Source organism: Rubidibacter lacunae KORDI 51-2 (assembly GCF_000473895.1).
Lineage (GTDB): Bacteria > Cyanobacteriota > Cyanobacteriia > Cyanobacteriales > Rubidibacteraceae > Rubidibacter > Rubidibacter lacunae.
Window position 1 is genome coordinate 1 of the sequence record NZ_ASSJ01000074.1, and the last position, 57,671, is coordinate 57,671.

General features: G+C 57.2%; 45 protein-coding genes, 1 tRNA gene and 1 pseudogene. 23 read left to right on the top strand and 24 right to left on the bottom strand.

Annotated features, from left to right (window positions below; all coding sequences use genetic code 11):
* The coding region (locus tag KR51_RS12745; RefSeq protein ID WP_022608368.1) for an ATP-binding protein at positions 1 to 277 on the top strand (277 nt) is incomplete at its 5' end.
* Positions 278 to 881: 604 nt separating this feature from the next.
* Here KR51_RS12745 and KR51_RS12750 read toward each other — a convergent pair.
* A tRNA-Met gene (locus KR51_RS12750) sits at positions 882 to 955 on the bottom strand.
* A gap of 92 nt (positions 956 to 1,047) precedes the next feature.
* Positions 1,048 to 2,196 (bottom strand): acyl-CoA dehydrogenase family protein, encoded by a 1,149-nt coding sequence (locus tag KR51_RS12755; protein WP_022608369.1) that lies wholly within the window; start codon positions 2,194 to 2,196, stop codon positions 1,048 to 1,050.
* A 285-nt stretch (positions 2,197 to 2,481) separates the two neighbouring features.
* Here KR51_RS12755 and KR51_RS19810 point away from each other — a divergent pair, with 285 nt between their 5' ends.
* Positions 2,482 to 2,655 carry a hypothetical protein gene (locus tag KR51_RS19810; protein ID WP_022608370.1) on the top strand — a complete coding sequence of 58 codons (174 nt, stop codon included), beginning with the start codon at positions 2,482 to 2,484 and terminating at the stop codon, positions 2,653 to 2,655.
* 20 nt (positions 2,656 to 2,675) lie between these two features.
* On the opposite strand, the gene KR51_RS12760 is transcribed toward KR51_RS19810, so the two are convergent.
* Complete coding sequence (locus tag KR51_RS12760; protein ID WP_022608371.1) at positions 2,676 to 4,403, bottom strand: succinate dehydrogenase/fumarate reductase flavoprotein subunit; 1,728 nt, start codon at positions 4,401 to 4,403, stop codon at positions 2,676 to 2,678.
* A gap of 734 nt (positions 4,404 to 5,137) precedes the next feature.
* Between KR51_RS12760 and KR51_RS12765 the strand changes: the two genes are divergently transcribed.
* The 4 genes from KR51_RS12765 to KR51_RS12780 all read left to right on the top strand — a co-directional run bounded on the left by KR51_RS12765 (position 5,138) and on the right by KR51_RS12780 (position 9,036).
* Positions 5,138 to 6,118, top strand: coding sequence for a glycosyltransferase (locus KR51_RS12765; protein WP_022608372.1), 981 nt, complete (start codon positions 5,138 to 5,140; stop codon positions 6,116 to 6,118).
* A gap of 87 nt (positions 6,119 to 6,205) precedes the next feature.
* Positions 6,206 to 7,435: a glycosyltransferase gene (locus tag KR51_RS12770; protein ID WP_022608373.1), complete on the top strand. Its 1,230-nt coding sequence runs from the start codon at positions 6,206 to 6,208 to the stop codon at positions 7,433 to 7,435.
* A gap of 23 nt (positions 7,436 to 7,458) precedes the next feature.
* The gene (locus KR51_RS12775; RefSeq protein ID WP_022608374.1) at positions 7,459 to 8,418 is read left to right on the top strand and encodes an FkbM family methyltransferase; all 960 of its coding nucleotides are present in this window, start codon (positions 7,459 to 7,461) and stop codon (positions 8,416 to 8,418) included.
* Between the two features lie 147 nt (positions 8,419 to 8,565).
* Positions 8,566 to 9,036, top strand: a complete 471-nt coding sequence (locus KR51_RS12780; RefSeq protein WP_022608375.1) for a globin family protein — start codon at positions 8,566 to 8,568, stop codon at positions 9,034 to 9,036.
* Between the two features lie 302 nt (positions 9,037 to 9,338).
* On the opposite strand, the gene KR51_RS12785 is transcribed toward KR51_RS12780, so the two are convergent.
* The 11 genes from KR51_RS12785 to KR51_RS12835 all read right to left on the bottom strand — a co-directional run bounded on the left by KR51_RS12785 (position 9,339) and on the right by KR51_RS12835 (position 18,409).
* Positions 9,339 to 10,916, bottom strand: coding sequence for a glycosyltransferase family 39 protein (locus KR51_RS12785; protein ID WP_022608376.1), 1,578 nt, complete (start codon positions 10,914 to 10,916; stop codon positions 9,339 to 9,341).
* A 205-nt stretch (positions 10,917 to 11,121) separates the two neighbouring features.
* Positions 11,122 to 11,772: an HAS-barrel domain-containing protein gene (locus KR51_RS12790; RefSeq protein WP_022608377.1), complete on the bottom strand. Its 651-nt coding sequence runs from the start codon at positions 11,770 to 11,772 to the stop codon at positions 11,122 to 11,124.
* Positions 11,773 to 11,891: 119 nt separating this feature from the next.
* Entirely contained in the window at positions 11,892 to 12,083 is a 192-nt protein-coding gene (locus KR51_RS12795) for an NAD(P)H dehydrogenase subunit NdhS (RefSeq protein ID WP_232214611.1), read from the bottom strand.
* Between the two features lie 393 nt (positions 12,084 to 12,476).
* Positions 12,477 to 12,956, bottom strand: a complete 480-nt coding sequence (locus KR51_RS12800) for an SRPBCC domain-containing protein (RefSeq protein WP_022608379.1) — start codon at positions 12,954 to 12,956, stop codon at positions 12,477 to 12,479.
* 56 nt (positions 12,957 to 13,012) lie between these two features.
* On the bottom strand, positions 13,013 to 13,180 hold the full coding sequence (locus KR51_RS20295) for a hypothetical protein (protein WP_022608380.1): 168 nt from the start codon (positions 13,178 to 13,180) through the stop codon (positions 13,013 to 13,015).
* A 474-nt stretch (positions 13,181 to 13,654) separates the two neighbouring features.
* Positions 13,655 to 14,149, bottom strand: coding sequence for a thioredoxin domain-containing protein (locus KR51_RS12810; protein WP_051358203.1), 495 nt, complete (start codon positions 14,147 to 14,149; stop codon positions 13,655 to 13,657).
* A 68-nt stretch (positions 14,150 to 14,217) separates the two neighbouring features.
* On the bottom strand, positions 14,218 to 14,883 hold the full coding sequence (locus KR51_RS12815; RefSeq protein ID WP_022608383.1) for a hypothetical protein: 666 nt from the start codon (positions 14,881 to 14,883) through the stop codon (positions 14,218 to 14,220).
* Positions 14,884 to 15,024: 141 nt separating this feature from the next.
* A complete protein-coding gene (locus tag KR51_RS12820; RefSeq protein WP_022608384.1) occupies positions 15,025 to 15,690 on the bottom strand; it encodes a Tll0287-like domain-containing protein in 666 nt (221 codons plus the stop codon).
* 106 nt (positions 15,691 to 15,796) lie between these two features.
* On the bottom strand, positions 15,797 to 16,627 hold the full coding sequence (locus tag KR51_RS12825; protein WP_022608386.1) for a cytochrome c3 family protein: 831 nt from the start codon (positions 16,625 to 16,627) through the stop codon (positions 15,797 to 15,799).
* Entirely contained in the window at positions 16,627 to 17,277 is a 651-nt protein-coding gene (locus tag KR51_RS12830; protein ID WP_022608388.1) for a cytochrome c3 family protein, read from the bottom strand. The genes KR51_RS12825 and KR51_RS12830 overlap by 1 nt, the downstream gene beginning before the upstream one ends.
* A gap of 25 nt (positions 17,278 to 17,302) precedes the next feature.
* Positions 17,303 to 18,409, bottom strand: a complete 1,107-nt coding sequence (locus tag KR51_RS12835; protein WP_022608390.1) for a globin family protein — start codon at positions 18,407 to 18,409, stop codon at positions 17,303 to 17,305.
* Positions 18,410 to 19,261: 852 nt separating this feature from the next.
* Here KR51_RS12835 and KR51_RS12850 point away from each other — a divergent pair.
* Both KR51_RS12850 and KR51_RS12855 read left to right on the top strand, forming a co-directional pair.
* Positions 19,262 to 21,061: a cytochrome c biogenesis protein ResB gene (locus KR51_RS12850; protein WP_022608392.1), complete on the top strand. Its 1,800-nt coding sequence runs from the start codon at positions 19,262 to 19,264 to the stop codon at positions 21,059 to 21,061.
* 95 nt (positions 21,062 to 21,156) lie between these two features.
* Complete coding sequence (locus KR51_RS12855; RefSeq protein WP_022608393.1) at positions 21,157 to 22,884, top strand: cytochrome c biogenesis protein; 1,728 nt, start codon at positions 21,157 to 21,159, stop codon at positions 22,882 to 22,884.
* A gap of 221 nt (positions 22,885 to 23,105) precedes the next feature.
* On the opposite strand, the gene KR51_RS17635 is transcribed toward KR51_RS12855, so the two are convergent.
* The 3 genes from KR51_RS17635 to KR51_RS12870 form a co-directional block, all read right to left on the bottom strand.
* A complete protein-coding gene (locus KR51_RS17635; RefSeq protein WP_198016781.1) occupies positions 23,106 to 25,832 on the bottom strand; it encodes an FG-GAP-like repeat-containing protein in 2,727 nt (908 codons plus the stop codon).
* A 500-nt stretch (positions 25,833 to 26,332) separates the two neighbouring features.
* Positions 26,333 to 27,358: a 30S ribosomal protein S1 gene (locus KR51_RS12865; RefSeq protein WP_022608397.1), complete on the bottom strand. Its 1,026-nt coding sequence runs from the start codon at positions 27,356 to 27,358 to the stop codon at positions 26,333 to 26,335.
* Between the two features lie 519 nt (positions 27,359 to 27,877).
* Complete coding sequence (locus tag KR51_RS12870; protein ID WP_022608399.1) at positions 27,878 to 28,807, bottom strand: LysR family transcriptional regulator; 930 nt, start codon at positions 28,805 to 28,807, stop codon at positions 27,878 to 27,880.
* A gap of 697 nt (positions 28,808 to 29,504) precedes the next feature.
* Here KR51_RS12870 and def point away from each other — a divergent pair.
* From def to KR51_RS20765, 4 genes are all read left to right on the top strand, one after another.
* The gene (def, locus tag KR51_RS12875; protein ID WP_022608401.1) at positions 29,505 to 30,065 is read left to right on the top strand and encodes a peptide deformylase; all 561 of its coding nucleotides are present in this window, start codon (positions 29,505 to 29,507) and stop codon (positions 30,063 to 30,065) included.
* Positions 30,066 to 30,093: 28 nt separating this feature from the next.
* A complete protein-coding gene (locus KR51_RS12880) occupies positions 30,094 to 30,291 on the top strand; it encodes a hypothetical protein (protein WP_040656225.1) in 198 nt (65 codons plus the stop codon).
* Positions 30,292 to 30,571: 280 nt separating this feature from the next.
* Positions 30,572 to 32,119, top strand: coding sequence for a sulfatase (locus KR51_RS12885; RefSeq protein ID WP_022608405.1), 1,548 nt, complete (start codon positions 30,572 to 30,574; stop codon positions 32,117 to 32,119).
* 81 nt (positions 32,120 to 32,200) lie between these two features.
* Positions 32,201 to 32,536, top strand: a complete 336-nt coding sequence (locus KR51_RS20765) for a hypothetical protein (protein WP_232214610.1) — start codon at positions 32,201 to 32,203, stop codon at positions 32,534 to 32,536.
* Between the two features lie 99 nt (positions 32,537 to 32,635).
* Here KR51_RS20765 and KR51_RS21335 read toward each other — a convergent pair.
* The 3 genes and pseudogenes from KR51_RS21335 to bioD all read right to left on the bottom strand — a co-directional run.
* Positions 32,636 to 32,794 (bottom strand): annotated as a pseudogene (locus KR51_RS21335) (type II secretion system protein); the annotation flags it as partial.
* A 681-nt stretch (positions 32,795 to 33,475) separates the two neighbouring features.
* The gene (locus KR51_RS12895) at positions 33,476 to 34,681 is read right to left on the bottom strand and encodes a M20 metallopeptidase family protein (protein WP_022608409.1); all 1,206 of its coding nucleotides are present in this window, start codon (positions 34,679 to 34,681) and stop codon (positions 33,476 to 33,478) included.
* A gap of 107 nt (positions 34,682 to 34,788) precedes the next feature.
* Positions 34,789 to 35,493: a dethiobiotin synthase gene (bioD, locus tag KR51_RS12900; RefSeq protein WP_022608411.1), complete on the bottom strand. Its 705-nt coding sequence runs from the start codon at positions 35,491 to 35,493 to the stop codon at positions 34,789 to 34,791.
* Between the two features lie 126 nt (positions 35,494 to 35,619).
* Here bioD and KR51_RS12905 point away from each other — a divergent pair, with 126 nt between their 5' ends.
* From KR51_RS12905 to KR51_RS12920, 4 genes are all read left to right on the top strand, one after another.
* Complete coding sequence (locus tag KR51_RS12905; protein ID WP_022608412.1) at positions 35,620 to 36,612, top strand: ribose-phosphate pyrophosphokinase; 993 nt, start codon at positions 35,620 to 35,622, stop codon at positions 36,610 to 36,612.
* A 106-nt stretch (positions 36,613 to 36,718) separates the two neighbouring features.
* Entirely contained in the window at positions 36,719 to 38,059 is a 1,341-nt protein-coding gene (locus KR51_RS12910; protein WP_022608414.1) for an SWIM zinc finger family protein, read from the top strand.
* On the top strand, positions 38,056 to 39,615 hold the full coding sequence (locus KR51_RS12915) for a DUF5691 domain-containing protein (protein ID WP_022608416.1): 1,560 nt from the start codon (positions 38,056 to 38,058) through the stop codon (positions 39,613 to 39,615). The genes KR51_RS12910 and KR51_RS12915 overlap by 4 nt, the downstream gene beginning before the upstream one ends.
* Positions 39,608 to 40,714, top strand: a complete 1,107-nt coding sequence (locus KR51_RS12920) for an ATP-binding protein (RefSeq protein ID WP_022608418.1) — start codon at positions 39,608 to 39,610, stop codon at positions 40,712 to 40,714. Before KR51_RS12915 ends, KR51_RS12920 begins: the two co-directional genes overlap by 8 nt.
* A 37-nt stretch (positions 40,715 to 40,751) precedes the next feature.
* Here the strand turns inward: KR51_RS12920 and KR51_RS12925 are convergent, their stop codons facing one another.
* Entirely contained in the window at positions 40,752 to 41,456 is a 705-nt protein-coding gene (locus KR51_RS12925) for a Uma2 family endonuclease (RefSeq protein ID WP_198016782.1), read from the bottom strand.
* 61 nt (positions 41,457 to 41,517) lie between these two features.
* Here KR51_RS12925 and KR51_RS12930 point away from each other — a divergent pair, with 61 nt between their 5' ends.
* Positions 41,518 to 42,885: a cytochrome P450 gene (locus KR51_RS12930; RefSeq protein ID WP_022608422.1), complete on the top strand. Its 1,368-nt coding sequence runs from the start codon at positions 41,518 to 41,520 to the stop codon at positions 42,883 to 42,885.
* 468 nt (positions 42,886 to 43,353) lie between these two features.
* Here the strand turns inward: KR51_RS12930 and KR51_RS12935 are convergent, their stop codons facing one another.
* Complete coding sequence (locus tag KR51_RS12935) at positions 43,354 to 44,214, bottom strand: Tab2/Atab2 family RNA-binding protein (protein WP_022608425.1); 861 nt, start codon at positions 44,212 to 44,214, stop codon at positions 43,354 to 43,356.
* A gap of 329 nt (positions 44,215 to 44,543) precedes the next feature.
* On the opposite strand from KR51_RS12935, the gene KR51_RS12940 reads away from it, so the two are divergent.
* The 3 genes from KR51_RS12940 (at position 44,544) to arsC (ending at position 47,721) form a co-directional block, all read left to right on the top strand.
* Complete coding sequence (locus KR51_RS12940; protein ID WP_022608426.1) at positions 44,544 to 44,954, top strand: tellurite resistance TerB family protein; 411 nt, start codon at positions 44,544 to 44,546, stop codon at positions 44,952 to 44,954.
* A 151-nt stretch (positions 44,955 to 45,105) separates the two neighbouring features.
* On the top strand, positions 45,106 to 46,431 hold the full coding sequence (locus KR51_RS12945) for a four-carbon acid sugar kinase family protein (protein ID WP_022608428.1): 1,326 nt from the start codon (positions 45,106 to 45,108) through the stop codon (positions 46,429 to 46,431).
* A 939-nt stretch (positions 46,432 to 47,370) separates the two neighbouring features.
* Positions 47,371 to 47,721 (top strand): arsenate reductase (glutaredoxin), encoded by a 351-nt coding sequence (gene arsC, locus KR51_RS12950; protein WP_022608430.1) that lies wholly within the window; start codon positions 47,371 to 47,373, stop codon positions 47,719 to 47,721.
* Positions 47,722 to 48,412: 691 nt separating this feature from the next.
* Here arsC and KR51_RS12960 read toward each other — a convergent pair.
* A complete protein-coding gene (locus tag KR51_RS12960; protein WP_022608432.1) occupies positions 48,413 to 48,874 on the bottom strand; it encodes a hypothetical protein in 462 nt (153 codons plus the stop codon).
* A 373-nt stretch (positions 48,875 to 49,247) separates the two neighbouring features.
* On the opposite strand from KR51_RS12960, the gene purL reads away from it, so the two are divergent.
* On the top strand, positions 49,248 to 51,545 hold the full coding sequence (gene purL, locus KR51_RS12965) for a phosphoribosylformylglycinamidine synthase subunit PurL (protein ID WP_022608434.1): 2,298 nt from the start codon (positions 49,248 to 49,250) through the stop codon (positions 51,543 to 51,545).
* A 422-nt stretch (positions 51,546 to 51,967) separates the two neighbouring features.
* On the opposite strand, the gene KR51_RS17640 is transcribed toward purL, so the two are convergent.
* Positions 51,968 to 52,612, bottom strand: a complete 645-nt coding sequence (locus KR51_RS17640; protein ID WP_022608436.1) for a hypothetical protein — start codon at positions 52,610 to 52,612, stop codon at positions 51,968 to 51,970.
* A gap of 535 nt (positions 52,613 to 53,147) precedes the next feature.
* Between KR51_RS17640 and KR51_RS12975 the strand changes: the two genes are divergently transcribed.
* Both KR51_RS12975 and KR51_RS12980 read left to right on the top strand, forming a co-directional pair.
* On the top strand, positions 53,148 to 55,352 hold the full coding sequence (locus KR51_RS12975) for a PhoX family protein (protein WP_022608438.1): 2,205 nt from the start codon (positions 53,148 to 53,150) through the stop codon (positions 55,350 to 55,352).
* A gap of 499 nt (positions 55,353 to 55,851) precedes the next feature.
* Complete coding sequence (locus KR51_RS12980; protein ID WP_022608440.1) at positions 55,852 to 57,510, top strand: iron uptake porin; 1,659 nt, start codon at positions 55,852 to 55,854, stop codon at positions 57,508 to 57,510.
* Positions 57,511 to 57,671 lie beyond the last annotated feature (161 nt).

Genomic DNA, 57,671 nt, shown 5'->3' on the forward strand with positions numbered 1-57,671 from the left:
GGACCGCTTTGATTTATTGGTGCTCGACGACTTGGGCTACGTCCGGAAGTCGGAGGCCGAGACCTCCGTGCTGTTTGAGCTGATTGCCCACCGTTACGAGCGCCGGGGTTTGGTACTGACCGCCAATCAACCCTTCAGTCGGTGGGACGAGATCTTTGCGGATTCGATGATGACGGTGGCGGCCGTGGACCGATCGATCCACCACGCAATCATTGTCGAGATTAACGCGGAGAGCTTTCGCAAGCAGGCGGCGGCGCGGAGAAACTCGTCGTCGTGACGGGTCGCGCGCTGGTGTGCTCTGCATTGGGTGAGCACTGGTCTCTCGCCACCTGACCTCGGGCTGGCCGCAGCCACCAGGCTGGGTAGATGACTCAACGAACACCGCTGCCGATCCGGGGTTGTCGTTACGATCCGGTAACCACAAAACGACAGTCACCTCGCCAATCTCTGTCGTTTTTCCCGTCTAAGCCCTTGACATCTGACAGGAAGAGACTGAATCCGAATGGGTCAGCCCACCTGACTTTTCCCGTTATCTTCTGGCGAGTAAAACCAACACCACTTTCGATCGCGCGGAAGCCCTGTTGCCTCGTAACGTGCTCTCAACAGCCTCGGCTTACTGAGAATTGTGGCAAGCCCCGAAACCCCTGCCGTACGGTTGCCAGAGGACTTAGCGGGAAAAGTCAGGTCAGCCCACAAGCGTCCGAGAATCGCTTGTCTGAAACTATGTCGAGTATCGCTCTCGCACTTGTGGGAGTGACTAAAACGATGACTAAATTTCCCACCCCATCCAGCCCCAAATGGCACCAGCGGCACCAACGAGCCCCAAACGCCAAAACGCCGGAACCCCTTTGTGTCGGGAGATTCCGGCGTAATCTTGAGGATGGCTCAGGGGTGATTTGAACACCCGACACGAGGCTTATGAGTCCCCTGCTCTAACCAACTGAGCTACTGAGCCGCACAACCACTTATTTTGGCACCTTTGCTAGAATAGCACGTCTGACAAATAGAAATCGAGATCGCCCTAGTTGCTGGCATGGGAGAACGCAACTATGGATGGTATGGCTCGCTCTCAAGAGCTATAGATGCACTTGTTTGGTTAGCCCGATCGACCGTATTGCGAACCAGCAGCTCCAGACTGGTATCCCGAACGGCCGTCGTTTGACCGGAGATACTATAGACCAGTGCTTCACGATACACCCGCTGGGCGGGATGCTGACATGAATTTGCAGAACCTCCGGACGCAATAACTGCTGCCCGCGCGCAGGTTCCCGCTAGGTAAATTGCCTGACCGCGCAACTGCAGCCGCTTGGCAAACTCCGCTTCTGCTGGCTGCATTGCCGTATAGAAATTGTCCCGGAGGGCGTCCAACGCCCGATTCAATTGCTCCCAGGTTTGCCGAATTGCAACGGACGGTTTCTGAAGTGCCACGCGGTCCAGTACGTCCAGACCTGCTCGCGCGCAGCCCAACGCGTAGAACCCATGGTTCAGAACGTTACGGCGATCGCGGCTGTGGATGGCTCCCGGTTCGTCAAGCCCGACCACCTGACTCGCGTCGAGCCGCCAGGCACTCAGCTCGGCACTCACCGTCCGCGTCGAACCCATCGCAGCTAACTCCATCGGCTCGGATAGGCGTAGCTCGCCCCCACCAGACTGCTGGTGCGATCGCAGCGGAGCCATTCCGTACACCGCGCTCCCGTCCGACAACTCGGCACCGATAATGAAGGTTTGGAAGAATCCTGCCCCAGTGATCCAGGGTGCGGTGCCATCTAGGCAGTAACTGCCAGCTACTTCTCGGGCCTTCAGCGGCGAGCCGCCTTCTCGTCGGAGGTGCGAAAATCCAACCCCGATAAGCGCCTCCCCCGTAACCGCTCGTGCGAGGTATGCGCGCTTCAGCTCGGTATTATGGCTACTTGCCAGCAGGGCTGAGGCACTCTGGTGCTGGTTCTGCAGAAACGACAGGGCTCCCGAATAGCGCGGCACCAGCTCTAAAAACTGGCGAAACTCGCGATCGCCCAGCTCCGCTCCTCCCCAGGTTTTGGGTACTTTCAGACCCAGACCGCCAAGCTCGCCGAGCCCACGGAGCGCTCCGTGCAAAGCTTCGGAGTCGGTATCCAGTTGCCCGGCTTGCGGTGCAACGATCTCGCGTAAGTAGGTTTCGGCACGGAGCAGAAGTATATCGGTGGGGGAAACAGGCATAGGCGGTCGATGCTGCGACTGGAACATTGTGAAATGTTAAGACATATCGACATAACCCACGGAGGGAGCAGTGCATTTGCCTCTGTACTGGATGTACTTACCAGAATGCCGCGCTGAGCTGGTGCAGACGTATCAAATGCGACGGCGCTTCGCCACCGGGCGGGCGAGCGGGCGAGCGGGCGGAAGTTGCATGGTTGCAAATGCGTGCACAAATGCGTGCAATAGACTTCCTGCCGGATTGGTGTGTAGGATCCAAAAATAGACGGCGAGTCTGGAGCAAGGGTTGTGCCGATCGCGGTTTGTATCCTGTTAATTTCGGTCTTTTTCTTCAGCAGCTGGACGATTACGGGGCTCCTGGTCGATCTGCCGATGCAGATCCTGAACGTGGTCATTTCTCTGCTGGGGGCAGTTACGCTCGTGGTGGTGCTCGCTTTCGCCGCTTGGGCTTTCGGCGAATAGCCGCTAGCCGTTGCCGAGTGTCAGTATTTGCGCTCCTTGGGTGGGAAGCGCTTGATCGTAACGGGCATGTAGCCGATCTCGATGCCCGCCGGGGAGTAATACGCCAGCGTGTGCTGCAGAAAATTGGCATCGTCGCGCTTGGGGCAATCCTCGCGCGCGTGTGCCCCGCGACTTTCGCGCCGCGCGATCGCCGAGGCCAAGATAGTTTTCCCAACCACGATCAGGTTGCGTAATTCCAGCGCTTCGATCAGCTCCGTATTCCAACAGTCGCCTTTGTCGTCTAAGAAAACATCGTCGTACTGTTGCTCGAGCGCTTGCAAGCGCTCCAATCCCGTCTGCATCACCTCCGCAGTACGGAAGACGCCACAGTATTCGCTCGTACAATCCTGAACGGCCGTCCGCAGGGCGTTGATGCGCGTACTGCCCGACCGATTCAATAACTCCCGTACGGTGTCGCGGGCGCGATCGCGATACCGCGCTTCATCGAACTCCGGGAGCTTGCGCGTGCCAACATAGTGGGCGATCTCGGCTCCCACGCGCCGTCCGAAAACCGCACACTCTAGCAGCGAGTTGCTCCCGAGGCGATTGGCACCGTGCACCGATACGCATGCTGATTCGCCTGCAGCAAATAATCCAGCAGTCAGTCCATCCGGACCGCAGCGAACGCGCCCGTCTACGTTCACCGGAATCCCGCCCATCGAGTAGTGAGCGGTCGGGCGCACGGGAATGGGCTGCTCGACCGCATCCACACCTGCCAGACGATGCGCTTCCTCCCAACAAAACGGAACCCGGCTCATAATCTTCTCCCGACCCATGTGGCGCAGGTCCAAGAACACGCACGGACCGCCTGCCGAGCCGTCGGGATGGACACCGCGACCGGCACGAATCTCCCGCGTAATGGCTCGCGACGTGATGTCGCGCGGCGCTAACTCCATTTGCTGCGGTGCATAGCTAGCCATGAAGCGATCGCCGGCGGCATTAATCAGATAAGCACCCTCGCCGCGGACGGCTTCGGAAATCAGCACGCCCGCCGGATACAGTCCGGTTGGATGGAACTGCACGAACTCCATATCTTCAAGTGGAATCCCGGCAAGGGCAGCCATTGCCAATCCGTCGCCCGTGGAGGCAAAGTCGTTTGACGTCGTATTGAAGACCCGCCCGTAGCCACCCGTTGCCAACAGCAGGGCTTTGGCCGGCATCACCTCAATGCTGCCGTCGAGCAAGCTATACATTACGATGCCTTTGGCTTCGCCTTCTTCAAAGACGAGCTGCATCGCGTACCACTCGTCGTAGATTTCAACGCCGACGCGACGGATATTGTTGACCAGTTCGTGCAGGATGGCATGCCCGGTTTTGTCTGCGGCATAGCACGTGCGGCGATGGGAATGGCCGCCAAAGGCCCGTTGGGCAACGCGCCCGTCGGGCAGGCGCGAGAACAACACGCCCATGTGTTCTAAGTCGATTACGACGTCGGGTGCGCTGCGCGTGAGGATTTCAACGGCGTCCTGATCGGCAAGGTAATCCGAGCCTTTGACGGTGTCGAACGCGTGGGCTTCCCAAGAGTCGTCCGGGTCGACGTTTTGCAGTACGGCGGCGATCCCGCCCTGAGCGGCAACCGAGTGCGAGCGAATGGGGTGGGTTTTGGCGATCGCCGCCACGCTTAATTTCTCGTTAGTGCGGGCGATTTCCAGAGCCGCACGGCAGCCAGCCAGACCGCCGCCGACGATGACGACATCGTAAGCGCGCATGCAATACCTTCCGTTCGCAACAGATCGGCAAGCCGAAAGGGTGGCGGACCGAATGCCGACCCGGGACAGTTCGACTTGCTCTTATTGTTAGCTAATACGAGCGGCAGTGGCGATCGCATGCATTAGAGCTAAACCCACAGATTCTGAAGTGAGGGAAGATCCCTGAGTCGGCGTTGCTGAATAAAGGGATGAATCGGGCTGGCGCAGGTACGTCCCAGAACTTCAGAAACTGGATCGGTAGCTCGAGCATCGACCCCTTGCTTGGCGCAAAAGTCACTGGATGATGGTCGGGTTGGACTGAGGAGCACTGTCCAAAAACAAGTTAAGTTGCGGCCGGTTGGTTGGACCGGAGTGCTGACGCAGCTGCCCGTGATACCACCCGTGCCGAGGAGCTTCAGTCAAGAACACAGAGGCCGCGTTCGAACGGTCCTGTAAAACTTGGTGCCCCTTGTATGGCAGATTGACTGGGAGTTGTTGCCCAGAGCGATCGCGCCCGGAGCTCCTAACGCGATCGCTTGGCGCGATCGCTGTCTTTAAAAAACCATCACCGCCCCACTTCTGATGTCTGTCGAACCCGGGGAAGCCTGGGGGTTAGAGTCAGTAAGATAAGCTAAGCGCAAGCCAGAACGCGCTTGAGATATTGGCTCTAAGGCTTAAGCCTCATGCTCTGCTTACCTCCCCTCCCTTACCCGGTTTATTTTGTTTCCAAAGCCAAAAAGGTTTGGAGCGATCTCATGATGCCTGGGGTAGAACCGCCGCCAGTTGAAGAGGTTTACGAGCGCTTTCATAACGTGAATGACGCTTGGTGCGTGCAGGCATACATTCACTTGCGACGGCGCGGGTTGAACGTGCACTTAACTTCACGCTACCTCCCCGGTCGAATCTGCGTGACCTCATACGAACATCTGGCGATTCGCGATGCTCCATTTAATAGTTATGTCGTAGTTGTTCGACACGATCGCGGACGCCCGGAGATTTGCGAACAGCGTATCGTGCAAAACGCTCTGAATTTAGTGGATTGGACCGACCACTTGATGCCGTTGTGGGCTCAGCCGAATTTGAAAGCTCGAGATGTAGGGCGCGGTCCCCGTATGGAGATATTGGGCTTCAAAGGTCGAGACAGGAATCTGGCTGCACCATTCAAGCGACCTGAGTTTCTGCAGCAACTTGCCGAACTCGGAGTAACGCTCAAGATGAGCCCGGAGGAAGAGCGGGCACATCGCCGCGATTGGGCGGAATACACCAATGTCGATGCCATTCTAGCTATTCGCAATTGTACGGAATACGACCTGGCAATTAAGCCGCCGAGTAAGTTAGTTAATGCTTGGTTTGCAGGCTGTCCGGCAATATTGGGACCGGAGCCGGCTTTTCAAGGACTGCGTAAATCGCCGTTAGACTACATTGAGGTTCGCTCGCCTGCTGATGTCATATCGGCAGTCTGCCGCTTGCGCGATCGACCCGACTTGTTCCGAGCCATGGTCGAGAACGGACGGCTTCGCGCCCGAGAGTTTACTCCCGACATACTGTCTCGACGCTGGCGCGATTTGCTGGCAGGGGCGATTGCAGCGGGCTACGAGCGCTGGCAACAAGAGTCGCGACTGAAGAAAGCATTGCGCCCCATCCAGTTTGGGTTTCGCGCGATCGCACACCGTCGCGAACGACACTTATTTCTTCGCAACATCAGGGTTGGGAAACGCATTTTTGATGAGCCATGATTCAAGTAACATCGCCCAGTCGTTGCTTGGGAGTTACCGGACTCGTTGACCCTGCGAACTTGGGACAGTAATGGCTGAAGGGGTGACATGGAATCTACACGAGACTCTTCACGCTTGCTAGTGGTTCAATACGGGGGCGACTACCGCGAGGCTTTCAAGCGCTTTGCCGCTGGAGGAGAAGAAACTTACTACGCACAAAGGTACTCTGTCGATGCCGTTGCCAAATTGGGAGAACGATTTGATGAGGTGGCAACGTTGTGCTGCGTTTGTAGCGAGCCCTATAACGAGCTGCTCGAAAATGGGGTGCGGGCAATTGGTGCCGGCCCCCAGCTCGCGACATCCGGGCGATCGCTAGTGAAGATCGTCAAACAGTACGAGCCGACTCATCTAGTTATCAGAACGCCGATCCGAGCGATCTTGCAACTCGCTACTCGGAAGAAGATTAGCACCATTGCCGTCCTTGCCGATTCTTTCTCATCCGAGGGATTGAAAAGCAAAATTCGCAACCAACGGCTTGCAAGCTTATTGAACGACGAGACAGTGGCTTGGGTTGGCAACCACGGGACCAATGCATCGGAGTCGCTGGCTGGGATCAGCGTAAAACCCGAAAAGATCGTTCCTTGGGATTGGCCTCACGAGAAGACTCCAGGACTATTTTCGGCAAAAGTCTTCCCGACATCGAAGTCGGTTTGGGAGGTTTTGTATGTGGGAACAATGGTGGAGTCGAAAGGTTTCGGCGACGCATTAAGGGCTGTAGCAATCCTAAAATCTCAAGGCGATCGCGTTCTACTCAGAGCTATTGGTACGGGTGACATAGAAGCTTATACAAAACTCGCCCGCGACTTGCAAATCGAAGACTGTGTTGAATTTCTGGGGCTGCGACCCAATCGGGAGATCGTTCCTGCTATGCGAGCCGCAGATACCATCATTATTCCCAGCAGGCATGAATATCCCGAGGGATTCCCCATGACAATCTATGAGGCGCTGTGCTCCAGAACGCCAATCGTTGCCTCAGATCATCCGATGTTCGCGCGCAAGTTAACCGATCGCGTGAGTGCCCTGATTTTCTCGTCTGGCAGTTCGGAAGGCTTGGCTGGATGTCTGCAAACACTGAAATCGTCGCCAGAGCTTTACACGCGCCTCTCGCTCGCGTCTCAGGCTACATGGGACCAGTTGCAAGTTCCGGTGAAGTGGGCAGAACTGTTGAATGCAGGGCTCTCTGACCTGCCGCGCGATCGCCAATGGTTGCGCGATCGCAGCCTAGCAGCGATCGGTGACAACCTTCCTGGCAGCTCGACATCAAATAAACTAATCTAAACCTAATCCAGCTGCAGCGTGCCATGGGCGTATTCGAGATCCACCCTAAACTTGCTTTTCTTGTTTTGCCCTATGCCCGCCGCGAATTGCCTGGTTGGGGGAGGTTACTGAAGTTATTTAAGGTTTCAGGAGCTGAGTTCGATCCGCTTTGGCACGAGGCCGCAACGCGCATTGTCGAAGGCAAGTGGCACGGATATGGCATGTCGCTCGATCTGGCTAACTGGTCCGATCGCCTCATTTACTTTATCGGACGTTATTACGATTTGCCCCCACAGCTCGTGGTGCGCGCAGTGCTCGCACCCGGAGATAAGTTTGTTGATGTCGGCGCGCACAAAGGGATGTTGACGCTGATTGCGGCAGCGCGAGTTGGGACGTCTGGAAGCGTTCTGGCGGTCGAGCCGAATCCGGGCTTGTTCGCAGAACTACAACAGCTTGTGGAAACGAATTCACTGACACAGGTAAGACTTCATCATTGCGGTCTAGCCGATACGCCTGCCGAGTTGACGTTAAACGTGCTGGCTGAAACGACAAAAGCCGGCACAGTCGAACATAGTAATTTGGGAACGTTTGCTGAGTTGCCAGATCCTGATGACTCGCTGTCTGTAAATCGATATCGCGTTCCGGTGGTGTGTGGCGACGATTTGATTCCCGACGACTGGGATAATGTGGCTGCAATCAAAATCGACACGGAAGGGTTTGATTCGGCAGTCATACGCGGGTTGCGCAAAACAATCGATCGCTGCCGCCCGGTCGTGATTACCGAGGTCATTGCCAAGCATCTAGAAAATGCCGGCTCGAGCATCACAGAGTTGTGCGAGATTATGCAGGACTTGGGATATATCGGTCATAACATTGAAGTTCGCAGTCGTGCGTGGCAGCATCAGCTGTATCTTCACCGTGCAAGCGAACGGATGACGCGGGAGGTGGTTTGGTTGCATCCGGATGGCATCGCCTCTCGCCGGCTACAACCCTTTGTAAAGTAGATGTGATGATATCGCCCAGCTCGGTGAAATGAGGCACACTAGGAAAGTCCGAGCCGTTTTTGGTGTGGCTTGGATTTTTATTGAAGTGGCTTGGAGTGTACCTCACCTATTCGAAGCCCTGCACTATTTTGTAGACCCATATTGACGATGAGTGCTGAAGCTGAAAATTCCCAAGAAGCCGGGCTGCAGGTGCAGCTCTTGGAAACGAGTTTTGAGAAAGTCAAGCCGCGTGCTGAGGAGTTTGCCAGCAGTTTCTACGAAAACCTTTTTGCCGACTACCCCGATGCCAAACCGCTGTTTGCGAACGCGGATCTCAAGGCTCAGAGTAAGAAGCTCTTGGCATCCCTGGTATTCGTCGTCGAGAATCTCAAGAAGCCGGATGCCCTGACCGAAGCCCTGAAGGGGCTGGGCGCCCGCCACGTTGAGTACGGTACGCTCCCCGAGCACTATCCCCTTGTCGGCAATACGCTGTTGAAAACGTTCGCGCAATATCTCGGTGAGGGGTGGACCCCTGAGACCGAGAAGGCTTGGGCCGAGGCTTATGGTGTTATCACCGAGGTGATGCTAGATGGTGCTGACTATTCGCAAGCCGAGGTGCAGCTTGAGTCTGCTCCTTGACTGACTGACAGGACACCTGAAAGCCCTGCAGTGCTGTCATTAACGGCATACTGAAGCGGCATTGTGAACTGAGTCGCCGATCGCTGAGAGCATATTCCCGCCACCCTCCTTCCTTACCGCCAACTCTCCGCCTGGTTTCAACAGCACTGCTAGTACCCAGACCAGCGCCCCTTCGCCACCCTGGCTTGGAGGTTCTGGGTCTCAACGGCAGCGAATGCCGTAATCTCACAGCCTGGGAAGCTCGCGTTCGCAGTCGGGCTCAGCAGGCTCAGAGCTACCAGCGAGGCTGAAAACTGCTTGAATTAGGAATCCCAAATGACACGCTGGACGCGCAATGGAGCGCCCTTGCGATCGCGAAGCGGCACGAGTGTCGCCCCGAACTGTTCGGAAAACACGCGCTCGTAATCGGCCGAGATGTCGCAAACAAACACGGATTCGAATGAAGGTGGCAGGGTTAACTGCGGCGGCGGCGATGTGGGTAAGAGCAAAAATTTAGTTGTTGGCGGAACGAGGTGGGCGAGCGACCCGATGTTGCCAAGCGCAGTTGAACTCCTGAAGCTGATGACCAGCGGGCGATCGCTTTGGGCGATCGCCTCGGCGATCGTGGCGTTGTGGTAGCCGACGACCTTGTTCCACCACGTTGGAGCGCGCGCGATGAGTCCACACGAAAGCAACCCGGCCGCCAGGATACCGATCGCTGCAGATCGCCACAGTAACCGTTTCTTTCCAGACCGTCCGAGGTTGCTGACGAGGAAATAAGCGCAGGCAATTTGGATGGCGGTTAAGGAGTGGAGGAAGTAGCGCGTCATCGTCGAGCGACGACCGCCTAGGAGAACGTCGGGCAGGACGAGTGCGAGCGTCGGGACGGCTGCAATCGATAACAGCACCCACTTCGCGTCGGTCGGACCCTTGCGCCACAAGTAAACGGCTGCGAACCCACAGCCGATTAGGCAGAGTGGGGGGATGATGGCGGTGTACGGATCGTTTAACTGAAAGCCTAGGTCGATGAAGGCGCTGCTGAGGTGCAATCCCCAGAGACTAACCAAGACGCGCGCGGGGACGGGCATGGTGGTCCAGCCGGTTTTCTCTTGCAGGGCGTCCCACCCCACGATCGCTACCCACAGCCAGGGTCCGAAGCTGACTACTGCTGCCAGCAGGGCGATTCCGAACGCTTTTACGGTCGGCGTCCAGCGGAATTTTTCTAGTGCTAGCACGCTCAACCCGTGGGCAACCGCGATCGGTAGGGACAGTAATGTGATGTAGAAGTTCGCAGCTAGCGCCAGCGCGTACGCGCCCCAAGTGCGGAGCGACTGCGATCGCCGCGCCCGCACTAGCAATGCCGTTGCCACCAGCGTCGAGAAGGTCCACAGGCTGTATTCCCGTGCCTCTTGAGCGTAGAGAAGATTTACGGGCGAGACGGCCATCAGCGCCACGGCAGCGACTCCGACTGCCGGCGAGAACAGTTCCACGCACAACCAATACAGGGCCGGGAATACGAGCAGCGAGAACGCCACTGAGAGCGATCGCAGGGTGGCGACGGAGCTACCGAACCACTCGCGCCAGAGCCGCAGCAGCAGGTAATACAACGGCGGATGTTCGGGGTGGGTTTGCAATGCCTCCCAGGTGTTGCCCCACCCGCGATCGGGGCTGAGCTGTTGGTATGTCAGGAGGTCTGCTGCGGTCACGAGGCGATTTTGGAACAGCTCGGACTCGACATTGACTCCGATATAGCCGGCCGTTCGCGAGGCCGAGTAGACCTCGTCGTGCCAGAGAACTTTGCCGCCTAGATTGGTGCAGCGCAGGACGATGCTCGCAGTTAGCAACGAGATCGCGAGCCAGCGCAACCAGGTCGAGCGCGTCGGCGGTGCGGATAGTTTCATGGAAGCGTAGCAGCTCCGAGCAATGGATTTTCCTGGATCGTTGGACCATCTGCCCGATTTCGTCTGGGTTCGCTTACTTTAGCGCCCGAAGCGATCGCGGCTGGACCGTCCGGCGATCGCTGCGTGTTGTTGCTGACCCCTCCCCTGCCCTCTTCCGATCCAGGGTCGGGGAGAGGGTGTCGGTAAGCGATCGCACCTCTCAGCACTACCGTATTTGACTGAGGATGTAGCGCAAACGATCGTAGTCATCCTTGAGCAGCATCCCGATCTCGCGACCGGCGCGCACCAACCACGGTCGATCGGCTTGGCGCAGGCGGTAGATGCCGCGCACGACGGCGGCCAGCAATGCTTCGGAGGGAACGCCCTGGGCGTCGAGCAGCCCGCGCAGGAAATCGAGGCGATCGCTGAAGGAGACGACTTCTTCGGGCTGACAGTGCCAGACGCCTTGGTGAATCTGCGGCGGTCGCGGCGGCAGATATTGAAAAATCTCTCCGGCAGTTCCGCGATCGCCGGGGGTAAGGAAGCCGACGATCGCGGCGCGGAATTCGGTTTTGAGCATGGCGAAGATCTGCGGCTGCTGATCGCGCAGTTCGCTCAGCGACAATCCCAAGGCTCGCGCCCGATGGACTGAATCGATCGGACTGGTGGTGACATAGGTCACGATCCCGTAGACCCAATTGCCCGATTCTTCATCGAGCGCCTTAACCCAACTGGCAAAGGGCGGCATGGCCGGGAAGTCCAGTTCTTCCGGCTCCAGACATTGGGCGAGAAATTCCGTCGTTGCGGTTTCGATGACTTCCGCAAAGCAATCGGGGTCGCGCGCGTCGCTGGCAAATTGAGGCAGGGGCAAGCGCATGGCACGTCTCGGAGCGGGCAAGGCGCGATCGCACCTGAAAAGCAGGACAGACCGGAGCGCGCAAGCGGTTCCCCGGCGGTCGGTCTATCGGAGTTTCTGGAAGTGGGCGATCGCGCGGCTTATTTCTTGGCCGGTCGCTTTAGGCTGACTTCTTCAAGTTCTCCCAGCTGGAAGGTGACGAGCTTGTCCCAGTTGCCGTTTTCGAACAGAACGGCAGCGTTGCCGTCGGCAACCCGCTGGACCAGTCCTTCAAAGCGGTAGTAGGTATCCTCGGGATTGGTAACGCGCACTTTCGCGCCCGGCAAGATCAAGCTCATGAGTTGTCGCGAGATAGGTAATGGACGGGGCAGATAGGCAAACTGCCAGGGGAGCTGCCAGCGGCCTATTGGGGATCGTACCGCTTGGCGGTCCGCGATCGCTGGGATCTTCCTGGCAAGTCGCGCGATCGCCACTATCGGCAACAACCGACGCTGCTAGCGGACCCTTGCCGGGGAGGGGAATACCGAGGGCTTCGAGGAGTTCGGGGCGCGGTTCGCAAGCGACGCGGGCAATTTGTCGGTTGTCGGTGAACCAAGGCTGCAGGATTTTTTGGTGGCATCGCGATCGCGGGTGCTATGTTAGGCGGCTGCTAAGGAGGTGTGGCGATCGATTTGGACGGATGGCTTGCAAGGCGGCCGCGATCGAGCCCCTCGGCAGTTCTGGGGCTAAGCGCTGATGCCCATCCTCTGCAGCATCACTTCAAGGGTCTTGTAGGAGGCCTCGTAGCCTTCCTCGAAGCCGGGCTGCAGGGCTGCATCGCGCGCTTCCTGAGTCTTGTACTGGATGTGGATGTCGATCTCGGTCCGATCGCCGATCGCGCGGAAGCTAGCAGTTAATGTACTTTGGCCCTCGGGCCAGCCTTCGTAGTTCTCGGTATGCACGATCCTCTCGCGATCTACGATTTCGAGGAACTCGGCTGTCATGCCCATCTCGAATTCGGGATTTTTCCAGACGTAGTGCCCCTGGCCGCCCACGCGGAAGTCGATCTCGCAGGTCGGCATGGAGTGATCGGGCGGGCCGGTCATCCACTGCTTCACAAGCTCGGGCTCGGTGTAGGCGCGCCAGACGAGCTCGAGCGGAGCGTCGATCTCGCGAAAAATGTGTATGGAGGTGTCGGTGGGGGTTTTGAGGGTGAGGGCTTTCATGTCTCTCCTGTTTTGGTGTCTTATTTCATGTCCTTTAGCACCCGATCCCATCGCGCCTAGTTCTTTACGAATAATGAACGCAGGTCCTCCACCCATTGGGTGAAGAAACAGGCTAGGTTGGGTTGCAAGAGGACATTCCAGTCGAACTGCTCGGTATTGTAAGGCATTAGTTTGAGGTCGCTTTCTGGGAAGGCGACATCGCTAGGCTTTAGTTGACCGACCATGAGCCAGTTCGATCGCGTTGCTCTCAGTGTAGAGGAGCGGTCGGAAGGAAAGCGATCGCCTCTGGGTAAAGCGGTGGGGTTACTGTCATATCTGCAACCTAATCTGCAATTCCTGCACTTGCTTGATGAGATCCTGCACTTATGACGCCTCCCAGTATGGAACGGGTAAGCAGCTTCGTCTTCGCGCTCGACCGACACCACACATCCCTTTTCCCTTCAGTTAGGTGGGGTGCGTCGGGATCCTTAAAAAGCAGCCGCCCGAATCTCTTCGTCACTCATTACATTCACTTGTTCCCAATCGGTCTGGAAAAAACAGAGGCGACCGACTCACGAGCCTCGCTCGCGGTAACGCGCGTTGTAGTTTCGGAAGAGCGATCGCTCGTACCAGCTTGCCCGAATTCCACGAGGCGATCGCGCTGAGCGCCCGTCCTCGTTGCAAAGAGCTGCAGTCGAGCGTTCCCGATCCCTCGCACCCTAACCCGCTTCGACTAACTCGCTCAACCGCCGAGCCAGGATCGACTGCGGCACTTTACCCACCAGCGTATCGACTGCAACGCGATCGCCATTCAACAGCGTCAACTGCGGCACGCCATTGACCCCAAACTCGCGGATTTGGGAACTCCACTGCGGGTCGTCAATATCCAGCATCACGAAGTTCACTTGCGTGGCAAAGCGATCGCGTAACGCCATCATGTCCGGAGCGAGTGCCTGACAGGTCGTACACCAATTGGCATAAAACTCGATCAGCGTCGGCTGCGGATTTGCCATGGCGTCGGGGTAGGGAGTTGCATCGCGGGCGAGGGTTTTGAGCGCCACCAGTCCGCTTGCCAAGGACGGACTCGTCGCCGCTAGTTGCGGTTGCGCGAGCAATAGCGTCGCGATCGCAAACAACCCGATGACGGCCAGCGCGATCGCCTGCGGGTGGATTTTCTCGAAACTGCGTTTGAGCAGGTCTATGTTGATAGCCATAATCGTGTCCGAAAGTTTGGCTCGACAAGCGATAGAGCCCCAATCGGTCTCCATCGCCGAACGGTTTCTTACTGGTAGTAGTAAGCAAGTGCAATATGGAAGATCGATAAAACGGAAAAGATCGAAACCAAGAAAATGTGCGCTGACAGCCAAATCGCGCGCATCCCGCGAATCAGCGGACCTTTCGTCAGCACCTGACCGCCCGGCAACCGGAGGAAGACGCGACGAGAGGACTCCAGAACGCCCGACTCAGCAACAACGCCGACCAAGGCCGAAAGCGTGACCGCAAAAAACACCCACAGGAATATCGCATTGAAGTTCAGTCCGTTGACCCCCAGAGTGTGAACCAAGACCATCCCGACCAAGCCGACGCCCAGGAAAATGTGCAACCGGCGCCAAAACTGCAACGTACCGGGAAGCTTAACCTTCACGACCCAGCCGCGTCCGCGCTTGCGCGCCGCCAACAGAACCTCAAACAACAGGAACGCTAGGGCAATGTAACCGGTCGTCTGCTTGTAGATTTCTCCGCGCAAGAACGTGTGTAAGTCGATCGAGCGATCGCGCAAATAATCGAGGTAGATGGCACTGAAGGCAAAGGGTGTCAGGAGTGCTGCCACAACCAGCGTCAGCACAATCAACGTCCGAAACGTCGGCTGGATGCCTCGCGACGGTTTGAGCTTAGGCGACGACGATGCCCGAGCGGGCAGGTCCACGGGAGAAGCTGAGTCGGACATGAACCTTAGGGAGAGAAAGTAAAGCTGGGTAGGAGCGCGAGCGGTTCCAAATTACGGGGAAAACTGGGAAACCGCCCGCGATTTCCCAGTTCTATCGAGAGAATGCGAGGGCGATCGCGCGCGATCGCCCGATGAGGGCATTTATGCACCTGCGAGGGGGATGTTGATGATGATCCCACCCATCACTTCATCCATCTCGAACAACTTGTCGGGATAGCGCTCCAGGTGAATCGGGTGGGTATTGTGGCAAGTCACGCAGGCCTCAGCCACGGCCTTGTCAGGGTAAAGCGCCGAGAAGTACTGCTGGCCGGCAACCTCTTGGTAGCCCTTGTACGGCTCGCCCGTGGCAATCGTTTCATCCATCGCCGTCTGCTCGAAGTCACCTTTGGGAGCGTGGTTGTCGTTGATGTACCAGGGGGAAATCAGGTTGTAGGTGAAGTATCCCGACTCGTTGGCGATTTCCGAGCCAAGGCGGAACATTTGAGCGGGCAGTGGAATGCCGTCGGTTTGTTGCCACCCTTCCGTTGCTTCAACAGTCAGGACGCCGTTGTCTTTGGCTTTCCCTTCCAGCGTCTGCGCGCGGTTGACCACGTGCTTGGTGTAAGCCGTCCGATCTGCGGCCAGTACGGTGTGGATGTAATCGGCAACCAGCTCGGGGGCAATGCCGGCGCTTGCCTGGCTGGTGTCGGCACCGCCACCGCTGCAGGATACTGCCGTAACGCAGACGGCTATGACGATCGCGATGAAGGCAACGGTCCGCGTCCGCACGCGATCGAGCCAGGTTTCCAGTTCGTTTGCAAAGTTCATAAGTGAACGATCTCCTCTTGGTCTAAGTCGGGTAGGGATTGGGTAGGGATTGGGTAGGGAAACAGGACGTAGGGTTCGCAGCAGGCGAACGTTGGTGTTGACGAAGCTACTCGGAAGCATCCTTCTGGTCCCGACCCGCCCGGCGCTCCTCGAGCGCGCGGATCAAGTCGAAGGTCTGCAGCGAGAGGGTTGGCGGGCGATCGAAGTTCGCCTCCACCAACTCGTCGTCAAAAATGCTGTTGTAGCCGAATTCGACACCGTGGCAGTTGGCACATACCTCGCCCACCATGCGATCGCGCGGCAGCAGCGTGTAGGTGTTGTTGTGATTGACCAGGGTGACGGCATTATCACCTTGTCCGTGCTCGTAGCGCGGGAGGTGACAGGTGGCGCAGCTCACGGCCGTGGCGCTCGGGCGCGGCAAACTCTTGGATGCTTCAAATAGCCCGGCGTGGGCGGAGTCGCGATAGTTCTGCGAGTGCGTGTCGTTGTGACAGGTCAGGCAGGAATCGACCGACGCCACCACCGTATCGACCGAGTGCACATCGTGGCAGGTGTTGCAGGTCATCAGCAAGTCGCGCGCCTCGGCATGCATGGGAAGTCGCGCAAGGGCGGGCTTGAGCGGCGATTCACCTTCAAGCAGGCGAATGCCGTGCTTGCCCAGCAAGAACGTATCCACCGACTGCTCGTGGCAAGACCGGCAGCTTTCATAGGTCGGCTTGGCTACAAAGCTCTTGGTCTCGGCATCTTGGTGGCAGCTCGAACAATTGACCTCGCCGAGGGCATGCGCGCTGGTTTTCCAAAGCTGCGTTGCCTCTTCAACCGCTGCTGGTGCCAGGCGATCGGCAGCCGCTGGTGTCAACCAATTGCTGTACCATCCGAACGCCACGAGCAGCGCCACCAGGCAGAGTGCGAACCGGGTCGTGCGAGTCAGTATCATCACGCACCCCCTCCCCGGAACTCCTTCTGCAAGTCCGGCGCTGGAGCGACTTCCAGCGTCGGGACGATCGCGCGATCGCGCAGCTGCTGTACCGGTAGCATCGGCGGTTGGTCGATATTCTTGCGCAGGAAACCCGTCGAGATCGTGCGGTGGTCGTGAAAGTTGTGACAGCCTGCGGTCCAGCACCCATCAGGCGTAAAGCCGTTGTGGCTGATGAGGTCGCCGGTAATGATGCCCTCGTGGCAGATCGTGCATAGATCCGGCTGTAAGTGGACCCCGCGCCCGAACATATGCACGTGCTCGTTATGGCAAGTCGTGCAGGTCAGCACCTCCAGCCTTTGCAAGCTCCCGGCCCAGCGCGGGTCCAAAAACTTCTTGCGACCGTGGACATCCGTTGCCATCTCGGCTTCGTGGCAGCGAGTGCACGTTTCGTTCGTCACGGGTTTGAAACCCTCATGACATGAATTACAAGAGGTCTCGAACAAATAGTGACCGACCGAAGTTTCGCCAGGCAAGAAGATCTGCTTCGCGTCCAATGCAAATGCCGCAGAAAGCCACGTCACCAGCACCACACAAGCAAGAAAAACCGCACCCTTGAAACCAAACAGCGATCGCCATCGAAACCGTCTTTGCCGTGCAGTAGATGCCATATCGCTACTATCCGAGACCCCCTTCCTAAAGCAACAGCAGCAGGAGAATAATTGCTGTCACGCCCCCAGCAACAATCCCCGCAACAAGTCCCACATTCGTGCCCTCATCAAACTCGTCTGAAGAGTCTGATGCGTGTAATGTCTGGGTGTCCGCCGTTGCTCCTGGTACTGATTGCGTCACGCCGTTCCCAGGACGGGCAGACTCCAGCCGTACCTCGGTTTGTGAATAGTCAGCACCATCTAGCATCACCTCGGTGATGACACCATAAGCCTCCGTCCAAGCCTTCTCGGTCTCTGAGGTCCACCCCTCACCGAGATATTGCGAGAACGTTTTCAACAGAGTATTGCCGACGAGGGGATAATGCTCGGGAAGAGCACCGTACTGAACGTGGCGCGCACCCAGCCCTTTGAGGGCTTCCGATAGTGCGACCGGATATTTAAGGTGGGCAACGACGTAATCCAACGATGACAGCAACTTCTTGCTTTGAGCCTCCATATCGGTGCCGGAGAAAAGAGGCTTGGCAGCAGGATAATCTGCAAACAAGTTGTTATAGAAACTGCGGGCAAACGCTTCGGCACGCGGCTTGACCAGCGCAAAGCTGCCTTCCAGCAATCCAACTTGCAACCCACTGTCGCCCTCAGCTTCCGCTTCCGCTTCGGTGGCCGCAACTGCTGCCAACTTCACGTTGTCTGGCGAGTAATCGGCACCGTCCAGCATCACCTCAGTGATGACGCCATAAACCTCGGTCCAAGCCTTCTCAGTTGCAGGCGTCCAAGCATCGCCAAGATACTGCGCGAACGTTTTCAACAGTGTATTGCCGACAAGGGGATAGTGCTCGGGGAGTGCACCGTATCGAACGTGGCGTGCGCCCAGCCCCTTGAGGGCTTTAGTCAGGGCATCGGGGTTCTTGAGGTTATCGACAACGAACACCAGGGATGCTAAGAGCTTCTTGCTCTGAGCCTTGAGATCCGCGTTCGCAAACAGTGGCTTGGCATCGGGGTAGTCGAAAAATAGGTTTTCGTAGAAACTGCTAGCAAACTCCTCAGCACGCGGCTTGACTTTCTCAAAACTCGTTTCCAAGAGCTGCACCTGCAGCCCCGGTTCTTGGGAATTTCCAGCGTCAGGACTCATCGCCAATACGGGTCTCCAAAATAATGCGGGGGTTAAAATCCGAAACCAAATAAATCCGGAAGAAACTGTGCGAACTCTAGCCCGACCTTACACCACGAGGCGCAAGCGATCGCGCATGCAAAAACGGCCGCGAAGCATCAGTTCTAAAGTCCGACGTAAGCAGTTTAAGAGCGAGCAACTATTAAATCGTTTGCTCGCACGAGACTCTTACCGAAGCCGATCCAGATATTACCAGCACTTTGAGATAATATCGAGTATTCCGATTCGCGTATCACTGATTACAAACATTAGCTCGCTCGTCGGGAGTGATTTTGTCTAAAACGCTACGAAACCTCAGTGATGCGATTGCATGATGAAAGTTGTTCTTGCAATATATGCATGATGATGCGCCCCCCAAGCGCGAGCCCCTGCCAATGCAACCAGCTCTGAGAAATCTGTTTCGCTTTGCTGCGGAACTTCAGATGCAATGTCCGTGGTTCTGGCTTGGCATCCTCGTGCAAAAAGATGTCCGAATCAGTATCAGATACTACGGCATGACAAAGAACGATTCGACATGCGCATAGCTTTCATGCGGTTTTTTTTGCACGCTCTGTGGCATGACATGCTGATGCATTTCTTGCATTAAGGGGCGCGATTTTGCAATGTTTTTTACAAAAGATTGCGCACTGGATTTGCCATCCTAATAGTCGCATATGACTCCGATCGCACTGAAGCTCGGTTTTACTTCAAATGTGGCGAGTTAGACTGGGGCACCATTGCAGCTACTGCCGGCATTGTCGGTTCGGTCAGCTGGAGTTACCAAGTAATAACTCAGCGCAAGTACTACGCGTCTCCTCCCTACGATGATGTTTCATGACTGCTAAGTTCGTTCGTTTTCTCGGGTCCGTCCGACTAGCCGTACCTTTGCTAGTTGCGATCGCAGTTATTTCGATCGCAGCAACGTTCTATGAATCGACGGTCGGGTCGTCCGTCGTGCAGCAGGCGGTTTACAAAAGTCCCTGGTTCGGCGCGCTGATGTTCTTACTGGCGGTGAACTTGGGGGTATCTACCTTAAGTCGTTATCCTTGGCGCGGACCGCGTAAGATTGGCTTTGCCTTGACGCACTGGGGGTTGATTGCGATTATCGCTGGTTCGGCAGCTGTCATTCACCTCTGCGTTGAGGGGATGCTATTGGTTCGGACCGACAGCGAGCCGAATAACCAAGTTCGCTTGCAGGGAGAGGTGTTGGACGTCATTGACCCCGACGGCATGCAGCAACAAGCCGACATCTTCGTTCGCGCCGACGGGTCGATATATCCCCCCCAAGTTGGCGATTTATCTGTGTCCGGCTACACCGAATCGGCGATTGCCTCAGCAACCTTTGCCAACGACGGAGCAGTTCGTAATCCAGCCGTGCGGTTGCGCTTGGAGAGCGATCGCATGGGTCAAACCCTGGAGCGCTGGTTAGCCCTGGCTCCGGCTGGCTACGTCCGCGTGACCGTCGGTCCGGCACAGCTCGAGATCCGCCGAGCTGCCGATGAGGACGACCTGGAGCGGTTGTTGAGCCCGCCGTCCGATGAAGCGTGGGGCACGTTGGAGCTGAAGGTGGCAGGCGAAACAGCTGTCCTCGACGTGCGCGAACAGCTGGGGCAGACGGTCCGACTCGCGGACGCGATCGCAGTTCGGGTGGTGCGGGTGTTTCCAGACTTCCGCCTCGATGCGGACAACCATCCGACGACTGTATCCCAGGAGTTTCGCAATCCGGCCCTACAGCTTGAAGTATCTGCCCACGGTCAACGCGAACGCTGGTTTGTCTACGGGCGCGGGTTCGAGCCGACGCGCTCCGGTAACGATATCGCGCTAACCGCCAGCTATGCAGCCCCCCAAATCACTGCCTCCGACTACTTCCGCATCGCGATCGCTCCCAGCGACAAACTGTTATATGCGGCGCGTTCGTCACAAGGGTTCAAACGCGGCGAGCTGAGCCTTGGCGAATCCGTAACGCCGGGCTGGGCGGACTTTCGCATCACGGCAATCGAGCGGCGCGATCGCGCCCGGTTAGTCCGACGCACGGTCCCCGTAACGCCCGTGGCAGCAGGGACGATGTCAACAGAGGCAGCGCCAGCATTGCACGTCGTCGCTTCGGATGGCAGCAACACCTGGTTGCCGTGGGGCGAACCAGCAACGCTGTCGACGGCCGGCGGCGATTACGTCGCGGCATTCAGTCCGAAGCGATTGCAGCTGCCCTTTTGGGTGAAGCTGGACGATTTTATTGTCGAGCGCAATGAGGGCAGCGACTCGGTCGCGATGTGGACGAGCCGCGTGACCTTGCTCGACCCGCAGCGCAATGAGATCGCTCGCCGCAACGTGTGGATGAACCATCCGACCTGGTTCCGGGGCTGGAAGCTGGCCCAAGCCTCTTGGAATCCCGGCGATTTACAGCAATCGACGCTCCAGCTCAAGCGCGAGCCCTGGTGGGTAACGGCCCTGACGTGGAGCGGTTCGCTACTAGTTGTCTCCGGCATTGCCACCATGTTCTACGGTCCGGCCCTCGCCAAGCAATTGCGCCGCCGCACCCAACCCAAGGCAATCGCGCCCGGGGTTGACCCTGGTATCGAGCCCGGTGGCGATCGCGTCGAGCCCGAGGCGGCACCGATTGCTGCCGGTCGGTAAGCTCAGCTCGGATCGCTCGCACGCCAGCGATCCCTTTCAACAAACCCGACCGCAATCCATTCAACCTACCGAACGCACGAACTCTACCAAACATCATGAAAGTCCTGGCTGGCATCATCGGTTTTTGCTTGGGTTGCTTGCTGCTCCTGCTGCCGCTCGGGCAGTTTCAGCCCGACAACCTCGACTCGCTTCGTACCCTTGCCGTACAGCTCGACGGTCGCAAGAAACCGCTCGATACCGTTGCCAAGGAAACTGTTGCCCAAATCTACGGCGCGACGACCTACCGCCACGACGAGCGTGCCGAAGACTATTTCGACACGTACCTGTCGCTGTGGTTCAACACGCGCAACTGGAATACCGAACCCTTCATTTTGGTCGGATATCGCCCGCTGCGCGAGGTCGTCGGTTTGGACCGCGATCGCAAGCGCTTTGCCTTCCAAGAACTCGTCAATAACAGCGAGTTGGGAGCCCTCGTGGGGCGGGCGCGACAGAAGCGCGCCGATGACCAAGACCTCGAGCGCCTGGAGCGCGAGGCGCTCGCCGTCGAAGACCGCGTGACGCTACTCTACAACGCGGTTGGCGACACCAATCTGCCGCTCGTGCCCCATCCATCCGATCTCAAAGGCACGTGGGTCGGATTGTCGCAAGGGCAAAAGCTGTACGAGCCCGAAACGATCGCGCCGTTGCTGGCAGACTATGCGTTAATGCAGCAGACTCTGTTGAGTGGGGGTGCTCTCCACTTAAACGCGATCGCTCCCTTGGCTGCTGCGCTGAAAGATGGCTTAACCGCCCTCAGTCCCGCAATCTATCCTGCCGACGCAGTCTTGGCGCGCGAGGTCCGCTTCAATCATTTCCATCCCTTTGCTAAAGCTTGGAAGCTTTATGGTTTGGCGTTCGCGATCGCCCTCGCCAGCATTGGGGTGCTGCGCCAGCCGCTGTACTGGGGCGCGATCGGCCTCTTCATAACCGGAATTGGCATACAGACATACGGGTTCTGGGCGCGGATGCAAATTGCCGGTCGCCCGCCCGTCACCAACATGTACGAGTCGGTGGTGTGGGTTGGTTTCGGGATTGCCGCGATCGCTTTAGTCTTCGAGCTATGCTCGCGCGCTCGCTACTACTTACTGGCAGCTGCTCCTCTGGCAATCGTTTGCTTGGTCCTTGCTGACAGCTTGCCTGCCGTTTTGGACCCCACGATCTCGCCGCTCGTGCCGGTTCTGCGCGATAATTTCTGGCTCAGCATCCACGTCCCGACGATTGCTCTCAGCTACGCCAGCTTTGCCCTAGCCCTCGGGGTGGGTCATGTAGCGATCGCCAATTACGTCTTTGCGCCGCAGGCGACACTGCGCCTCAAAACGCTTACGCAGCTCAACTACCGCGTCTTGCAAGTCGGCGTGCTGCTGCTGACGGCCGGCATCATCCTGGGCGGCATCTGGGCGCACTTCTCCTGGGGACGATTCTGGGGTTGGGATCCCAAAGAAACCTGGGCGCTGATCGCGCTATTGTGCTACGTCGCGCCGCTGCACGGGCGGCTCGTTGGCTGGATTGATGACTTCGGACTCAATGTCACCAGCATCGTGTCATTCAATGCCGTGTTGATGGCCTGGTACGGCGTCAACTTCGTACTCGGTTCCGGCTTGCACAGTTACGGATTCGGGACGGGCGGTTCGGAACTCGCGATCGCCAGTGTTGTCGGTGTGGATTTGTTGTTGGTTGCGATCGCGGCAGCCCGCCATGCCGGTTGGGGAAGTTCGGCGGAAACCCTAGCAGCCGAGGGAAATAATCGTAAACCGAGCGTTGAGATATCCGGTCTGGTTGACTGACGGATATGTGGAGCGCGGACAACCGGCGCACCGTGTCAGTCAAGGCAAGCGATCTAGGCTGAAAAGAGGCAAGCGACCCGGCTGTGACAGCCGGGTCGCTAAGCGCACGAACTATAGAACGTTCGGTAGTCCTGAAGTATGATGCTCGTGCAGGGTTGGGAGCATGGCTAAGTGCGAATTCTGCACCAACGCCACCCTCACTGTGCAGGACTGCCGAACGATCAAACCGTTGCTTCCCAATCTAAGGGTGCGCCGGTAGGTGAGAGGGGCGAATAGCCAATGCGGTTAACGCCGTCCATATACCAAACCAACGCCTCACCGTTAGCGCGGTTGCGCCAGAGCACGTCATCGTTGCCGTCGTTGTTGAAGTCGCCCGCCCCAGCAATCCGCCAAGGACTCTGAATCGGACCCGGAGAAAGCTGGGCGGAACCCGTAAGCTGAGTGTCATTCAAGAACCACACGGTGTTAAGCCCATTTTCTGAGTTGCGCCAGAGGATATCGGGGCGATCGTCGTTGTTGAAATCGCCGATACCGCTAATATCCCAGGCCAAGGTTGGGCCGGTAGGTGAGAGGGGCGAATAGCCAATGCGGTTAACGCCGTCCATATACCAAACCGTCGCCTCACCGTTCGCGCGATTGCGCCAGAGTACGTCATCCTTCCCGTCGTTGTTGAAGTCAGCCACCCCGGCAATCCGCCACGGTCCCTGAATCGGACTGGGGGTAAGCTGGGCGGAACTGACGCGTTGAGTGTCGTTCATGAACCACACGCTGTTAGTCCCGTTTTCTGAGTTGCGCCAGAGAATATCGACCTCGCCGTCGCTGTTAAAGTCGCCGAGTCCCCCAATGCTCCACTCCGTGGGAACGACATAGGGATTCAGCTGACTGACGCCGATGCGATTGGTATCGTCCATGAGCCAGACGCTGTTATTCCCGTTTTCGGTGTTGCGCCAGAGAATATCAACCTTACCGTCGTCATTGAAGTCAGCTGTGAGCCCGCCACCGCCACCACCGCTGATGGGCGGTAGCGCCTCCAGGGCAGCATTGACATCGATCAGTCCGAAACCGCTGTTAAAGTCGTAGCCGGGTTGTCCCATATCGACGGCGGTCTCTTCGAGAATTTGGTAAATTTGCTGAGGGCTAAGTTTGCCGGGACCGCCCTGAGCATCGAGTAATAGAGCGGCGGCGGCGGCGGCATGGGGAGCGGCCGCTGACGTTCCGAAAAAGTTAGGGAACCCGTCGCCCTCGAAGTCGCTACCGAAAAACGTTGTGTTGGTGCCGTCAGGGGCAGTAAAGCGAGGCTGATTACGGATTTCGGGTTGGGCGAGGAGATTGCCATTGGTATCGAAGAGAATTTGCGTGCCACCTGCAGATGAAAAGGACTCGAGTACAGGTGGAGTCGTCCCAAAAGCCGGCGTGTTGCCATAAAACGCTGCACCCACGCCGGCCGCGCCAGCAGCAGTCGGGTGGCCGAATGACGTAGGGCTGTTGGTGGCGTATTCGAAATTGATCCCCTCGCCAAAGTTAATGTACTTGATGCGTCCGGGATTACTGCCGCCGACCGGAACATAGCGCCCGATCGCCAAGTTTAGAGTTTGCGTGCTGCCAGAAAAGTTGGTATAGCTCAATAGCTCGACAGCATTGTTACCGATGTTGTTATTTACACTGCCCGCAACAATGGTTGTTGCACTGCTGTTGAGTAGGAAGATGTCGAGGTCGTTGGTCGACCCAGAACCGCCAGCAGAGGCAAAGGGCGAATCCCATTGAAACGAGAGGTCGAGCGTTTTGCCAGGACCGAGTTGTAGTTGCTGGTAGATATCAATTCCGCTGCCGGGGTTGAAATCGTGAAAAATGTAGCCTGAGCTTATAGAGTCATCGAGACCGAGACGGAAATCGCTTTCATAGGAATCGCGACCGCTGTTTCCCGCCGCAGAAAAGTAAGCTACCCCCGCCGCTGCCGCGGCATCGGCGGCTTGAGCAATAATACCGTCCTGGAAGAAGGGCTCGTTCAAGTAGCCAATGTCATCCACAATAATGTCAGCTCCCGCAGCAACGAGTTCGCCAATGCCTTGAGCGAAGTCGGCAGAACCGAGAAAAGCGGTGCGGAACAGCAACGTCGCACCGGGGGCAACATCGTGAATGAGTTGCATCATGGCGCGGCCCTCATCGCTGCCGCCAAATGGCAAATCCCCGATGACGTTGATGTTGCTCGTGCGTCCGAACGGGTTGCCCGCGCCCGGCAGATCGCCGCTGGCTATATCGGCACCAGCTCCACTCAGATTGTTGTAGCTATCGGAGAGCACGCCGATCGTTATGCCGCTGCCATCGACTCCGAAGAATTGCTGGCTGCCCAGGTCGGCCTGAATCGCAGCAACCCCCTGACTGGTCGTTGCGCCAACGCTTTTAATGGGCTGAGCAGTGGGTAGCAAGTACTCCAAGCTAGACAAGTTTTCCACGTTCGCGATCGCGTCAGTCGGCAGCCAACCGGAAACCACGCGCCCGTACCTGCTGGCATCCTGCAAGCCCAGTTGCTCCAAATCGGCCTGCAAGGCTGTCCCTGAGCCCGAAGCGATCCCTTCCACAGCTACAAGTCCGTCGCGCACTATGGCGCTTGCATCGATCTCCGCTTCGTCAGTTGGTGTCTGCCCGACTTCTCCCAGAGCGCTGAGGACGTAGCTCACGCGATCGGACAGGGGATTCAACCGCTGCAACCTAATCGGGAACAATAAATCTGTTTCCAGCTCAAAGGTGTTGCCGTTTTCTACGACCTCCAAAGGTCTACCGTCGAGCAAGTCATCGTTCGTTGCCAGTCCGAAGACAACTGCACGCGAGTCCGACAAAGGTTTAACAGCAGCTCGAGGCAATAGCTCTTTAAAAGGCAGCGGCCCGACAAACACCTCGCCAATCCAAGGCTCGCTCTCGATTGTGGAGTCTGTTCCGGAGGTGTTCACAACGGCGGGACCCACAAGGCCAAAGGTTGGCGCGGAAGAAACGCGTTCGGAATCTCGGCGGAACAAGCGTGCCGTCGGAGTTGGACCGACAGCGCCTAAGACAGGCGCTATGGCAGGCAGAATTATGGAACTTGCGGTTTTCATTCCTGTACGGGATTATTAGAGGTTGGAAAAGCGTCTGGAAGCCAGTGCCATGGATATTTAGACGCCCTGGGCAAGATAGCACAAGGTCTAAAAATTTCACATAAGTTTTGTCTACACGACAAAGCAGCAGTGCGATCGCACTGCTGCTAATTTATATCCCCCAGGTAGGGATCTGTCGCGGATCTGTCTCGCGCTATCCAGTTCGCTGCAAAGCCCTAGGATCCGCTAAAAACAGCTTTGGGCTGAGATGGGGGTGGAGGCTAGCTGACTGACACATCTCCTGAAACCCCTGCAATCTCCACAGGAGCTTGCGTGGCTTGAGGCACTGTTGTCGGTCAGTCAGGGTAGGAGGTCTTCTATGTAGCAGCCGCTGCTGCATCTACAGCTTCATCGTCGAACTCGGCGCCAGCATCGTAACCGTTATCTGCTGACTCTGATGACTCTGATGACTCTGCTGCTGCCCGCTTCTCCTGCTCCTTTGCAAGGAGCTTCTGGCGGAATTTCTCGGCCATTTCTTCTGCTTTTTCAAAAACGAGATCGCGGTCCTTCAGCATGTCACCCGGTTCGGGTTCGAGTTGCTTCGTCGAAAGCGAAATCCGACCGCGTTCGGCATCGAGATCGATGATCATGACTTTCAATTCGTCGTTGATGCCGAAGACACTGTGGGGCGTATCGATGTGGTCGTGGGAAATTTCGGAGATGTGTAACAGACCGCTGACGCCGCCGATATCGATGAAGGCGCCGTAAGGCTTGATACCGCGCACGGTTCCAATCACGACCTCGCCGACTTGCAAACCGCTCATCTTGCGCTCTACCAGCGCGCGCCGGTGACTCAAGACCAAACGGTTGCGGTCTTCATCTACTTCCAAAAACTTCAGCGGCAGTTCTTGCGAAACCAATTCTTCCTTCGGCTGGCGCGTACTGATATGCGACCCCGGGATGAAGCCGCGCAAGCCTTCGATACGGACTAACGCACCACCGCGGTTGGTTGCAAACACCCCCGAACGAACGGTCGCATCCTCGGACTGCAATTGGCGTACTCGCTCCCAAGCACGCATATACTCGATGCGTCGAATCGACAGCGTCAGCTGACCGTCCTCGTTCTCGTCGGTGAGGATAAAGAACTCGCGCGTCTCGTCCGACTGCAGTACCTCATCCGGGCTCTCCACCCGGTTGATTGACATTTCCTGAATGGGAATGTAAGCCGCCGTCTTAGCACCGATATCGATCAGCGCCCCACGTGGCTCCATACTGAAAACGGTCCCGGCTACGATATCGCCGGGGTTGAAGTGATAATCGTACTTATCGAGCAGAGCCGCGAAATCTTCGTGGGTGAAGCCGATATTGGCTTGGCGATCGGTAGCTGCTTCCAAATTGACCATGTGCGCTGAAGTCCTTGGGGTTTCGCTCTCCGTTGTGGTTGTTTTCGGCAGCAAACTACACTTGCCCGTCTCTCTGCCAGCAGCAGAGGAGTCGCTGCGGTCCGGCAGCTCCTCGGTGCGTCGGTGCAATAGTTCGCGTGACTTAACGCCGCACCAGTCAGTGTGCTCCGAGTCTAGCACTCCAGCTCGGCAAGCAAATTGGACCGGGACGGACGCCGCATACCGGAATCCAATCATAGCTTAAATAATGCTGAAGTGCAGACCTAATACTGAAGTGCAGACCTTATTTACAAAATGCCGATATGACCCTGAGGCGCATTTCGTTCCCCATAACCGAACGCCTTCGCAAGCGGAGCAGCCTTTGTGAACCCCCAGACAAATTCCTGCGCCATGTTCCTTGAGGGCAGGATGCTCGACCGCTCTTGTGCCTGTGCGTCAGAAAATGGATGTTTGATACAGGCTCAATTCAGCAATTCTGTAGCCCTAATTTAATTAATTCTGGGTAAGTGACACCAACCTTTACGCCTCGTCGATGAGGGGAATTGCCTTCGACAAAGGTTCGAGGGTGTCTGATTCCAGAAACTCTAGGAACGTCTTTGCTACAATTGTCGGCTGCTTACCAGCAGGATAGATTGCATACCAGTGTCGCTGGATTGGCAGCGATTCCACGTCGAGGACGACAAGCGGACCGTCTTCTTTTTCGAGGGCAAGTGTGTGCTTAGACAATACCGACACGCCGAGCCCGCCTACGATCGCCTGCTTGATTGCCTCGTTACTGCCCAGCTCAAGGCGCACGGATATTTCCAGACCGCGCTCGGAGAATAGCTCCTCGATCGCGCGACGCGTTCCCGAACCAACCTCGCGCATAATGAATGGTTCTTGTGCCAGTCGCTCCAGCGGCACCTTCACCTGACCGGCCAGGGCATGCTCGCGCGGCGCGATCGCCACAAGCGGATTTTCCATGATTTGTAGCGTTACGACCTCGGGAGAATCCGGAGGCAGGCTGAGGATATAGATGTCGTACTGATTCTCGAGCAAGGCGTTGAGGATGTGCTCGTGATTGGTGAACTGCAGTGCAATATCGACGCCGGGATAGCGCTGACAGAACGGTCCGATGATCCGCGGCAAAAAATATTTCGTTGTACTGACTGCTGCGATCTCGAGCTGGCCTTGTTTCAGTCCTTTAAGGTCTGCGACAACGCTTTCAAACTCCGATAGCTCGGAGAAAATGCGCTGGCAGGTAGTAGCCAGATGCTTGCCGGCATCGGTTAAATAGAGGCGCTTGCCAATCTGCTCGAACAAAGGCAGGCCGACAGCTTTAGTTAGCTGCTTCATTTGCATCGAAACCGTCGGCTGTGTTAGAAACAACTCCTCCGCCGCCCGCGTGAAGCTCAGATGGCGGGCAGCTACGGCGAAGACTTTGAGTTGGTGCAGAGTTGCATTTTTCATCGGCAAGACAATCTGAGGTACCTCCTGGGAGTGCAACCGCCGCGATCGCGCCTTTATGCACTCTCGGCAAACCGGTACGCGCTCGGGCAGACGTACTTCGGCTGCTGGCATGGACATCCAGGACATTTATAGATATTAAACTATGGAGACAGTCCTCAGGATTGAACTTCTCAAATATAAAGTCAGTTTTAAACTGTATGTGAACGTTACTGTTGTCGGGACCGCCTTGACTTAAGCCCGCTCTTTACACCGCAAGGGAGCTACGCCTGAAATTGGATTGGGCTTCCAGCTTTTTAATACCTTACGAAAGCGTTTCAACAGCGTCTCTCAAGGGTTTGAGTCCTTCCCAGCACGAGACTCTGGGCTGTCGGTGGCAGTGAAAGGAGACTGCGCAGGCATTAAGAATAGGAAAACGAGTCGCGTCCTGAAGATCCCCCGACCTTTTCATGTAGCGAAGTAACAAGCCGCAACTTGGTTGAAACGTCCGCCGGCAGCGTCAAGTGGCATTGAGGCTCCGCCGATCCAATTTCCAGCACCGATCGCCCGCGGACCCAGGCGCGTTAACATGCACAGTTGTAATATGCGCTCGTGAAGGAAAGCCACCCAAACCCGAGCCGCTGCGAGTAACTGTTAAGATCGCAGCAGTAACGAATTTTAAAAACTAAACTACCGGTCCTGCCATTCTGGTGCCTGCCGTATGACTGCCGCTCTTGCTGTCGAGAAAATAAAGCTCAAGCACCCCCCCCTCCAGTTGCATTACCTCGGCGATCGCGTCCTGCGTCAGGATACCAAGCGCATTGCGAAGGTCGATAATACCTTGCGCAATCTCATCAAAGAGATGTTGCAGACAATGTATAGCGAGGACGGCATCGGTTTGGCTGCACCGCAAGTCGGAATTAACAAGCGCCTCATCGTTGCCGATTGCGATCCGGAGAATGCCACCTCGCCACCGCTAGTCTTAGTCAACCCCGAGATCCAGGGTTTTAGTCAGGAGCTCTGCGTCGGTCAAGAAGGCTGTTTGAGCATCCCTGAAGTGTTTTTGGACGTGTTGCGCCCGCGTGCAATTGAGGTGAAGTTCAAGGATGAATCCGGGCGTCCGCGCCGCATGAAGGCATCGGGTTTGCTTGCCCGCGTCATTCAGCACGAGACCGACCATTTGAACGGCGTGCTGTTTGTGGACCGCGTTCCGAACGACCTCGTACTTGCCGAGGCGCTCAGGAAGCAAGGGTTCTCAACCCGCGCTGTTGAGACCATTTAGTTAAATAGTCGAGGAAGAGAGGATGGGCATGACTCCGAAGAGCGGGGTGCTCTTGCTAGTGTCTTGTGTTGCCGCGATCGCTGGGGTTGGTTCGGTATTCGAGCTGGCTTACGGCAATCCCAAGTTCGGCGAACTTGCAACCGCGCTCATCTTGATTGGTAGCATTCCGCTGACTGGATACACATTTTGGGAAGCTGTCAAAGATACTCGTGCCAATTTCAAGTAACCAAAACGGTTGGCCTGGATTGGCACCGCTCTCATTGCTCCGTCCCCTGGACATTAGTACGCTCACTCGAACAAGCAAATGAGGTTGGGATCTTCAGACCACTCATCCAACTTGACGCGAACTCCAGGCGATGCTCCAGCAAGGAAGTGTCTTTTTTTGCTAGGAACTTACACGTGGTTGCCTCAAGCTGCCGACCCGTTTAAGTCGCGAGCGCGGCTCGAATCGGTTACCGTGAAGGCATCTAAGGCTGACGCCGCAATTGTTCTTTTGTATCAAAACAATGCAGCCACTCGATATCGTGCTGTTGGTGCTCGATACCCAGCGTGCCGATCGCCTCTCCTGCTATGGTTACGAGCGCCCTACGTCGCCGCATCTGGATGCCTTTGCGGCTGAAGCCACCCGCTTCCAGCAGGCGATCGCCCCAGCCCAATGGACTATACCGTCCCATGCTTCGATGTTCACGGGGGTCTATCCGTCTCAGCACGGTGCGGTGCAATCTTACTCGGTCCTGCCGTCAACCTTACCGACCCTCGCCGAACGCCTGCGCGAGGGCGGCTACCATACCGCGGCCTTTTGTAACAATCCGCTGGTCGGCGTTCTTGACAATGGACTGCGACGGGGGTTCACGAGTTTTCTGAACTACAGCGGTTTGCTGACTTCGCATCCCAACCAAGCCGGGATAGCGCCCAATCTCGTCGATCGATACCGACAGTTTTTTAAGGGCACGCTCGCACGCTTGCTCGGACGCATTCAGGATACCTTTGCTCGCTCCGAGGCCATGCTGGCCTTGTCTTTTACGCCGTTGATGGTGCCGCTGTGGCAGACCGCACTCAGTTTCAAAGGCAACACGGCTAAATCCCTCGCCGACGCAGCCGAGCTGCTCTGCGATCGACCCGGTCTGCCTAGCGATCGCCCGGTATTTAGCTTCATCAACCTCATGGGCACTCACATGCCCTACCATCCTCCTCATCGCTACATCGAGCAATTTGCCCCGCGCTTTCTCATAGATCGTTCGGCCCGCCGCTATCTTCACCAGTTCAACAGCGATGTCTACGGGTGGCTCGCCCCCCTAGCCGATCCTCTGTCCGACGCTCACAAAACGACGCTTGATGGCATGTACGATGCTGAAGTTGCTGCCCAAGACGAACACCTCGGGCGCTTCTTCGCACAGCTGGCTGCTGGTGGCGTGCTCGATCGCGCGCTCGTCATCATTTGCGCAGATCACGGCGAACATCTTGGCGAAAAGCAATTGCTCGGACATACGAATGCCCTATATAACGAACTCACCCACGTCCCGTTAATTGTTCGCGATCCGCGCGGAGGTTTTCCGGCTGGCGTCCGCTCGGAAACCGTATCTACCCGCCGCATTTTCCACACGGCTCTGGGGGCGGCCGGGCTGACGGCTCCCGACGAAGAATCCCTCGACCTCGCCCGCTCCACCACCGAACCCGGCGTCGTCTTTGCCGAAGGCATTCCGCCAGCAAACGTACTCAGTTTACTTCGGAAGCGCCAGCCCGACCTCGTGCGCGATCGCGCCTGCGATCTGACCTCGCTAGCTGTTTGGGATGCCAATTTCAAACTCCAGACCAAGGTGGCAACCGACTCGACCGAACCGGCCGGCATTAGCACGACCGAGCTTTATCACCTCCTTGACGATCCGCGCGAGACCCTTAATCTTCGCGACGTGCTGCCCGAAGAGGTCGATCGCCTGCAATCCCACCTAACACTCTTGGGCACGCAGTCGCATAGTGCGGGGCGCGATCTTGCCAGCAATGTCGACGACCCAGACGTTATGCGCCGACTTCGAGACTTGGGCTATCTGGAGTAAAGCCCGGACGGAACGCACGGTCCAGAGTCCTCCCGGCAATACTCCGTAAAACAGCAGGACCTTCTCTAAGCTTTAGGTCTGTTGGCATATCTTCAGCTCAACCCGGTTGCATTAGGAAACTTCTTATTGGCGGCAGGGTTTGCCATGAACACCGAGGCTGACAATCAAGTCATCGTGACTGGTGTAAGTGTAAAACCCAGGGTTTTGCTCAACCACAGTGTTTTGAGGCGTATCACGCCGGGAATTGGTACCCATGTACGTCAACTGGATGTAGCAACTATTATTGGGAGCATCCCAACTCTCATAGTCGAAGGTCGAGCCGCATGGCGTATTGCCATTCTGAACGAGTGGGAAAAAATTAATCCCGTTCGGACGTTGGTTTCGGTTAACGTCTGCGGGGAAATAACCATTTTCTAAGTTATAGATATACAGCTCGTCCCGGACGGACGCCAACTGCGACTTTGCCTCTGCGTAGCAAGCTTTCTGGACTTGACTTAGAAAGTTCGGTAGAGACAAGGCTGCCAAGATTCCCGTAACAACAAATACAACTATTAGCTCGATCAGCGTGAAGCCGCTCTGCGTAAGCCCGATCGAACCAGTGCGCGCTTTTCCTCCGAGCAGACAGCACATTTGCCATATCAGGAGAGATCTTGGAGTGTTGGTTTCGCTTTTCATTGGACCGATCCCTTAACAGAATCTCGGACTGGTTCACACAGGATGTCGCGATCGCCCCGATCGAGGTCAAAGGCTACCCGAAGCTACTCGCAAGCGCCCCTTAAAACGGGGCATCGACGGATTCATCGAATGTCGATCTCCGTGAGAGTCACAACTAGAGACCGCTTGCCGTCAGCAGCAAACTGTTCTAGAGACACGGCAAAACTGTGTATATCTCACAAGTTTTTGCTGCTCTAGATCGCAGTATGCCCGTTGTCGAACAACTTTCGATCTCCGACCAGGCAGATTCAACAATTTTTGCAACAAAAAAATTGCCTCTGCGGAGGCTTGATTCCATGCGGGCAGTCGGGTTCCGATGCGCGAGAGCATGGCGTTTCTGAAGAGCTCCACCGCCTCGAACCCAGCCTGCGCTACCTTCGAACCTTTTCGCGGCGAGGCGGATATCCGCCTAGACTGACACAAAGCCAGTAAAGATCGCGATCGAGATCTTTGATTTGTGCGAACGCCGCGTGACTGTCGTTGTGCTTGGCTAGGTCCTCGGGTGCTCGATCCGATATATTGAAATTGCGCTCTATGTCAAGCGCTGGGGGCTAAAGCGGCGCTTCGACAGGTCTCGCCTGCTCGGTATTGACATTGCGAAGCCGGAACGACACAACAAAAAATCGTTCGTGCCTTGCAAAGCTACTGGCAAAATTGTTCGACGCAGCGAACGAACAACTCCACACCAGTTGCAAGTGCAGCTTCGTCGAAGTCGAAGCGCGGATGGTGGTGTGGGTAATCCAGTCCGCGTTCGGGGTTGGCAGAACCGACAAAAAAGTAGCAGCCCGGGACTTCCTGCAAAAAGAACGCCATATCTTCCCCGCCCATCGTCTGGCATTCGGGGACGACGCCGGCTGGGGTCTCGATGACGTTCGCCGCGATCGCGCGGACGAGATCGGTAGCTCCTGCATCATTCACCAGTACCGGATACAGTTGCCAGTAGTTGAGGTCGTAGTGCGCGTCTTGGCTCTGGCACGCTCCGGCTATGACTTGCTCGATTCGCTGCCCGAAATACCCGGCAAACTTCGGGTCGAAGTAGCGCACTGTCCCGCTCATGCGAACCGAGTCAGCGATCGCGTTCAAGGCCGTGCCGCCGTGAAACGTGCCGACGCTGACAACCGCCGAATCTACGGGATCGATATTGCGTGCCACGATCGTTTGCAGGGCGTTCACGACCTGCACGCCCAGCACGATCGCGTCGGTGGTTTGGTGGGGCATTGCACCGTGACCGCCTTTACCGAACAGCGTCAGCTCAAAGCATTCTACTGCTGCCATCAGCGCGCCGGTCCGCACGCCCACCGTTCCCAGCGGCAGGTTATTCCAAAGGTGCAAGCCGACGATTGAATCGACTTTGGGATTCTGCAAAACTCCGGCCGCGATCATCGGCTTGGCCCCGCCCGGACCTTCCTCGGCAGGTTGGAAAATAATCTTGACCGTCCCGCGCAGACGATCGCGATGTTGCATCAAATAATGTGCCGTTCCGAGCGCGATCGCCGTGTGCCCGTCGTGCCCGCAGGCGTGCATGATGCCATCGTGCTGCGAGCGGTAAGGCACCTCGTTGGCTTCTTGGATCGGGAGCGCATCCATGTCCGCGCGGATCCCAATGACCGGACCCGGCATCTCGCCTGCAATAGTGGCGACAATGCCAGTTTGTGCGATGCCGGTTTGGTGGGGAACCTGCCACTCAACGAGTTTTTGGGCGACAAATGCCGCAGTCAGATGCTCCTGAAAGCCCAGTTCGGGTCGCTGGTGCAGGTGACGCCGCCACGCAACAAGTTGTGGTTGCAGCGCGCGGACAGCCGGTCGGATTTGAACGGTAGCAGATGTACTGACAGGCGTGGCAAACATAGTAGTGGAGGGTACTGCTAAGTGCAAACCGAGTCAATTTAAACAGTCGATGCTCGAAACAGGGGTTGAGAGTCCGGCTGGCAATCGGGACGTTCGGCCGAAACGAACTAATGGATCTCTAGGAGCGGGGCGCTGACCGGCCACAAACGCTCGATCTCTAGATTAGACGCCGCTGCTGCGAGCGCGCTGCGGTCGTCTGGATCTTCTAGAAACGGCAGTACTCCGAGTACGGGCACTTGGGTGAGGGCAGTTATCGTTTCTATTGGTGCCCAGTCAGCGAGTCGGTCGGGGGCAATCGGGGTCGAACAGTTTAAAACGATGCCGTGGAGATCGACTTGTGTTTGTCGGGCCAGAGCAACGTTGGCAACGGCTTGAGCGATCGCGCCGAGTTTGACGGGGATAACTAGGATTGACGTCAGCCGCCACGCTGCCGCCACATCGGCAACGGTTAGCTCTGCTGTCACGGGCGAACCCAATCCGCCCAGGGCTTCGATCAAGACGAAGTCTCGCGTCTGCTGCAGGTGCGTTAGCGTCTGCCAAATCGCGCCCAGATCGACACTACGCCCGGCGCGAGTGGCCGCTATTGGCGGCGCGACGGGTGTCTCGAAGCACTGAGGTGCCAGTTCTTCGGATGTTTGCTCGAGGTCGGCGAAGAGATGCTGGTAGCGCTCGCGATCGCCCGTGCCGGTTTGGACTAGTTTCAACAGTGCGAGGCGATCGCGGCGGTGAGCTAGCCAGTAAGCTGCCAGTGCTGTCGTAACGGCTGTCTTGCCGACTTCAGTATCCGACCCGGTAACGAGCAGGGAATTCATGTAGCTTTGTTGGCGAGTTTGAACTTATCTATCTTGTCGTAAGACACCATTAACGCGCTTGTTGTCGTCTGCAGAAGTAGGGATGATAAGGTGTAGTCGTCATATGAAATCGTTAGGGAGTTTGCCGTGAGTCCCTCTGCCGCCCTAGCCCTGCATCCTGCGTTGAGCTCAGCTACGGAGCAGAGCCGCTTGCGCATTTTTTCGGGCTCGGCTAATGTCGATCTTTCTCAAGAGGTCGCGCGTTACCTAGGCATTACCCTCGGTCCGATGGTCCAAAAAACCTTCGCGGACGGCGAACTCTACGTCCAAATTCAAGAGTCGATTCGCGGCCGCGATGTCTATCTCATTCAGCCCTGCTGTAAGCCGGTCAACGACCACTTTATGGAGTTGTTGATCATGATCGATGCCTGTCGGCGCGCGTCGGCCCGACAAGTGACGGCCGTATTGCCTTATTACTGCTATGCCCGCGCCGATCGCAAGACAGCCGGACGCGAGTCGATCGCGGCAAAACTCATTGCCAACCTAGTCGTAAAAGCTGGAGCCAATCGCGTTCTGGCAATGGACCTGCATTCGGCGCAAATTCAGGGCTATTTTGATATTCCCTTCGACCACGTTTACGGCTCGCCCGTCTTGATTCGCTATCTTGCCGAGAAAGCCTTCCCCGATCTCGTCGTCGTATCGCCGGATGTCGGAGGTGTCGCCCGGGCGCGGGCATTTGCGAAGAAGCTCGACGATGCGCCCCTCGCGATTATCGACAAGCGCCGCCAAGCTCATAACAAAGCCGAAGTTCTCAACGTGATCGGCGACGTGCGCGGCAAAACAGTCGTTCTCGTCGATGACATGATCGACACGGCGGGTACGATGCACGAAGCCTCGCGCCTGCTGCGCCGCGAAGGTGCCGAACGGATCTATGCCTGTGCCACCCACGCCGTGCTCTCCGACCCAGCGTGCGAGCGCTTGTCAGACGGCTCGTTTGAGGAAGTCATCGTTACGAATACGATCCCGGTTCCAGAGTCACGTCGGTTTTCCCAACTGACCGTGTTATCCGTTGCCGATCTCATCGGCGAAGCCATCTCGCGCATTCACGACGATAGCTCGGTCAGCAGCATGTTCCGATAAAGTGGGCGATCGCGTTGCCTCTATCGTCACGCGCGCTCGGGGGCGATCGCCTGACGCGAGCGCGGTCTGCTACGCTTGAGGCGCACGTTCGTCCCAATCGCCTGCCATGACCGTTCTATGGACGCCCGAGCAGGTTGTTGCCCTCGCCCCCGATACAAAATCGGCGAATAACGGTCGCGCCCTTGCCGACGCGCAACATTGGCTCGGTCTCGGACGCAGCGATCGCGCGCTGTGGGGGGAGTTCAGGGGCAGCGGCAAGCAGCCTTATCAAACGCAAATCGACTTGAGCGAACCAGCCTATCGCTGCACTTGTCCGAGTCGGAAGTTTCCATGCAAGCACGCGCTCGGTCTGTTTTTGATGTATGCCCGCGATGCCGACGCGATCGCGCGGGGCGAGCCGCCAGAGTGGGTGAGCGAGTGGCTGACGCGCCGCGATGGCGTCACAGCAACCCCAGCGGCAACGCGATCGCGTCAGGAGGTTGCCGACCCGGCTGCCCAAGCCAAACGCTTGGCTCAGCGCCAGGCAAAAGTGCGCGGCGGCATCGAAGAACTGGAGCTGTGGCTGCAGGATTTTATCCGCTCGGGTTTGGCGAATGCCCAAACGCAACCGGCGGAGTTTTGGAATATCCCAGCAGCACGTATGGTAGACGCGCAGGCGCGCGGGCTGGCCCGGCAGGTGCGCGAGCTGGCTGGCATTCCGTACGCCGTCCAGCAGTGGCCGGAGCGGTTATTGGCCCGGTTGGGCGAACTGTATTTGCTGTTGGAAGGGTATCGACACTTAGCAGCACTGTCGCCGTCCTTGCAAGCGGACGTGAAATCGCTCGTAGGCTGGGAGCAGAGCGCTAAAGCCTTGCTAGAAGACGAGTCGGGCACGACGGATGTGGAGCGCGATCGCTGGCAGGTGTGGGGACGCAGCGTCGAAGAAGAGGACCGCTTGCAGGTGCAACGAGTGTGGTTGCGCGGAGAGCAAAGTTGCCGCTGGGCGATGTTGCTGGGTTTTGCACCCGTCGGGCAGTCACTGCCGGTCGAGTGCCTTCCCGGCAGTTGCATCGACGCCGACCTAGCTTTTTTCCCGAGTAACGTGCCGCTACGAGCAACCATCAAAACCCGTCGCGGGGCGGTCGAGCAGATCGCGCACGTCGCGCCCGGGCCGACGACGATCGCGGCGGCGATTGCGGAATGGCGAGAGGCGATCGCGCGGCAGCCTTGGCTGGAGCTGTTCCCGCTGTTATTACCGCACGCGCGCTTAGTGCGCCGCGATGAAACCCAGTGGTTCGTCCAAGACGACAGCGGTGACTGTTTGGCGATCGCGCGTGGGTTCCCGTTTGTGTGGGAGCTGCTGGCCCTGAGCGGTGGGCAGCAGCTGGCTCTATGCGGCGAGTGGACGGGGGAGGCAATCGCGCCGGTGGGCGTGTTGGCGAACGGTCAATTCTGGGGGGCGCGATGAGCGCGACGCACCTCTGGCAGCAACTCGTGAAGACGGCGCTGGTGGGCTGCGATCGCCAGTCGCCCGCACTACCGTCGACGGACGGACCGCTGGCGGAGCTGCTCGGACAGCTCGATCCGGACGAGCCGGAACGATATGTGTTGGGGGCAGCCGGCGCGCTGTCGTTCTACCGCAAAGCGGGGTTTCAGCCGGGGCGGCGAGCGCTACCGGCTCCGGAACCGTGCCCAGCCGACGAGCTGCCGCGTTGCAGCCTGCTGGCTCGGGAGTTGCTCGTTCGATGCGTCGAGAGTTCTCCCGAATTACTTCCCGAGTGGCTGGCGCTGGCAACAGCTCGGGGACAGCGCGTTGCCGAGGTGCTGTTGCCGACCTTGCTCAACTTCGGGCGGACGCGCGGGAACCTGCGTGCGGCGATCGCCCCGGTGTTAGGCGCGCGCGGTCGCTGGCTGGCTGCACAAAATCCGCACTGGCATTACGCCGCATTTGTTGCTGACAAGCTGGTCGACTGGCGATCGCGCTGGCAGACCGGCAAACAAGCCGAGCGGGTTCAGATCCTGCGACGGTTGCGTGCGACTGACTCAGAGCTTGCTCGCGACTTGCTGACGGCGACCTGGAAAACCGAAAAAGCCGACGCCCGCGCCTCCCTACTGGAAACCCTGGCTATCGGGCTCGATCTCGCTGACGAAGCCTGGTTGGAAAGTGCCCTCAGCGACCGCAGCAAGCAAGTACGCCAAGTGTCCGCCGCACTGCTGGCTAAACTGCGCGGTTCGAACTATGGCGAGCGGATGCGATCGCGTCTCGACCCACTGCTGCAACTCGATGACCGACAGATTCGGGTTGTGCTTCCCGACACCCTGACACCCGAGATGGAGCGCGACGGCGTGCTAGCTCAAGCCCCGCGCGGCATCGGACAAAAAACCTGGTGGCTGGTGCAGATGTTGGGAGCGGTGCCGCCGGGCTACTGGAACGAGCGCTGGGGGATGACGCCAGATGCGATCGCGCGGGCGGTGTTGCCGCAGTGGCGCGACGATGTTTATGCCGGATGGGCGGCAGCGACAACGAATCAACCCGATCCAGCTTGGGCGCAGGCGCTGCTCTTCACGGTCGTTCGCGACTGGCAGACCCAAGGCGATCGGGCCGTAAAACCATCTTGGCTTCAGGCAATCGCGTCGGTGATGCCGTCGGAGCAGCAACAGGCGATCGCGCTCGATTTAGTGGCGGACGCACGAGGGCTCGACAATCCGGTCGTCATAACACTGCTCGGGCAATGTCAATTTCCCTGGAGCCGCGAGCTGAGTGTGGCATTTGTAGCTCGCTTGGCTGGTGGACTGACCGGCAGCCGCCGCCAGCGTAACGATCGCTGGTGGGAACTGCAAGCGGCCTTCGTGCAAGCCGCACTGTACGTGTCGCCGGACGCGATCGCCGCAATAGACCCACACTTGAACGCGATCGCGGACGCTCATCCCTTCTGGCAGCGCAGCTGCGAAACCGTCCGCGAACGCCTAAAATTGCGGCAGCAACTGCATCGCGCCTTCGCTGCCGCCGCCGCTCATGACTGACGCTACTGCATCCCCCAACACTCGCTCGCTACTGCGCCTGCCGGCAGAGCAGCAGTTTGTCGAAGAATTTGCCGAACTCGACGCGATCGACGATCGGCAGCGACCGCCCAATTGGCGGCTCTCGCCTTGGGCGGTGTCGGTGTACTTGCTCGGCGGTACGCTCGACAACGGCTTCGAGATCGCACCCAAATATTTCGGTAACCGGCGGTTGATTGAAATTGCGATCGCCACCCTCGCGACCGATCGCGCGCTTTTGCTATTCGGCATTCCGGGTACGGCAAAATCCTGGGTGTCGGAACATTTAGCGGCTGCGATTTCGGGCGATTCGACGCTGTTAGTGCAGGGTACGGCCGGGACGAGCGAGGAGTCGATTCGCTACGGTTGGAACTACGCGCGCCTACTTGCTGAGGGTCCGTCGCGAGCGGCGTTGGTGCCTAGTCCCCTCGGAATCGCAATGGAAGCGGGCAAGATCGCCCGCGTGGAAGAACTCACTCGCATTCCTTCAGATGTTCAAGACACGCTGATTACGATTCTTTCGGAAAAAGCCCTGCCGGTGCCCGAACTCGGACAAGAGATCCGCGCGACCCGGGGATTCAACGTCATCGCCACGGCTAATAACCGCGATCGCGGTGTCAACGACCTCTCAAGCGCGCTCAAGCGGCGCTTCAACACGGTGGTATTGCCGGTTCCTGCCGACATCGAAGAGGAAGTGGAAATCGTGCAGCAGCGCGTCGCTAGCCTCGGTCTTGCCTTGGAGCTTCCGGCCGAAACACCTGCCCTGGAGGAGATCCGTCGCGTCGTCACGATCTTCCGCGAACTGCGCGGTGGAGCAACCCTGGACGGTCGCACGAAGTTAAAGGCTCCTAGTGCAACCCTCAGTCCTGCCGAGGCTATCTCCGTGGTCAACAGCGGCCTCTCGCTGGCTGCCCACTTCGGCGACGGCACCCTCAACGCAGCCGAACTCGCAGCCGGAATCGTCGGCGCGATCGTCAAAGATCCGGTTCAGGACAGCGTGGTGTGGCGCGAGTATCTGGAAACCGTCGTCAAAGAGCGCAACGGCTGGCAGGACCTCTACCGCGCCTGCCGCGAGATTTTGTAAGCACGAGCCGTTGAGTGATGGTTGCCCCGAAACTTTTTTACGACTCCAAGCTCGCGAGAACCACCTCGGCCGCCAGCAATTGGCAATTGGGGAACGCCAACGGTGTCAGCGTATCCCCCGCCTGCAGGGTTTGCTTTGTCTGGTAGCCTGCCGTACTCGGGTCGCGATAGATTTCCACGCAGCTCCGCGTCAGATCTACCAACCACATTTCCACGAGTCCTGCCAACGCATAGAGCGGTCCCTTCACGTCGCGATCGAACTGTACTGTGCTGTCTGCAACTTCCACGACCAATAGCACATCGCCTGGTCGCGGATAGCGATCGCGGTAGAAGTCGTCCCGAGGCTTCAGCAGGACCAAATCAGGTTGTGGCTGCGAGCGATCGTCCAGCTCGATCGCGTTCTGCGGCCAAACAATCGCGCGATTGCTCAGTGCTTTCACAAAAGTCTGAGTCAATCGTGCCAAGCATGCTTGATGCTTGGTTCCAATCGGCGACATCTCTAAAATCGTTCCCCGAATCAGTTCCATACGGAGATCGAACTCCAGGATGCCTGCCTCAGCTAACTGCCGATAAGCAGTCACGTTGAAGCGATAGGCTTCTGGGTACGTTGCAGGAGGAGCTTGGGGCATCATCAGGTAACGGTCGGCCGTGAATTGAGGGCTCGCTCGCGCAGCCGAATATGGGGCGAAACGAGCGGTAGGTGCTGTCGGTAGCAGCTCGCTGAACGTGCAAACCTTAACCAAAGCCTACCCTACCGATCGCGGACGGATCGGGTAGGAGCGATCGCTGCTCGAGGGCGCTAACATGCCGATCGAACCCCTACCGCTCACTGCTCGGTTTATGAATACTACGACATCTGCTGCCTCGCTGCCGCCGGGAACCCTCGGGTTGCCCTTTATCGGGGAAACACTTGCTTTTTTGCGCGATCGCAACTTCGCGCGCGATCGTGCTGCGCGCTATGGTCCAATTTTTAAAACACACTTGCTCGGTCGCCCAACCGTATTCGTTTGTAGCGAGGAGGGCTGCCGCTTCGTGCTCGCCAATGAGTCGAAGTATTTTGTCGTGAGCTGGCCGCCGAGCACCCGCAAACTGCTTGGATCGCTGTCCCTGGCGTTGCAGACTGGCGGCGTTCACTACCAACGCCGCCGCATTCTGGCTCAAGCCTTCCAGCCACGTGCCCTCGCCGGTTACATCGAGACCATGGATGCCATCTGCTGTTCCTTTATCGAACGTTGGTTGCAGGTGCGATCCCTCGCCTGGTATCCAGAGTTGCGTCAACTGACATTCGACATTGCCTGCAAGCTATTTGTCGGGATGGATAGCGGCTCGCACAACGAACTTGGAGAGCAATTCGAGTTGTGGTGCCAAGGGCTGTTTACACTGCCGCTGAACTTCCCGTGGACGCGTTTCGGTCGCGCCCGCCGCAACCGCGACTGGCTCTTGCAGCAACTGGAGGAGATTATTCGCAAGCGCCAAGAGTCCGACGATCCGGGCGACGATGCCTTAGGGTTGCTGGTTCGCTCCCGCGATGAAGATGGCAGCCAGCTCGGCTTGGACGAGCTTAAAGATCAAGTGCTGCTGTTGCTTTTTGCCGGCCACGAAACGCTAACCTCTTCGTTGGTGTCCTTTTGCTTGCTGGTCGGGCAGCATCCGGACGTACGCGATCGCCTGCTCGCAGAATTAGATCGATTACCTGACGACGCGCCGCTGACGCTGGAGTCTTTGCAGCAGTTGACTTACTTGGAACAGGTGTTGCAAGAAGTGATGCGCTGCATTCCCCCCGTAGGAGGCGGTTTTCGTACCGTCATCCAAGAGTGCGAGCTGGATGGCTACCGACTGCCGGAAGGGTGGGGGGTGATTTACCAAATCGCCCAGCTTCACATGAACCCCGATCGCTATCCCGACCCCGATCGCTTCGACCCCGATCGCTTTGCGCCCGGCAGCGACAACCCGAGCCAAACCTACAGCTACGCGCCGTTTGGCGGCGGCCTACGAGAGTGTTTGGGGAAAGAGTTCGCGCGGCTGGAAATGAAAATTGTCGCCGTACGCGTCCTGCAAGCCTGCGATTGGACTATCACCCCCGATCAAGATTTGTCGCTGGTAGTCATTCCCTCACCGCGTCCCCGCGATGGTTTGCGCGTGGTGATGCGCGATCGCCGCTCGGCCGGTTAGGCTCGCCGAGTACGCGCGGGCGATCCGTTTGCTTATTGCTCGCGATCGCCCGAACATTATCTGGGACGGATCTAGCTATCATCGCTCACAAGGATGGAGAGAGGATCGAAGCGAGGTGAGTCGCGATGAGTGGCAAGTGCATTGTCTGCGCTTCGAGCCGTATGCTCCGGAGGAAAAAATCCTGTGGAGAATGTGTGGGGTCAGGCGAGGGATGTCTGAAGCGAATGCATCAAAAATGTGAGAAGTTTGGCTTAGCCCGACGAACCTTTGAATGTTTTGTCAAAGAGAAGCTGTACGCGTCCCCAGACCCGAGCAAGTATGCTGCCTTCGCGGGAATTATTGCGGATTTTAAAGGAGAACTAGGTCTGGGGCACCGCGAAAAATTTACGGATTAAGGCGTGACGGGGTCTGAAATGCTCGTGCTGCCCCCTGTCGACCTACGGTCTTGAGCGAATTGATCGAGGTGACCTAACCTTTAAGCAACCAGAATCCAGCAAAAGCTTCCGGCGAATCTTCTGATTGAATGGCGAGGAAATGTACTCCCGCAGCGGCGGTTTTAGCAGTAGCAAACTTTCGGGCTTCGGAACGAAAGCGATCGCGTCCCAAGTCAGCAAAAATCCAGCGATCGCCGATGCCGGTTTCGAGTAACAAACGGGCGGGGCTAATGTCCTGTGCGTGCAGCGCAACCAGTTCCAGTCCCGACAACCAACCTGCCAGCGGCAGCGCCCTCGGCGAGTAAACGATCGTGCCGGGCACGATCGTCTCCGGGTCGATCTCGAGCGGGAAACTTTCACCGAAAGCAATGTCCCACTCGTCCATCTCATCGAACTCGGCGGCTGCCAAACTAGCAAAGGTCCAGCGATCGCCGCGATCGCCGCGCACGGCATCCGGTAACGGGCGCGCGTCACCCATTGGGTACTGCACGGACGCCGACGCAACTGCGTCGGCACTATAGCCAGGTTCTTGAGGATACACCTCACTCAGGCGGTGCTCCAGCCATGCATCTAGGGTGTAAGTTCGGCGGCTGGGCGCAACCGGAATGCCCAGATCGTCGCAGGCCTTGACGATCATGTTATTCATCTGGCGGCGAAAGAATCGAATGCGCTTGGGCGGAGCGGGGGCTTGCGCGATCGCTTCCAATATTGCCTCGCGCAGAAAGACGGAGTTGACCGTTTGCGCCGGGCAGTACTTGGCGAAGTAGAAAAGCGTTTCCGGCGTTCGGTTCGCCGACAGTGGACTTTCGCAAATTGCGACTTCCCAGACTTTTTTGCCGGCTGCATCCACAATCGGACGCGAGTAAAAATCTAGCTCCCAGACGGTCGTTCCCATGCTCGCACCCTCGCTTCACTCTCCACTGTAGATCTTGCACCAACAGATCTCACGTCAAAGCCCGCACTCAGAACCTGCGATCGCCTTACCACCCAGTAGCCATCGGTTGGGCATTCCAGCCTCACGCTATTGGATCGAGCCAGCGTTCGGTTCGGGCGCTCTGCAAAGCACTTGACAATCATCAGACGCCCCCGCGGTTTGTAAGGCAGGCTCGCGGTTCCGCGTCGTACCTCGCTTCCGGTGTGATAATTGACTGAGTAACAGCACCTGCAATCGCAAGCCAAACCTTTAAAAATTCGGGTAACAATTTTGAAATCTAGGGAACCATCATGGCAAAACCGGCAGCAAGCAACAAACAACTCTTGAAGATCTTGATCGGTGCAGCATGGCTCGACGGTCAAATCCAGCCCGAAGAGCGCAACCACCTCAACACCATCGCGCAGCAGCAGGGCCTTGCTGACGATCCGGAGATCGCCCCACTCCTCAGCGAGCAGCGCGTCGTATCTGCTGGGGAATGCCATCGCTGGTTGGAGGATTATCTGGGCGCGCAGCCCAGTTCCGAGGATCGCGACCAACTGCTCGAATCTCTAAGTGCCCTGATTTATTGCGACAACAACGTCGACATTAGCGAGGCCCAACTGCTGTCGCGCATCCAGTCGATGGAGCTCCCCGGCCAGTCGCCGATTGACAAAGCCCTACGTGCCGTTCAAAGGCTTTATCGCAGCGTCGTCTCCGATTAGCGCCCCCAGCCTCACCGAGATCGTCCGAGCGGCGTTTCCCATCGAGCGAGCTGCCGAAGGGTGCCCCGCTGTTAGTAGCTGGGCGTTCGGTCCTAGTTGCATGCCTCTTTACCGCTCGTTTTTCACGATTGCTCCCGTTCCCGAGTTGCCCATGACCTCGTCCGCAAAAGCAAAAATTGTCGTCCTCGACGACGACCCCACCGGCTCCCAAACCGTACACAGTTGTTTGCTGTTAATGCGCTGGGATGTAGAGACACTGCGTCTCGGCCTCGCCGATGCCGCACCGATATTCTTCGTATTGACCAATACCCGTGCCCTGACACCCGATCGCGCTTCAGAACGCACCCGCGACGTTTGCCGCAACCTCCGCACGGCGATCGCTGCTGAGGGCGTCGAAGAGTTTTTGGTGGTCAGCCGTTCGGATTCGACGCTCCGCGGTCATTACCCCCTAGAAACTGACGCGATCGCCGACGAACTCGGTCCGTTTGACGCGCATTTTCTCACCCCGGCGTTTTTCGAAGGCGGGCGCGTTACTCGCGACAGCATCCACTACCTGCACGTCGACGGCCAGCCCGTCCCAGTTCACGAAACCGAGTTCGCTCGCGACTCGGTCTTCAGCTATCGCCACAGCTATTTACCCGACTACGTGGAAGAAAAAACCAACGGCCGCATCCGCGCGGCAGATGTGGAGCGCTTCGTGTTGGCTGACGTGCGCGGGGGCTGCAAAGAGCGCTTGCGGAAGCTGCAAGACAATAGTTGCGGAGTAGTAGATGCCGAAACTCAAGCCGACCTAGATCGCTTTGCCACCGACGTGCTGGCTGCAGCGGATGCCGGGAAACGCTTCTTGTTCCGCTCGGCCGCCAGCCTGTTGACGTCGCTAGCACAATTGGGACCCCAGCCCGTCCCACCCGCACAAATGTCGCAATACCGACCGAGCGAACGCCCTGGCGTCGTCCTCGTCGGTTCCCACGTCAAAAAATCGACGGAGCAACTCGCAGAACTGCTGCAATTACCCGACGTCGAGGGCTTGGAAGTCGATGTAGTGCGTTTGCGCGATTGCCCGGGCGAGCGTGACGCACTACTCCAAGATATCCGCGACCGCCTGACTGGCGTCCGCGATACAGGCAGCACCCCCGTTGTTTATACCAGCCGCGAGGAATTGACGTTCGCAAGCGTTCGGGAGCGCTTGGATTTTGGCGAACGCGTTTCGACGTTTTTGATGGATGTGGTGCGAGCTTTACCGGCCGACATTGGCTTCTTGATTAGTAAAGGCGGCATCACCTCGAACGATACGCTCAGCACCGGACTGAGCTTGCGATCGGCGCGCTTGCTCGGTCAGATCCTGCCGGGTTGCTCTCTCGTCCGCACGCCGGGCGATCACCCGCAGCTCCCAAATTTGCCCGTCGTGTTATTCCCCGGCAACGTCGGCGATGCGCGCGGTCTAGTCGATGCCTACCAGCGCTTGCAGCCAAACTGAAACGCCCCGCGCTGATAGGAACCTATAAACCGGACGCGGTGTAATTGTCTGCCCGGCGACGATCTGAGGCGATCGCGCAGCCGAGTCCGGCAACCTTCTTTACAGGTATTATCCCAACTGTTATCCACCCAACTGTTCGATCAGGCAAGCGCTCAAGTGCTGCGGGTAAGCCAAAACGTCAGGAATGGATTGACAGGGAACTGGACGCGAAGAAACTGCCGTCCACGTCCAATAGTTTGTGGGTTGAGTGAAAGCCGCAGTAGCGATCGAGCAAAGATGGTTGTGGATCCTCACTAAAGCAGTTGGTTCTGACTTGGCGTAAAAAACCATAGCTGGATGCGCTTTAGAACTTACAGCAAGCGAAGAAAGATGCGAACGCTGCATTCTATTGACTTATGGGCATAAGCCCAGCTATTCAGCAGGGGATCGAAGGCTATCGAGCCAGGGAAATCGTTTTTCCTTCTTGAGGAACCATAGTTAATTAGAGGAAGCCACGCTATATCTCGTGAGGTAGTAGTCGGCTCAAGTGATGATTAAGCGCGACCAAAGCGAGGCGAACCTTGCCCAAAGGAAATCATATTCGACTCAAGGGCAAGAGGTTCCCGACTCAAACTTGCCCGGGTTTACCCTAAAATTTTCCAAGCCCGAACCAAGATAGTCTGTAAGTTCCATACAGAACACTTGCAGACTGAAGCGTTGCGAATGCAATCTACACCACTGAAAACCCGGTTAGATTGAAAATCAATGCAGATGGTGCTGAAGCCTATATGCCTAATTTTTCGGTATTGACGCTCGAATACTGTCATGCTACTTTCGAATTAGGAATGACATGGCTGAGATCCCGGAAAGCAACAACGATCGATTTTCCTGGTGCATCAGCCAAGAAGATGTGTCTCACACACATTCGGACAGCAAAACACACAAATTAAGCAATTGTAAATGATTGTAATTTACCATAACCCAGCATGTGGGACTTCAAGAAATGTTCTCAAGCTTATTGAAGCAGCCGGGTATAAACCGGTTGTGATTGAGTATTTGAAAGAGGGTTGGAGCCGGGCTCAATTACTGGGACTTTTTGCCGCAGCAGATTTGACGCCGCTCATGGCACTTAGAGCGACCAAATCACCGGCTAAAGAACTCGGTTTACTCGATGAAAATGCATCTGATGAAACAATTATCAGTGCCATGATAGATCGTCCCATATTGGTCAACAGACCAATAGTATGCACACCCAAGGGAGTAAAGCTTTGTCGACCGAGCGAAGTTGTACTCGAACTATTGGATGGTTAGCAATCAGGAAAACGTGCAAATGAGGATGAAGAAATGGCGATCGCTAACGAAAGCAAACGCCCAATCGCTAGCCCCGAATAAGGAACCATGAAAGATCTTGAAAAGGAAGACTAATTTGAAACTACATTGCTTCCTACAACAATTTTGACGTCGAAGGAATGGCAGCCCTGGTTCGTCCTTAGATTGTTTTTGAAAACATCTCTGGAAGTAAGCCGAATGCTCGGTCGCTGGTGATTGAAGCCTTTCGAAAGCTTGCAAATCAGTCAAAGGATCTATTTTCTTCCAGATATCAGGAAGTGCGAGCCCTTGAGTTCAAAGCAAATACTGTCAAAATAGAAATTACTTTTAGGGGAGTCCTTGCCCGGGATATTCTTGACGGTGCAAGGAAAGGAGAAACTCCAGAAATCTCGGAGAAATCCGAATTCAAGCTTCGAGAGTCGAGCTTATTTTGCGTGATTTGGCTGTAGCTACTGTTGCCGTCGTTCTCTTAGTCTCGCTTCATTCTGTCATTCCGATCGTGTTGTTAGAAAGTAACTTTCCTGATTTTGAAAAGATGCCTAGCTACGAGCATAAGCTGACACTCCTTAAGAGAAAATATCATCTATCCGACGTAACTATAAGCCAGTTCTTTAAATGCTGTCAGTCAAAGGGAACGCATGAATTAATTTCCCACTAAACTTAAGCATCCATATCAACTGGATGGCAATCGCGTCGCTTTTGACCTTGCCTCCGCTTCGGCGGTTTCTATCGCCTGTAAGAGGTCCCTCAAAATCAAAGTTACCCCGCCATCGGAGCGAGGTTGGCGGTCCCATGCCAACACGGACTCCCTCAGCTCTGGAGAAGCAAAAGCGTCCGCTAGCGATCGCTCAATTTGTTCGTCAAGTTGATACTCACCTAGCGTGGGACCGACAACATCACGCCACATCAGCTCTACAAAAGTGCTCTTCGAGTCAGCATCTAAGCATTGAAAAAACAGCATCAGAATGTCGAACACGCCAACGGACTGTTTCGTCTGCTGCGGCAAAAGGTAATCGCACCCCTGTCGGCACTGACAGTAAAAGTCGATGAATGTCGCAGATGCTAGATCTTTAAATTGAGACTTCAAGCGTTGTACTTGGGAAATGAGTTCTTTAGTCGAGTCGGTAATATCCATTGGCTTGAGTGAGGATCTCTTAGGACTGAGGTTTCACCGAACGCGATCGCACTCTAAACGCGGGTCACCCGAACGCTCCAAATCTTTAACGATCTTTTCCCATCCAGGCTGCCCCTAGTTTGGAAAGTGGCGGGCGACCGATTCGAAGCCTTTTGCAGCACATCTCGGTTGGAGTCTGCATCGTAATCAAGTTGTTCTCACCAGTTGGACCTGACATCACATCAGCCCAATTTGCGATTGCTTGCTGAGTTACAAGCTCTTAGCGGCCGATAGCCTGCACTGCCGACAGCACTGACTTCTGCACCCGGTCCCGAACTATCCGAGCCTCACAGTGCGGTCTAAAATGAGGCTCGGTATACCTTGCGAGTGCCCCATGCCTGCTCCCTTCACTGCTGACGAGATTGCATCCGAGGGTATCAATCCCGAGGAGTACGAGGAAATCGTGCGCCGCCTCGGCCGCCATCCCAATCGGGCCGAACTCGGAATGTTCGGGGTGATGTGGTCCGAGCATTGTTGCTACAAGAACTCGCGCCCGCTGCTGAAGCAGTTCCCCACAACAGGCGATCGCATCTTGGTCGGCCCCGGCGAAAATGCGGGTGTCGTCGATCTCGGCGACGGGCTGAGGCTGGCATTCAAAATCGAGTCACACAACCATCCTTCGGCGATCGAGCCTTACCAAGGAGCCGCAACCGGTGTTGGCGGTATCCTCCGCGACATCTTCACAATGGGAGCGCGACCGATTGCCGTGCTGAACTCGCTGCGATTCGGATCGTTGGCATCGGCGCGATCGCAGCGTATCTTCTCTGGCGTGGTCGCGGGCATAGCCGGCTACGGTAATTCCGTCGGCGTGCCGACAGTGGGCGGGGAAATCTATTTCGACGAAGCTTACTCCGGCAATCCACTCGTAAATGCCATGGCGCTGGGGCTGATGGAAACCCCGGACATCGTCAAGTCGGGTGCATCGGGTATCGGCAATCCGGTTGTCTATGTAGGTTCGACGACGGGACGCGACGGCATGGGCGGCGCGAGCTTCGCCAGCGCGGAATTGAGCGAGGAATCGGAACGCGATCGCCCTGCCGTCCAAGTCGGCGATCCGTTCCTAGAAAAGTCATTGATCGAAGCGTGTCTGGAGGCGTTTAAAACTGGCGCGGTGCTGGCAGCACAGGATATGGGTGCTGCGGGGCTGACCTGTTCGACCGCGGAGATGGCGGCAAAAGGTGGCATTGGCATCGAGCTGGACTTGGATAAAATCCCGGCACGGGAAACGGGGATGGTACCTTACGAGTTTCTGCTCTCGGAATCCCAGGAACGAATGCTGTTCGTGGCTGCAGTCGGTCGCGAAGGGGAACTGATCGAAATTTTCCACCGCTGGGGATTGCACGCTGTCGTCGCGGGACAAACGATCGCCGAGCCGATCGTGCGGATTTTCTTCCAGAACGAGGTGGCTGCCGAAATAGCAGCAGCAGCCCTCGCGGAAGATACACCGATCTACCACCGCGAACTCCTGAACGAGCCGCCGGCTTATGCGCGGCAGGCGTGGGAATGGACGGCAGACGAATTGCCTTCTTGCAACGCGGCGGGAATCGCGATCGCAGATGCAATCTACGCGTGGACGGACGTGTTGCTGCAGTTACTGGATGTGCCGAACCTGGCATCCAAGCAGTGGGTGTACCGCCAGTACGACCATCAGGTGCAGAACAACACCGTGGTATTGCCGGGAGCCGCGGATGCAGCAGTAATTCGACTGCGAGCAGCAGATGCGACGGGCACACCAACCCTTCGAGGGGTTGCGGCAACGGTGGACTGCAACGGACGTTACGTGTATCTCGATCCCTACGAAGGGGCAAAAGCAGCTGTTGCCGAAGCTGCACGCAACCTGAGTTGTGTTGGTGCCGAACCGCTCGCCGTGACAGATAACCTCAATTTCGGCAATCCCGAGACACCCGTAGGGTATTGGCAACTTGCTTCTGCTTGTCGCGGCATTGCCGATGCCTGTCGCGCGCTCGACACCCCGGTGACAGGCGGCAACGTTTCGCTTTACAACGAAACCCTCGACTCTCGGGGTAACCCACAGGCGATCTATCCAACCCCCGTCATCGGGATGGTGGGTGTCGTTGAAGACATAACTCGAACTTGCTCCCAAGGCTGGAAAGCAGCGGATGACTGTATTTATCTCCTCGGTGACAGTACGCCAACTCTCGGTAGCTCCGAGTATCTCACGGTGCTGCACGGCACCGTAGCCGGCCGCCCGCCGCAGGTGGACTGCGATCGCGAACGGACTGTTCAAGCTGCTTGTCGCGAGGGCATCCGACGCAGTTGGGTGCGTTCCGCCCATGACTGCGCGGAAGGCGGCATCGCGATCGCGCTAGCCGAGTGCTGCATTGCAGGCGATCTCGGTGCAGCAGTGACGATCGAGGTAGCCGAGCGCGTCGACGCGGCCCTGTTTGGAGAAGCAGGTGCGCGCATTCTCGTGTCGGTCGCGGCCGGCGATCGTTTGGATTGGGAAGCTTACCTGCAGGAGGTTCTTGGCGATCGCTGGCAGGCAATCGGTACGGTGCAGCCGTCGGATGCCGGGCTGCAAATGAGCGCGGGCAAGGCAGTACTCGTCAACGCAAGTCTGGAGGCGATGCGCGATCGCTGGTCGGCGGCCATTCCCCGCCGTCTCGGTTAAACAATCGCGCTGCGATCGCGCGTTGCGATCGGGGTCGAACCAGTTGGGGTGAGCTCAGAACGCGCTCTTGACCGAGCCGCCGCCGACTCACAGTTCGCAGGTGTGGCAGTAGAGGAGAGCGAACTGACAACGAATACGACTAGCGAAACTAATGCTCCGGACTAGCGAAGCGCGTCAGGTGCGATGTCGGTCTGACGTTCTCGAAGAAGTGTTGCTCGATCCTTAGAAAGGAGCATTTAGAATTAGACACCCTTGCGCTCGGGCTTCCTACTGGTTGATGGAAAAGCCAGCCTTTCCATTGCGGTTAAGCATTACTGCGCGATGCTCTAAAAGCATGTCAACTGCGGAGCCGCTGCATGGCAATGCAGATTACGCCTCGTTGCAAGCCCCCTCGAGCGTCATGTGAGTTGTCACGCAGATCCCTAGTTATCGAGCGCGCCGTTATAGAGCACGTCGATGTCTCCCGAGTCGATATCAATCGCCACAACGCTCTGGTACGAATAAGGAGGCTCGTACGCGAAGGAAGGCTGACTGGTATCGCCCACGTCAGGACGATAGTCGCTCGGATGGTAACCCTTAAAAACAAAGACGATTAGATCCTGTTCCTCGCTAATCGTGAACGGCGACTCAAAGACGTTGCCATGCATGGCGGGTTCGGCGCGGTAGTAACTCAAACCGCCATTGACCCGCTCGGCAGCTTGCCGGGCCAGATTCTTCGCTCGGTTGAGTGCAATGCCATCCAGACCGGCTTTAGTAGTGATGGTCCTGCGATACTGAACCGTTTGGCCCCGAACATAGTCGATAGGAATCACTTCCTCATTGATAGTGACAGTGTCTCCGTCCGGGCTGTTCTGGATGACGGTGCTGTCGCCAGTGGTCGTATCAGTCGGAGCTGGGGCAGCTGATTCGTCCGGGCTGCCTTGGATAATGGTGGTTTCGTCAGCAGTTGCACCGCTGACCTGGGCGATCCACTGCTGGCTGGAATCGGATCGTGCTGGTGGTGCCACCACAAACACAAGCAATTCGGTGGCAAACAGTACCAGTCCAGTTGTACGTCGTATCTGCATGAATTTATATCTCAACTCAATCTGAGCCGATCGCTTTCCTCAAGCAGGCGCGATCGCGAGGTTCCTCAAGCGGCATCACGTCCCAGGTGGAAATGAAGAATCGGGGAACTACAGTAGCTGTAACGCCAGGATTGCCGTCACCACAGGGGGCTGAAATGCTTCGCCGGCAGTGAATCCGCATCTATCCTCCGTCGATCCTTCGCCAGGCACCCGTCCCCATCTCTCGAATCGACTGCCGGTATTGCCTGAGACACTTGCTACAACTCCGGCTCAGGTTAGCACGACTCGGACGCCCTATTTGGATTAGGTGCGCCGACTTTAAAACGTGCACACATCCGATTGCAGTGCAAACGGTCAATCGGTCCCCGCGTGTAGATCCGAGGAGAGCGGCGATCGCTACCAGCTTTTATGCCTAAATCCAAAATCCGCGGCAAATGGTAAACACTTAGTGGGCAAATTCGTTGCCATCGCGGCACGTTCCTGCACGCGCTCGAACTTCAATCCCGTATCCTAAACGTCAAGGAACCCGAAACCGATGTCTTTGAAACGTCGAGAATTCCTACTTTTCCTGGGAGCTGGCGCCAGCACCTACGCGATCGGTTCGCAATTCGGAGTAGATCGCTTCGGAAACGCTGCCGCTGCCGAATCGGGTACACAGTTGGCTGCCGCTGCCGAGCGCATCGGCTTCGAGCCAGTAAAAGTCCCGCTACCACTGGAGTTTGAAGGACTCTCTGCAGCCGAACAGATGCAAGCCTACAGCTCCTTCGAAGTCATCGACGGTCCCGTCATCCCCGATGGGTATACCGCCGATTTCATCGGTGCCTGGGGTGACGTTATCGGCGATTCCCGCTTCGGGTACAACAACGATTTTCTCTCCTTCGTGGAAACCGGACCCGATGAAGGACTCTTGACCATCAACTTCGAATACATCAGCGGTGGCGCGTGGATGCAATCTTACCAACGCGTCCTGGGCAAATCCCTGCCATTCCAAGAAGTTATCGATATCGCTGCCCTTAATGACGGAGAAATAAACGCCTTCGCGCTACCAGACAGCAATCCGCTCAAACAGCAAATCGTCGCGATCGCCAAAGAAGCGTTTACCGATCAAGGCATTGGTGTCGTCTCTGTAGAGCGAAACGCCAACGGCAACTGGGTCCGAACCAACTCCAAGTTCGATCGCCGAATCACCGGCATCAGCGGTCTCGACGACGGTCGTTATCTGCGCGCCACCGGTCCGTCCGTCGCCATCTTCCTAAAGTCCGATAAACTCGGCTACGACGACGGACTCGGCAACCGCATCATCGGTACGTTCCAAAACTGTGCGGGCGGGACTACTCCCTGGGGCACCATCCTCAGCGCCGAAGAAAACTTCCAAGATCAGGTTCACGAGCCGGTTAAAGCCGACGGGTCCGCCTTCGACCCCAGCGAGACGCCTTTCGTCATGACCGCAGGCAGCGTCGACGGTCGTGGAAATGTCTTTGGGTTGTCCGGCAATAAATATGGCTGGATGGTGGAAGTCGATCCCGCCAATGCCAATGACTACGGCGTCAAGCACACTTGGCTCGGACGCTATCGCCACGAAGCCGTGGGGGTTCGCGCTGTTGCCGGCAAACCGCTGGCCGTTTACTCTGGCTGCGATCGCCGCGGCGGCCACCTTTACAAATTCGTCAGCACCGATTGCGTTAAGGACGTTACCGACAAAGCCAACTCCCTTTTAATGGAAGCGGGCATGCTTTACGGTGCCAAGTTCGAAGCCGACGGCACCGGTCGCTGGATCGCCCTCACCCCCGATACGCCCGTCGACCCAGTACTGCCCTCTACCGTCGTTCCGCGCAACGGCACTCCACTCGTGAAGCTGCCCAATCGCGATCGTGCGGCTGGCGGCATCGAGAACACTACTACCGACGACGAGGCGCGCTCGTTCGCCAGGAAGTTTTCCACTCTTGGCGACCTCTATATCGGGAATAATCGTGCCGAGAAGCAGGGTGCGATTCTCATCGACGCTCACTACGCAGCCAGTGCTGCCGGCGTGACCTGCACTGCACGCCCCGAAGACACCGACGTGGCTGCTGACGGCACGCTGTACATCGCGTTCACCTCAGGCTCTCCGGGGGGCGACGGCGGTCCCGACCAACGCATCTTCCAGGGTCCGAACGGCGAAACGCCTTACGAGTTCGGCTGGATTATGAAGCTCCAGGAAGACGGCAATGACCCTGCTTCCGTAACCTTCCGCTGGGAGATGTTCGCCCTCGGCGGCACGCCTGCTGAAGGCGGGCTGGGTTTCTCCAACCCAGACAACTTGGAAATCGATCGCAACGGCAACCTCTGGATGGTCACGGATATGTCTACCAGCAAGCACAACAGCACTCAAGACCCCCGTGGCGTATTCGGCAACAACTCCGTCTGGTTTATTCCCACCTCCGGACCTGAAGCCGGACAGGCCTTCCCGTTCGCGATCGGACCGATGGAATGCGAGGTCTGCGGCCCCACCCTCACTCGGGACTCCACGACACTATTCCTAGCCTTTCAGCATCCGGGCGAGCGCAACGGCATCCGCAAAGACATGGCTGCCACAACCCTAGAGATTAAGATGCAGACCACTAACGGGCAAGACTTTGTCCAAGCACGCGTGGTGCCTACCGGCTCGAACTGGCCCGGCAAACAGCCTAACGATCCGCCCCGTCCTGGGGTTATCGCTGTGCGTCGCATCGATGGCAATCCCTTATCCTCCCTTACATAAGAGCGCATCCGCATCAATATTGGGGACCATCTGTTCGGGCAAACGCACAATGGTTTCCGATCCACAACCGAATTAGGATTTCAGCGATCTGAAGTGCTTGAACTTAGCTCGCTCTCTCAACAAGCCTCGATCGAGGCGCGCTTATTGCGAAAATTGAGCTGAGTTTCCGAGCAAGCGTTTGCCCTTTTCTCCTGTTTGATGCCATGACGGGGTAACACCGTGCGGGTGCTGCCCCGTTTGCGCTGCTGGGTCCTTGCTGTAATAAGCAAATCCCAACCCCTCCGATGTGCTGGATTAGAAAAAGCAATGTCCTTACCGCCTGGAGATCTTGGCAGCCTAATGGATTTTTGCTGTAGAATCGTTTGCGTAAAACGCAACTATAAGGTGGATCGTCTCGTCATCGAGCATGAGGGGAGTAAAACTACTTCCTCCCACCCCAAAGGCGATGTACAATTCTGTGTGTGGACCTTTCCATATCAAGGTGTGAGGCTTGAAAGTCATGTCTAAAGCATTCTGGAACATTTTCAAAGCCGCTCCAGCGGTAGTAGGTGCCTCGCTGTTGGCTGCCAATGGCGCGATGGCTTCTGAGGCAGTCGCTCAGAGTAACAGCGACGTACTCGACCAGATCAATACCTATGGTCAAGGTGGTGCTTCTGTCGACCAGATCAATAGCGTTTTCCAGTTGAGCGATGTTTCTCCGGGAGACTGGGAATTTGAGGCTCTTCGCAGCTTGGTCGAGCGCTACGGTTGTATCGTCGGCTACCCCGATGGCACTTTCCGTCGCAACCAAGCCCTGAAGCGCTCCGAGTTCGCTGCCGGTCTGAATGCTTGCTTGCAGCAAATCGAGCGCCTGATTGCAGCTCAGACTGCTGATTTCCTGCGTAAAGAAGACTTGGAAGCGCTCCAACGCTTGATGGCTGAGTTCGAAGCCGAGCTTGCGGCTCTGGGCACCCGCGTCGACGGTTTGGAAGCTCGCGTAACCTTCCTGGAAGAGCACCAGTTTTCCACCACCACCAAGTTGAACGGTGAAGTCCTCTTCGTTCTGGCTGAAGCTTTCGGCGACTTTGCCGACGGCAGCGGCGACAACGCTGACGATACCCAAGCCACCATCGGCTACCGGGTTCGTTTGAACTTCGACACCAGCTTCACGGGCACGGACCGCTTGCGGACTCGCTTGGAAGCTCGCGAAGTCGATGGTACCGACGCGGGCGACACGGGAACCGACATGACCCGACTGAACCTGCGCGGCTCGACCGGCGACAACAACATCGAGCTAAACCTCTTGGCGTATCGCTTCCCGGTTGGTGACAACCTGACCTTCCACGTCGCGCCCGTGGGTTACGACATTGATGATGTCTTCGATCCCAACAACCCGCTGGCAAGCAGCGGTGGCGGCGCATTGGCTCGCTTCTTCGACCGCAACCCGCTCACCCTGCGTTCTGCAGCTGCCGACGTTGGTTTTGGTGCAAACTTCGATGTTAACGACGACATCCGCATCGACGTAGGTTACTGGACGGATGAAGGTCGCGACCCCGACGAAGGAGCCGGCCTGTTCGATGGCAACTACAGCGCCGGTGTTCAAGGTAGCGTGGACCTCGGTTCTGAAGACCGTGCCACCATCTCGCTGAACTACGTTCGTAAGTACTTCGGCGAAGGCGACACCAACATCTCTAGCAGCACGGGTAGCGAGCTCTCTACCGAGCCATTCGGCGATGCTGCAACGACCTCCGACAACTTCGGTTTGCAGTTCTCGTTTGACGCGAGCGATCGCCTGATCTTCGGCGGCTTCTTTGGCTACGGGTTTGTTAACAACCGCCAAGACGATCCGTTTGGCTCCTTGACCGGCGGCGTGCCGATCAGCGATGACGACAGTGCCGAGGTCATTACGGGCAGCGCCAACATTTCCTACCTCGACCTCTTTAAGGAAGGAAGCATCTTGAGCCTGGCTGCTGGCGTCCCGCCCAAGGTCATCAACAACGATGCAGGCGAACTAGAAGAAAACGATGGTACCTCCATTCTCGTTGAGGCTGCCTACCGTTTCCCGGTTAACGACAACATCGAGCTGACTCCTGGCGCATACGTCGTTATCAACCCCGAGCACAACAGCGACAACGACCCGATCGTGGTCGGTGTGGTCCGCACCCGCTTCCGCTTCTAAGTTAGAGGCTGCGGTTTTCGGTCCGACCGGGCCGATTTGAACTTCAAAGGCGAGGGAGCCATTGCTCCTTCGCCTTTTCTCATGCGGAACATTTTTAGGTGAAGGTATATAAGTAGCGCGATCTCCAGCACCCACGCTTTTCCAGATCGCAAAGATCCAGT

What these genes read in the sequence shown, in the direction of transcription:
- KR51_RS12770 (WP_022608373.1), top strand. Translation starts at nt 6,206, where the DNA reads ATGGAATCTACACGAGACTCTTCACGCTTGCTAGTGGTTCAATACGGG.
- KR51_RS12945 (WP_022608428.1), top strand. Translation starts at nt 45,106, where the DNA reads ATGACCTCGTCCGCAAAAGCAAAAATTGTCGTCCTCGACGACGACCCC.
- KR51_RS12810 (WP_051358203.1), bottom strand. Translation starts at nt 14,149, where the DNA reads ATGGCTATCAACATAGACCTGCTCAAACGCAGTTTCGAGAAAATCCAC.
- KR51_RS12825 (WP_022608386.1), bottom strand. Translation starts at nt 16,627, where the DNA reads ATGATACTGACTCGCACGACCCGGTTCGCACTCTGCCTGGTGGCGCTG.
- KR51_RS12755 (WP_022608369.1), bottom strand. Translation starts at nt 2,196, where the DNA reads ATGCCTGTTTCCCCCACCGATATACTTCTGCTCCGTGCCGAAACCTAC.
- purL (WP_022608434.1), top strand. Translation starts at nt 49,248, where the DNA reads ATGCCTGCTCCCTTCACTGCTGACGAGATTGCATCCGAGGGTATCAAT.
- KR51_RS17640 (WP_022608436.1), bottom strand. Translation starts at nt 52,612, where the DNA reads ATGCAGATACGACGTACAACTGGACTGGTACTGTTTGCCACCGAATTG.
- KR51_RS12930 (WP_022608422.1), top strand. Translation starts at nt 41,518, where the DNA reads ATGCCGATCGAACCCCTACCGCTCACTGCTCGGTTTATGAATACTACG.
- KR51_RS12830 (WP_022608388.1), bottom strand. Translation starts at nt 17,277, where the DNA reads ATGGCATCTACTGCACGGCAAAGACGGTTTCGATGGCGATCGCTGTTT.
- KR51_RS12850 (WP_022608392.1), top strand. Translation starts at nt 19,262, where the DNA reads ATGACTGCTAAGTTCGTTCGTTTTCTCGGGTCCGTCCGACTAGCCGTA.
- KR51_RS12895 (WP_022608409.1), bottom strand. Translation starts at nt 34,681, where the DNA reads ATGTTTGCCACGCCTGTCAGTACATCTGCTACCGTTCAAATCCGACCG.
- KR51_RS12800 (WP_022608379.1), bottom strand. Translation starts at nt 12,956, where the DNA reads ATGAAAGCCCTCACCCTCAAAACCCCCACCGACACCTCCATACACATT.
- KR51_RS12790 (WP_022608377.1), bottom strand. Translation starts at nt 11,772, where the DNA reads ATGCGCTTGCCCCTGCCTCAATTTGCCAGCGACGCGCGCGACCCCGAT.
- KR51_RS12975 (WP_022608438.1), top strand. Translation starts at nt 53,148, where the DNA reads ATGTCTTTGAAACGTCGAGAATTCCTACTTTTCCTGGGAGCTGGCGCC.
- def (WP_022608401.1), top strand. Translation starts at nt 29,505, where the DNA reads ATGACTGCCGCTCTTGCTGTCGAGAAAATAAAGCTCAAGCACCCCCCC.
- KR51_RS12960 (WP_022608432.1), bottom strand. Translation starts at nt 48,874, where the DNA reads ATGGATATTACCGACTCGACTAAAGAACTCATTTCCCAAGTACAACGC.
- KR51_RS12910 (WP_022608414.1), top strand. Translation starts at nt 36,719, where the DNA reads ATGACCGTTCTATGGACGCCCGAGCAGGTTGTTGCCCTCGCCCCCGAT.
- KR51_RS12780 (WP_022608375.1), top strand. Translation starts at nt 8,566, where the DNA reads ATGAGTGCTGAAGCTGAAAATTCCCAAGAAGCCGGGCTGCAGGTGCAG.
- KR51_RS12865 (WP_022608397.1), bottom strand. Translation starts at nt 27,358, where the DNA reads ATGGTCAATTTGGAAGCAGCTACCGATCGCCAAGCCAATATCGGCTTC.
- KR51_RS12870 (WP_022608399.1), bottom strand. Translation starts at nt 28,807, where the DNA reads ATGAAAAATGCAACTCTGCACCAACTCAAAGTCTTCGCCGTAGCTGCC.
- KR51_RS12820 (WP_022608384.1), bottom strand. Translation starts at nt 15,690, where the DNA reads ATGAACTTTGCAAACGAACTGGAAACCTGGCTCGATCGCGTGCGGACG.
- bioD (WP_022608411.1), bottom strand. Translation starts at nt 35,493, where the DNA reads ATGAATTCCCTGCTCGTTACCGGGTCGGATACTGAAGTCGGCAAGACA.
- KR51_RS12915 (WP_022608416.1), top strand. Translation starts at nt 38,056, where the DNA reads ATGAGCGCGACGCACCTCTGGCAGCAACTCGTGAAGACGGCGCTGGTG.
- KR51_RS12880 (WP_040656225.1), top strand. Translation starts at nt 30,094, where the DNA reads ATGACTCCGAAGAGCGGGGTGCTCTTGCTAGTGTCTTGTGTTGCCGCG.
- KR51_RS12940 (WP_022608426.1), top strand. Translation starts at nt 44,544, where the DNA reads ATGGCAAAACCGGCAGCAAGCAACAAACAACTCTTGAAGATCTTGATC.
- KR51_RS12935 (WP_022608425.1), bottom strand. Translation starts at nt 44,214, where the DNA reads ATGGGAACGACCGTCTGGGAGCTAGATTTTTACTCGCGTCCGATTGTG.
- KR51_RS20295 (WP_022608380.1), bottom strand. Translation starts at nt 13,180, where the DNA reads ATGGTCGGTCAACTAAAGCCTAGCGATGTCGCCTTCCCAGAAAGCGAC.
- KR51_RS12815 (WP_022608383.1), bottom strand. Translation starts at nt 14,883, where the DNA reads ATGTCCGACTCAGCTTCTCCCGTGGACCTGCCCGCTCGGGCATCGTCG.
- KR51_RS12855 (WP_022608393.1), top strand. Translation starts at nt 21,157, where the DNA reads ATGAAAGTCCTGGCTGGCATCATCGGTTTTTGCTTGGGTTGCTTGCTG.
- KR51_RS12885 (WP_022608405.1), top strand. Translation starts at nt 30,572, where the DNA reads ATGCAGCCACTCGATATCGTGCTGTTGGTGCTCGATACCCAGCGTGCC.
- KR51_RS12785 (WP_022608376.1), bottom strand. Translation starts at nt 10,916, where the DNA reads ATGAAACTATCCGCACCGCCGACGCGCTCGACCTGGTTGCGCTGGCTC.
- KR51_RS12765 (WP_022608372.1), top strand. Translation starts at nt 5,138, where the DNA reads ATGATGCCTGGGGTAGAACCGCCGCCAGTTGAAGAGGTTTACGAGCGC.
- KR51_RS12775 (WP_022608374.1), top strand. Translation starts at nt 7,459, where the DNA reads ATGGGCGTATTCGAGATCCACCCTAAACTTGCTTTTCTTGTTTTGCCC.
- KR51_RS12920 (WP_022608418.1), top strand. Translation starts at nt 39,608, where the DNA reads ATGACTGACGCTACTGCATCCCCCAACACTCGCTCGCTACTGCGCCTG.
- arsC (WP_022608430.1), top strand. Translation starts at nt 47,371, where the DNA reads ATGATTGTAATTTACCATAACCCAGCATGTGGGACTTCAAGAAATGTT.
- KR51_RS12835 (WP_022608390.1), bottom strand. Translation starts at nt 18,409, where the DNA reads ATGAGTCCTGACGCTGGAAATTCCCAAGAACCGGGGCTGCAGGTGCAG.
- KR51_RS12760 (WP_022608371.1), bottom strand. Translation starts at nt 4,403, where the DNA reads ATGCGCGCTTACGATGTCGTCATCGTCGGCGGCGGTCTGGCTGGCTGC.
- KR51_RS12980 (WP_022608440.1), top strand. Translation starts at nt 55,852, where the DNA reads ATGTCTAAAGCATTCTGGAACATTTTCAAAGCCGCTCCAGCGGTAGTA.